General features: G+C 36.4%; 58 protein-coding genes, 3 pseudogenes and 3 other annotated features (2 of these 64 running past the window's edge). Of the genes and pseudogenes, 43 read left to right on the forward strand and 18 right to left on the reverse strand.

From position 1 onward, the window contains the following. Both ACZDYH_RS00615 and ACZDYH_RS00620 read left to right on the forward strand, forming a co-directional pair. Positions 1 to 137, forward strand: the 3' portion of a protein-coding gene (locus tag ACZDYH_RS00615; RefSeq protein ID WP_001071419.1) for an HlyD family secretion protein. Its footprint begins 517 nt before the window's first position; 137 of the gene's 654 nt are visible here — the last part of the coding sequence; the start codon falls outside the window, past its left edge; its stop codon occupies positions 135 to 137. Between the two features lie 12 nt (positions 138 to 149). After that, the gene (locus ACZDYH_RS00620; protein ID WP_166694773.1) at positions 150 to 1,949 is read left to right on the forward strand and encodes a DHA2 family efflux MFS transporter permease subunit; all 1,800 of its coding nucleotides are present in this window, start codon (positions 150 to 152) and stop codon (positions 1,947 to 1,949) included. 37 nt (positions 1,950 to 1,986) lie between these two features. Here ACZDYH_RS00620 and ACZDYH_RS00625 read toward each other — a convergent pair. The 4 genes and pseudogenes from ACZDYH_RS00625 to sspI form a co-directional block, all read right to left on the reverse strand. Further along, positions 1,987 to 2,142 (reverse strand): annotated as a pseudogene (locus tag ACZDYH_RS00625) (DNA-binding protein); the annotation flags it as partial. A gap of 58 nt (positions 2,143 to 2,200) precedes the next feature. Beyond that, a pseudogene (locus ACZDYH_RS00630) lies at positions 2,201 to 2,281 on the reverse strand (CPBP family intramembrane glutamic endopeptidase); the annotation flags it as partial. Positions 2,282 to 2,355: 74 nt separating this feature from the next. Further along, positions 2,356 to 2,913 (reverse strand): HD domain-containing protein, encoded by a 558-nt coding sequence (locus tag ACZDYH_RS00635; RefSeq protein WP_000554786.1) that lies wholly within the window; start codon positions 2,911 to 2,913, stop codon positions 2,356 to 2,358. 176 nt (positions 2,914 to 3,089) lie between these two features. Beyond that, entirely contained in the window at positions 3,090 to 3,299 is a 210-nt protein-coding gene (sspI, locus tag ACZDYH_RS00640; RefSeq protein ID WP_000009509.1) for a small acid-soluble spore protein SspI, read from the reverse strand. An 82-nt stretch (positions 3,300 to 3,381) separates the two neighbouring features. Here sspI and ACZDYH_RS00645 point away from each other — a divergent pair, with 82 nt between their 5' ends. The 5 genes from ACZDYH_RS00645 (at position 3,382) to ACZDYH_RS00665 (ending at position 10,051) form a co-directional block, all read left to right on the forward strand. Next, positions 3,382 to 4,179 carry a TrmH family RNA methyltransferase gene (locus tag ACZDYH_RS00645; protein ID WP_025690714.1) on the forward strand — a complete coding sequence of 266 codons (798 nt, stop codon included), beginning with the start codon at positions 3,382 to 3,384 and terminating at the stop codon, positions 4,177 to 4,179. Between the two features lie 48 nt (positions 4,180 to 4,227). Then, positions 4,228 to 4,456, forward strand: a binding site (T-box leader). Positions 4,457 to 4,500: 44 nt separating this feature from the next. Next, positions 4,501 to 5,535, forward strand: a complete 1,035-nt coding sequence (pheS, locus tag ACZDYH_RS00650; RefSeq protein WP_000388222.1) for a phenylalanine--tRNA ligase subunit alpha — start codon at positions 4,501 to 4,503, stop codon at positions 5,533 to 5,535. A gap of 18 nt (positions 5,536 to 5,553) precedes the next feature. Continuing rightward, a complete protein-coding gene (gene pheT / locus ACZDYH_RS00655; RefSeq protein ID WP_000498186.1) occupies positions 5,554 to 7,974 on the forward strand; it encodes a phenylalanine--tRNA ligase subunit beta in 2,421 nt (806 codons plus the stop codon). Between the two features lie 154 nt (positions 7,975 to 8,128). Next, positions 8,129 to 8,380 (forward strand) — a binding site (T-box leader). A gap of 52 nt (positions 8,381 to 8,432) precedes the next feature. After that, positions 8,433 to 9,824, forward strand: a complete 1,392-nt coding sequence (asnS, locus tag ACZDYH_RS00660; protein WP_102956007.1) for an asparagine--tRNA ligase — start codon at positions 8,433 to 8,435, stop codon at positions 9,822 to 9,824. Between the two features lie 92 nt (positions 9,825 to 9,916). Continuing rightward, positions 9,917 to 10,051, forward strand: coding sequence for a YuzL family protein (locus ACZDYH_RS00665; RefSeq protein WP_000039589.1), 135 nt, complete (start codon positions 9,917 to 9,919; stop codon positions 10,049 to 10,051). 271 nt (positions 10,052 to 10,322) lie between these two features. On the opposite strand, the gene ACZDYH_RS00670 is transcribed toward ACZDYH_RS00665, so the two are convergent. The 5 genes and pseudogenes from ACZDYH_RS00670 to rnhC all read right to left on the reverse strand — a co-directional run bounded on the left by ACZDYH_RS00670 (position 10,323) and on the right by rnhC (position 13,448). Further along, the gene (locus tag ACZDYH_RS00670; RefSeq protein ID WP_000084138.1) at positions 10,323 to 11,402 is read right to left on the reverse strand and encodes an RNA-guided endonuclease InsQ/TnpB family protein; all 1,080 of its coding nucleotides are present in this window, start codon (positions 11,400 to 11,402) and stop codon (positions 10,323 to 10,325) included. A 5-nt stretch (positions 11,403 to 11,407) separates the two neighbouring features. After that, positions 11,408 to 11,809, reverse strand: coding sequence for an IS200/IS605 family transposase (gene tnpA / locus ACZDYH_RS00675; RefSeq protein ID WP_000606465.1), 402 nt, complete (start codon positions 11,807 to 11,809; stop codon positions 11,408 to 11,410). Positions 11,810 to 11,897: 88 nt separating this feature from the next. Further along, positions 11,898 to 12,131, reverse strand: a complete 234-nt coding sequence (locus ACZDYH_RS00680; RefSeq protein WP_102956008.1) for a hypothetical protein — start codon at positions 12,129 to 12,131, stop codon at positions 11,898 to 11,900. Further along, positions 12,128 to 12,397 (reverse strand): annotated as a pseudogene (locus tag ACZDYH_RS00685) (hypothetical protein). Before ACZDYH_RS00685 ends, ACZDYH_RS00680 begins: the two are co-directional and overlap by 4 nt. A 115-nt stretch (positions 12,398 to 12,512) precedes the next feature. Continuing rightward, entirely contained in the window at positions 12,513 to 13,448 is a 936-nt protein-coding gene (gene rnhC / locus ACZDYH_RS00690) for a ribonuclease HIII (protein ID WP_434712861.1), read from the reverse strand. A gap of 124 nt (positions 13,449 to 13,572) precedes the next feature. On the opposite strand from rnhC, the gene zapA reads away from it, so the two are divergent. The 13 genes from zapA (at position 13,573) to srtB (ending at position 29,268) form a co-directional block, all read left to right on the forward strand. Then, complete coding sequence (gene zapA / locus ACZDYH_RS00695) at positions 13,573 to 13,842, forward strand: cell division protein ZapA (protein WP_000082701.1); 270 nt, start codon at positions 13,573 to 13,575, stop codon at positions 13,840 to 13,842. 1 nt (position 13,843) lies between these two features. Next, the gene (locus ACZDYH_RS00700) at positions 13,844 to 14,383 is read left to right on the forward strand and encodes a CvpA family protein (protein WP_000565408.1); all 540 of its coding nucleotides are present in this window, start codon (positions 13,844 to 13,846) and stop codon (positions 14,381 to 14,383) included. A gap of 55 nt (positions 14,384 to 14,438) precedes the next feature. Further along, positions 14,439 to 16,157, forward strand: a complete 1,719-nt coding sequence (gene polX, locus ACZDYH_RS00705; protein WP_000867532.1) for a DNA polymerase/3'-5' exonuclease PolX — start codon at positions 14,439 to 14,441, stop codon at positions 16,155 to 16,157. 19 nt (positions 16,158 to 16,176) lie between these two features. Beyond that, complete coding sequence (locus ACZDYH_RS00710) at positions 16,177 to 18,537, forward strand: endonuclease MutS2 (RefSeq protein ID WP_000893713.1); 2,361 nt, start codon at positions 16,177 to 16,179, stop codon at positions 18,535 to 18,537. A gap of 195 nt (positions 18,538 to 18,732) precedes the next feature. After that, a complete protein-coding gene (locus ACZDYH_RS00715; RefSeq protein ID WP_102956010.1) occupies positions 18,733 to 19,422 on the forward strand; it encodes a 23S rRNA pseudouridine(2604) synthase RluF in 690 nt (229 codons plus the stop codon). A 107-nt stretch (positions 19,423 to 19,529) separates the two neighbouring features. Next, positions 19,530 to 19,785 (forward strand) — a binding site (T-box leader). A 115-nt stretch (positions 19,786 to 19,900) separates the two neighbouring features. Beyond that, complete coding sequence (gene brnQ6, locus ACZDYH_RS00720) at positions 19,901 to 21,226, forward strand: branched-chain amino acid transport system II carrier protein BrnQ6 (RefSeq protein WP_434712858.1); 1,326 nt, start codon at positions 19,901 to 19,903, stop codon at positions 21,224 to 21,226. Positions 21,227 to 21,622: 396 nt separating this feature from the next. Continuing rightward, the gene (isdC, locus tag ACZDYH_RS00725) at positions 21,623 to 22,336 is read left to right on the forward strand and encodes a heme uptake protein IsdC (protein ID WP_000757953.1); all 714 of its coding nucleotides are present in this window, start codon (positions 21,623 to 21,625) and stop codon (positions 22,334 to 22,336) included. Between the two features lie 23 nt (positions 22,337 to 22,359). Beyond that, positions 22,360 to 22,818: an NEAT domain-containing protein gene (locus tag ACZDYH_RS00730; protein WP_000476164.1), complete on the forward strand. Its 459-nt coding sequence runs from the start codon at positions 22,360 to 22,362 to the stop codon at positions 22,816 to 22,818. A gap of 24 nt (positions 22,819 to 22,842) precedes the next feature. Further along, the gene (locus ACZDYH_RS00735; protein WP_434712855.1) at positions 22,843 to 25,749 is read left to right on the forward strand and encodes an NEAT domain-containing protein; all 2,907 of its coding nucleotides are present in this window, start codon (positions 22,843 to 22,845) and stop codon (positions 25,747 to 25,749) included. 69 nt (positions 25,750 to 25,818) lie between these two features. Then, positions 25,819 to 26,700: a heme ABC transporter substrate-binding protein IsdE gene (gene isdE / locus ACZDYH_RS00740; protein ID WP_002098036.1), complete on the forward strand. Its 882-nt coding sequence runs from the start codon at positions 25,819 to 25,821 to the stop codon at positions 26,698 to 26,700. Positions 26,701 to 26,727: 27 nt separating this feature from the next. After that, the gene (locus ACZDYH_RS00745) at positions 26,728 to 27,711 is read left to right on the forward strand and encodes a FecCD family ABC transporter permease (protein WP_001036848.1); all 984 of its coding nucleotides are present in this window, start codon (positions 26,728 to 26,730) and stop codon (positions 27,709 to 27,711) included. Next, a complete protein-coding gene (locus tag ACZDYH_RS00750; protein WP_000403758.1) occupies positions 27,701 to 28,471 on the forward strand; it encodes an ABC transporter ATP-binding protein in 771 nt (256 codons plus the stop codon). The genes ACZDYH_RS00745 and ACZDYH_RS00750 overlap by 11 nt, the downstream gene beginning before the upstream one ends. Positions 28,472 to 28,503: 32 nt before the next feature. Next, entirely contained in the window at positions 28,504 to 29,268 is a 765-nt protein-coding gene (srtB, locus tag ACZDYH_RS00755; RefSeq protein WP_001086120.1) for a class B sortase, read from the forward strand. Between the two features lie 72 nt (positions 29,269 to 29,340). On the opposite strand, the gene isdG is transcribed toward srtB, so the two are convergent. Next, positions 29,341 to 29,664, reverse strand: a complete 324-nt coding sequence (isdG, locus tag ACZDYH_RS00760; RefSeq protein ID WP_000587818.1) for a heme oxygenase — start codon at positions 29,662 to 29,664, stop codon at positions 29,341 to 29,343. Positions 29,665 to 29,959: 295 nt separating this feature from the next. Between isdG and ACZDYH_RS00765 the strand changes: the two genes are divergently transcribed. Beyond that, the gene (locus tag ACZDYH_RS00765; RefSeq protein WP_025690701.1) at positions 29,960 to 31,159 is read left to right on the forward strand and encodes a class I SAM-dependent rRNA methyltransferase; all 1,200 of its coding nucleotides are present in this window, start codon (positions 29,960 to 29,962) and stop codon (positions 31,157 to 31,159) included. Positions 31,160 to 31,197: 38 nt separating this feature from the next. On the opposite strand, the gene ACZDYH_RS00770 is transcribed toward ACZDYH_RS00765, so the two are convergent. Both ACZDYH_RS00770 and ACZDYH_RS00775 read right to left on the reverse strand, forming a co-directional pair. Further along, positions 31,198 to 31,392 (reverse strand): YwbE family protein, encoded by a 195-nt coding sequence (locus ACZDYH_RS00770; RefSeq protein ID WP_001014310.1) that lies wholly within the window; start codon positions 31,390 to 31,392, stop codon positions 31,198 to 31,200. Continuing rightward, a complete protein-coding gene (locus ACZDYH_RS00775) occupies positions 31,393 to 31,566 on the reverse strand; it encodes a hypothetical protein (RefSeq protein WP_001293578.1) in 174 nt (57 codons plus the stop codon). A 168-nt stretch (positions 31,567 to 31,734) separates the two neighbouring features. Here ACZDYH_RS00775 and ACZDYH_RS00780 point away from each other — a divergent pair, with 168 nt between their 5' ends. The 7 genes from ACZDYH_RS00780 (at position 31,735) to ACZDYH_RS00810 (ending at position 36,936) form a co-directional block, all read left to right on the forward strand. Further along, positions 31,735 to 32,427 (forward strand): response regulator transcription factor, encoded by a 693-nt coding sequence (locus ACZDYH_RS00780; protein WP_000018056.1) that lies wholly within the window; start codon positions 31,735 to 31,737, stop codon positions 32,425 to 32,427. A gap of 1 nt (position 32,428) precedes the next feature. Then, positions 32,429 to 33,364, forward strand: a complete 936-nt coding sequence (locus ACZDYH_RS00785; protein WP_166694770.1) for a HAMP domain-containing histidine kinase — start codon at positions 32,429 to 32,431, stop codon at positions 33,362 to 33,364. 126 nt (positions 33,365 to 33,490) lie between these two features. Beyond that, positions 33,491 to 34,414, forward strand: a complete 924-nt coding sequence (locus ACZDYH_RS00790) for an ABC transporter ATP-binding protein (protein WP_000221071.1) — start codon at positions 33,491 to 33,493, stop codon at positions 34,412 to 34,414. Continuing rightward, positions 34,407 to 34,568, forward strand: a complete 162-nt coding sequence (locus tag ACZDYH_RS00795; RefSeq protein WP_000931813.1) for a hypothetical protein — start codon at positions 34,407 to 34,409, stop codon at positions 34,566 to 34,568. The genes ACZDYH_RS00790 and ACZDYH_RS00795 overlap by 8 nt, the downstream gene beginning before the upstream one ends. A gap of 34 nt (positions 34,569 to 34,602) precedes the next feature. Beyond that, a complete protein-coding gene (locus ACZDYH_RS00800) occupies positions 34,603 to 35,307 on the forward strand; it encodes an ABC transporter permease (protein WP_000475549.1) in 705 nt (234 codons plus the stop codon). 37 nt (positions 35,308 to 35,344) lie between these two features. Continuing rightward, positions 35,345 to 36,214, forward strand: a complete 870-nt coding sequence (locus ACZDYH_RS00805) for a DUF4097 family beta strand repeat-containing protein (RefSeq protein ID WP_088362148.1) — start codon at positions 35,345 to 35,347, stop codon at positions 36,212 to 36,214. A gap of 26 nt (positions 36,215 to 36,240) precedes the next feature. After that, positions 36,241 to 36,936 carry an ABC transporter permease gene (locus ACZDYH_RS00810; RefSeq protein WP_016125945.1) on the forward strand — a complete coding sequence of 232 codons (696 nt, stop codon included), beginning with the start codon at positions 36,241 to 36,243 and terminating at the stop codon, positions 36,934 to 36,936. Between the two features lie 63 nt (positions 36,937 to 36,999). Here ACZDYH_RS00810 and ACZDYH_RS00815 read toward each other — a convergent pair whose 3' ends face one another. Both ACZDYH_RS00815 and ACZDYH_RS00820 read right to left on the reverse strand, forming a co-directional pair. Next, entirely contained in the window at positions 37,000 to 37,332 is a 333-nt protein-coding gene (locus tag ACZDYH_RS00815) for a YfjL-like protein (RefSeq protein WP_001093303.1), read from the reverse strand. Between the two features lie 136 nt (positions 37,333 to 37,468). Next, positions 37,469 to 37,972, reverse strand: coding sequence for a DinB family protein (locus ACZDYH_RS00820; protein ID WP_088362147.1), 504 nt, complete (start codon positions 37,970 to 37,972; stop codon positions 37,469 to 37,471). A 184-nt stretch (positions 37,973 to 38,156) separates the two neighbouring features. Between ACZDYH_RS00820 and ACZDYH_RS00825 the strand changes: the two genes are divergently transcribed. Then, a complete protein-coding gene (locus ACZDYH_RS00825; protein ID WP_166694769.1) occupies positions 38,157 to 38,651 on the forward strand; it encodes a hypothetical protein in 495 nt (164 codons plus the stop codon). 36 nt (positions 38,652 to 38,687) lie between these two features. Here ACZDYH_RS00825 and fhuB read toward each other — a convergent pair whose 3' ends face one another. Together fhuB and ACZDYH_RS00835 are read right to left on the reverse strand one after the other, a co-directional pair. Continuing rightward, complete coding sequence (gene fhuB, locus ACZDYH_RS00830; RefSeq protein ID WP_166694768.1) at positions 38,688 to 40,715, reverse strand: Fe(3+)-hydroxamate ABC transporter permease FhuB; 2,028 nt, start codon at positions 40,713 to 40,715, stop codon at positions 38,688 to 38,690. A gap of 7 nt (positions 40,716 to 40,722) precedes the next feature. After that, entirely contained in the window at positions 40,723 to 41,697 is a 975-nt protein-coding gene (locus ACZDYH_RS00835) for an ABC transporter substrate-binding protein (protein ID WP_000722821.1), read from the reverse strand. Positions 41,698 to 42,148: 451 nt separating this feature from the next. On the opposite strand from ACZDYH_RS00835, the gene ACZDYH_RS00840 reads away from it, so the two are divergent. The 8 genes from ACZDYH_RS00840 to uvrC all read left to right on the forward strand — a co-directional run bounded on the left by ACZDYH_RS00840 (position 42,149) and on the right by uvrC (position 50,914). Next, positions 42,149 to 43,231 carry a BclA C-terminal domain-containing protein gene (locus tag ACZDYH_RS00840; protein WP_474885497.1) on the forward strand — a complete coding sequence of 361 codons (1,083 nt, stop codon included), beginning with the start codon at positions 42,149 to 42,151 and terminating at the stop codon, positions 43,229 to 43,231. Between the two features lie 189 nt (positions 43,232 to 43,420). Beyond that, positions 43,421 to 45,106, forward strand: coding sequence for a long-chain-fatty-acid--CoA ligase (locus ACZDYH_RS00845; protein ID WP_000414743.1), 1,686 nt, complete (start codon positions 43,421 to 43,423; stop codon positions 45,104 to 45,106). A 106-nt stretch (positions 45,107 to 45,212) separates the two neighbouring features. Beyond that, positions 45,213 to 45,800, forward strand: coding sequence for a TetR/AcrR family transcriptional regulator (locus ACZDYH_RS00850; RefSeq protein WP_000742223.1), 588 nt, complete (start codon positions 45,213 to 45,215; stop codon positions 45,798 to 45,800). 11 nt (positions 45,801 to 45,811) lie between these two features. Continuing rightward, on the forward strand, positions 45,812 to 46,588 hold the full coding sequence (locus ACZDYH_RS00855) for an enoyl-CoA hydratase (protein ID WP_000911292.1): 777 nt from the start codon (positions 45,812 to 45,814) through the stop codon (positions 46,586 to 46,588). Between the two features lie 78 nt (positions 46,589 to 46,666). Continuing rightward, positions 46,667 to 47,440: an electron transfer flavoprotein subunit beta gene (gene etfB, locus ACZDYH_RS00860; protein ID WP_001029028.1), complete on the forward strand. Its 774-nt coding sequence runs from the start codon at positions 46,667 to 46,669 to the stop codon at positions 47,438 to 47,440. 36 nt (positions 47,441 to 47,476) lie between these two features. Next, positions 47,477 to 48,454 (forward strand): electron transfer flavoprotein subunit alpha, encoded by a 978-nt coding sequence (gene etfA / locus ACZDYH_RS00865; RefSeq protein ID WP_000101945.1) that lies wholly within the window; start codon positions 47,477 to 47,479, stop codon positions 48,452 to 48,454. Positions 48,455 to 48,665: 211 nt separating this feature from the next. After that, positions 48,666 to 48,980, forward strand: a complete 315-nt coding sequence (trxA, locus tag ACZDYH_RS00870; protein WP_001018943.1) for a thioredoxin — start codon at positions 48,666 to 48,668, stop codon at positions 48,978 to 48,980. A 149-nt stretch (positions 48,981 to 49,129) separates the two neighbouring features. Next, the gene (gene uvrC, locus ACZDYH_RS00875) at positions 49,130 to 50,914 is read left to right on the forward strand and encodes an excinuclease ABC subunit C (RefSeq protein WP_025690695.1); all 1,785 of its coding nucleotides are present in this window, start codon (positions 49,130 to 49,132) and stop codon (positions 50,912 to 50,914) included. Between the two features lie 115 nt (positions 50,915 to 51,029). Here uvrC and ACZDYH_RS00880 read toward each other — a convergent pair whose 3' ends face one another. Continuing rightward, entirely contained in the window at positions 51,030 to 51,479 is a 450-nt protein-coding gene (locus ACZDYH_RS00880; RefSeq protein ID WP_000042226.1) for a YslB family protein, read from the reverse strand. Between the two features lie 300 nt (positions 51,480 to 51,779). Here ACZDYH_RS00880 and sdhC point away from each other — a divergent pair, with 300 nt between their 5' ends. The 4 genes from sdhC (at position 51,780) to ACZDYH_RS00900 (ending at position 55,506) form a co-directional block, all read left to right on the forward strand. Continuing rightward, positions 51,780 to 52,406: a succinate dehydrogenase cytochrome B558 gene (sdhC, locus tag ACZDYH_RS00885; protein ID WP_000678354.1), complete on the forward strand. Its 627-nt coding sequence runs from the start codon at positions 51,780 to 51,782 to the stop codon at positions 52,404 to 52,406. A 13-nt stretch (positions 52,407 to 52,419) separates the two neighbouring features. Then, the gene (sdhA, locus tag ACZDYH_RS00890) at positions 52,420 to 54,213 is read left to right on the forward strand and encodes a succinate dehydrogenase flavoprotein subunit (protein ID WP_000676750.1); all 1,794 of its coding nucleotides are present in this window, start codon (positions 52,420 to 52,422) and stop codon (positions 54,211 to 54,213) included. Then, positions 54,206 to 54,967 (forward strand): succinate dehydrogenase iron-sulfur subunit, encoded by a 762-nt coding sequence (gene sdhB, locus ACZDYH_RS00895; RefSeq protein ID WP_001291827.1) that lies wholly within the window; start codon positions 54,206 to 54,208, stop codon positions 54,965 to 54,967. Before sdhA ends, sdhB begins: the two co-directional genes overlap by 8 nt. Positions 54,968 to 55,059: 92 nt before the next feature. Beyond that, complete coding sequence (locus ACZDYH_RS00900) at positions 55,060 to 55,506, forward strand: acyl-CoA thioesterase (RefSeq protein ID WP_000822734.1); 447 nt, start codon at positions 55,060 to 55,062, stop codon at positions 55,504 to 55,506. A 36-nt stretch (positions 55,507 to 55,542) separates the two neighbouring features. Here ACZDYH_RS00900 and ACZDYH_RS00905 read toward each other — a convergent pair whose 3' ends face one another. Then, on the reverse strand, positions 55,543 to 56,322 hold the full coding sequence (locus ACZDYH_RS00905) for a M15 family metallopeptidase (protein WP_088362145.1): 780 nt from the start codon (positions 56,320 to 56,322) through the stop codon (positions 55,543 to 55,545). A gap of 266 nt (positions 56,323 to 56,588) precedes the next feature. Here ACZDYH_RS00905 and motA point away from each other — a divergent pair, with 266 nt between their 5' ends. Both motA and motB read left to right on the forward strand, forming a co-directional pair. Next, positions 56,589 to 57,383, forward strand: a complete 795-nt coding sequence (motA, locus tag ACZDYH_RS00910) for a flagellar motor stator protein MotA (RefSeq protein WP_000344853.1) — start codon at positions 56,589 to 56,591, stop codon at positions 57,381 to 57,383. Then, positions 57,373 to 57,671, forward strand: partial view of a flagellar motor protein MotB gene (motB, locus tag ACZDYH_RS00915; RefSeq protein WP_001256734.1) — the 5' portion only. It continues 490 nt past the right edge of the window; the window shows 299 of its 789 coding nt (coding positions 1–299); its start codon is at positions 57,373 to 57,375; its stop codon lies off the right edge, out of view. Before motA ends, motB begins: the two co-directional genes overlap by 11 nt.

Below are 57,671 nucleotides of genomic sequence, written 5' to 3' on the forward strand. Positions count from 1 at the left end.
CTATGTTGCCATCAAGCAACGCAACAGCGAACTATACGAAAGTAACACAAGTAGTACCAGTTAAAATTTCTTTAGATCATAGCAAATCAGTAAATATTGTTCCTGGCATGAATGTGACAGTTCGTATTCATAAGTAAGGGGGAGATGAGATGTCCTCAATTGTAATTGCAGGATATGCACTATTTTGTATAATCGTCTTCTTCCTTGTAAATCGTCTTTTACGAAAGAAAAAAACGAAAATGGGAGAAGAACAAGTCCCAGCCGTAAGTAAAATAGAAGTAAGTAAAGTTGAAACAGAAGAGAAAGAAATTGAACGAAAGCAAGAATCGGAAATTTCTAATGTAGTTGAGTTAGAAACAGGAAAGCAAGAAGAAGTAAAACAAGAAAAAGAAGTGCCGAAAAAACAAATGTCTATGCCTGTAGAGAATGTGAACGTAAAAGCAGTTGTAGCTGTATTAATTCTAGGCATGTTCGTTTCTATTTTAAACCAAACAATCATTAATGTTGCATTACCTCCGTTAATGAATGAATTTAATGTATCAACTTCAACAGCACAATGGTTAATTACAGGCTTCATGCTTGTAAATGGTATTTTAGTACCGATTAGTGCCTTTTTAGTTTCACGATTTACGTATCGTAAATTATTCGTAGCAGCAATGTTATTCTTCACGGTAGGATCTATCATTTGTGCTACTTCAGGAAACTTTACAATGATGATGACAGGTCGCGTAATTCAAGCTGTTGGTGCGGGTATTTTAATGCCGGTTGGTATGAATATCTTCATGACGTTATTCCCGCCTCATAAACGCGGAGCGGCGATGGGATTACTAGGTGTAGCAATGATTTTAGCACCAGCTATCGGACCAACTGTAACAGGTTGGGTGATTGAAAACTATAGCTGGAACTTAATGTTCTATGCGATGTTTATTATCGGTTTAATTATTACGTTCCTATCTTTAAAATTCTTTACACTAGCTCAGCCAGTGTCTAAAACGAAATTAGATATATTCGGTGTGGTTAGTTCAAGTATTGGACTAGGAAGCTTATTGTACGGATTTAGTGAAGCTGGAAATAATAGTTGGACTAGTGCAGAAGTTGTTATTTCACTTATTATCGGTGTAATTGGTTTAGCGTTATTTATTTGGAGAGAGTTAACAACGGACAATAAAATGCTTGATTTACAAGTATTTAAATATCCAGTATTTACTTTTACTTTAGTAATTAACGCAATCGTTACGATGGCATTATTCGGAGGTATGTTATTGCTTCCAGTATATCTGCAAAACATTCGTGGCTTTACGCCAATTGAATCTGGTTTACTACTTCTTCCAGGATCATTAATTATGGGGATCATGGGACCAGTAGCGGGTAAATTATTCGATAAATATGGCATTCGTCCATTAGCGATAATTGGATTGGCAATTACGACTTATGCGACATATGAATTTACAAAATTATCGATGGATACGCCGTATAGCGTTATTATGACGGATTATATTATACGTTCAATTGGTATGTCATTCATTATGATGCCAATTATGACAGCTGGTATGAACGCGCTGCCGATGAAATTAATTTCTCACGGTACAGCAACGCAAAATACCTCAAGACAAGTAGCGGGTTCAATCGGAACAGCTATTTTAATTACACTTATGACGCAACAAACGACTGCTCACGTAGCAGATTACGGCAACATGTTAACAACATCAAACCCAATTTTAGTTGATAAAATACACGGCATGGGGCAAAGTTTAGCGGCCTTAGCTGGATCAGCTCAAGCAGGAGACGCGATGAGCACACAACTATTATATGGACAAATTTCAAAGCTATCTGCAATTAACGGTATTAACGATGCCTTCTTAATCGCAACGATACTAGCAGGTATCGCTTGGGTGTTATCGTTCTTCTTACCATCAGGCAATAAACCAAATAGAAAAGCAGGGAATTAATTTCCCTGCTTTTTTGTTTTCTTATACAAGGATTCAATTAGATATAGAATGAATCACCTGCAGACATGAGAACCCAGAAAATAACCCCCAGTAGTCCGGCAGTAAAAATAATAAATCCTATGTTGTGTATACTTTTACATTGTGCTTGTAATCCATTTATCCTCGCTAATAAGACAATTAAAGAAATTAAAATTAGTATAAAGAAGTTGTTATAAAAAGAGTAAAGAGAGGTATCATCATGATACCTCTCTTTATCCTAAGAATGCTAACATATTATTCATAATATGAAATAACATAGCTGGAATAATGGATTTTGTTTTCAGGCGTAATATTTAAATATTACATATAAAGGTGTATTTTTCATAAAATAATAAAAGAGGTATCACCCTGTAGTGATGCCTCTTTCTCATTGATAACTATGTTCTGTCTTGTTATTCAATTTTGCTTGCTCTATTTGCAATTCACGCTCTACCAATCGATCTAATTGCTGAATTGCTTTAAGTGCTTTTTCATAAGAAATTGTTCGATAATGATGCGCTCCGCCCGGTTCTTCATCTGCTTCGTCTGCCCATTTAATAATATTTTGAAGAGATGTTCTTTCAATTTCTTGTTCCACTAAGAAAGAATCTGTATGAAGAAGAATTGCAATAGAAATTTCTTTTGCTAGTTTTGGATGTTCTCCTAATCTAATAAGTAATTTATGTGCTCTTTCAGCGCCTTTAATTGCATGGATATCATTCTTTTTATATAAGTCATAATCCCATTCGCCGCCTGTGTACCACGTATGATGCCCGATATCATGAAGGAAGCCAGCTTTTGTGGCAGCATCGACTGAGGCGTGATGCTTTTTGGCTAGGTGAAACGCATGGTAAGCGACAGCAATCGCGTGGACCATTCCAGAACGGTTTACGTATTTTTGTGTAATGTGGTGTTTAAAAATTTGTTCAAGCGTAATACGGTGCATAAAACATTCACTCCTTTTATCTTATGGTGTATATGAAGAAAAATCGATCGGTTTAAATGTATTTTGAACATTGTACTCCATCATAGTTCGTTAGTAAAGTAGAAATGTTTAGGAGAAGAAAAAAATTTTCTGCAAAAAAATCACCTTAGCTTATGCAAAGGTGATTTTCAAATTGCTTATTTTTTTAATCCTTGCTCTAGTGTTTCTAACATTTCGTGCTTTTCATTTTCATCAGCGTTTTTCCAAATGACTTCAAATAAAACGCCAAGACCTGGAAGCATTTTTTCTTCACCGCTTTGAATTGCATCGACGATTGTTTCTTGTAATTGATCTTGTGAATTTCCAGATACATTCGCTAATACGGCACCGCGTAAATTAAAACTCATTGCTTTCACCTCTTCTTCAGAATTGAAACTGACGTTAGTTTTTGTTCTTTTTTATGTAAATATGTATGAAAAATAGGCTATAATGATAAGACAAGAAGAGAGGGAAATACATATTATGAAAAACATTGATTCAGTACAAAATCCGCGTGTAAAGCAGTGGAAAAAGCTGCAAACGAAAAAAGAACGCGATAAAAAAGGTTTATTTTTTGTAGAAGGATTCCACTTAGTCGAGGAAGCTTTGAAGACAGGGATTGTAACAGAACTTATCGTTTCAGATCAGACAGACCTTCCGAAAGATTGGACAGTTAATGATGTGGAAATGTACATCGTACCTGAGGCGATTGTAAAAATACTTCGTGAAACAGAAACGACGCAAGGTGTATTTGCTGTTTGTGAGAAGCGTGAGAAAGAAGTAGCTCTTACTGATGGGAAATTCCTTTTATTAGATGGCCTGCAAGACCCAGGTAATTTAGGAACAATTATTCGTACAGCTGATGCAGCTGGTATTCACGCCGTTGTGCTTGGAGAAGGTTGTGTTGATGTTTACAATAGTAAAGTACTCCGCTCTACACAAGGCTCTATTTTCCACTTGCCAATTGTAAAAGGGAACTTAGAAGAATGGGTAGACAAGTTAAAAGAAAATAACGTTCCTGTATATGGAACAGCTCTTGAAAATGGAGTTCCGTATGGTGAAGTAACGCCGGCTGGCAGTTTTGCATTAATTGTAGGAAATGAAGGAAATGGCGTACGCCAAGAAATTCTTGCAAAAACGGATCAAAACTTGTATATTCCGATTTACGGCGGGGCAGAATCATTAAATGTTGCGGTTGCAGCAGGGATTTTAACGTATTATTTGCAAAGCCCGGTTGCGAACAAATAAAAAACTTCTTATAATAAGTTGAAGTACATTATATTAAAAGTTAAATAACGAAAAACGTTGATAGAGAAGAGTAACTTACAAAATCGCCATATAGGGAGAGAGTGCCGTAGACTGAAAGCATTCTTATGGTAGACGGAAGTGAATTCACCTCTGGAGTTGACGCCAGGACCATGTATATGTAAAGGCGTTCCGGTCAGAATTGATCGTTATAACTAATGAGTGGGCAGACTTGTTCTGTCAATTTAGGGTGGTACCGCGAATTTACCTCGTCCCTTTTTGGGAGCGAGGTTTTTTTATTTTTAAAATTAGGAGGGTTCCAAAATGGAAGCACGTTTAAAAGAGCTAAAGCAAAAAGCGTTAGAGCTTATTGAAGAAGCGAAAGAGCTAAAGGGCTTAAACGACGTACGCGTAGCGTATTTAGGAAAAAAAGGCCCAATTACAGAAGTATTACGCGGCATGGGAAAATTATCAGCAGAAGAGCGTCCACGTATGGGAGCATTAGTAAATGAAGTACGTGAAGCGATTCAAACGCGTCTAGAAGACAAAATTAGTAACTTAGAAAAAGCAGTAATCGAAGCGAAACTAGCTACTGAAACAATTGATGTTACATTGCCAGGTCGTCCTGTTGAAACAGGTTGCCACCATCCATTAACAGCTGTTGTTGAACAAATTGAAGATGTATTCATCGGTATGGGTTATGAAGTAGCTGAAGGAACAGAAGTAGAAAAAGACTACTACAACTTCGAAGCACTAAACTTACCGAAAGATCACCCAGCGCGTGATATGCAAGATACATTCTACATTACAGAAGAAACGTTACTACGTACACATACATCTTCTGTGCAAGCACGTACGATGGAAAATAATAAAGAAAAAGGCCCAATCAAAATTATTTGTCCTGGTAAAGTGTATCGCCGTGATGACGACGATGCGACGCACTCACATCAGTTCATGCAAATTGAAGGTCTTGTAATTGATAAAAACATTCGTATGAGTGACTTAAAAGGTACACTGCAAGTATTCGTGAAAAAGATGTTCGGTGAAGATCGTGAAATCCGTCTTCGTCCAAGTTTCTTCCCATTCACAGAGCCATCTGTAGAGATGGATATTTCTTGTATGATGTGTCATGGCAAAGGTTGCGGCACTTGTAAAGGAACTGGCTGGATTGAAATTCTAGGCGCAGGTATGGTTCACCCGAACGTACTTGAAATGGCTGGTTATGATTCAAAAGAATATCAAGGTTTCGCATTCGGTATGGGCGCAGAGCGTATCGCAATGTTGAAATACGGAGTAGATGACATTCGTCATTTCTATACAAATGATGTACGTTTCTTACAACAATTCAAACGAGCGTAAGGGAAGGAGAGGATAAGTATGTTCGTATCATATCGTTGGTTACAAGAGTATGTAGATATTAAAGATGTAACAGCACAAGAACTAGCAGACAAAATCACGAAAAGTGGTATTGAAGTAGAAGGCGTTGAAGTATTAAATAAAGGTGTAAAAGGTGTTGTAGTTGGTCACGTATTAGAATGTGAAAAACACCCAGAAGCTGATAAATTAAGCAAATGCTTAATCGATATCGGTGAAGAAGAGCCAGTTCAAATTATTTGTGGAGCTGCTAACATTGCAAAAGGTTTAAAAGTACCAGTTGCAAAAGTTGGAGCTGTACTTCCTGGTAACTTCAAAATCAAAAAAGCAAAACTACGCGGTGAAGCTTCTCACGGTATGGTTTGTGCTCTTCAAGAGCTTGGTATTGATGGAAAGTTAGTTTCAAAAGAATACGCAGATGGTATCTTTATCTTCCCAAGTGACGCTGAAGTTGGTGCAGATGCACTTGAAATTTTAAACTTACACGATGAAGTACTTGAGCTTGGGTTAACACCAAACCGTGCAGATTGCTTAAACATGTTAGGTGTTGCATATGAAGTAGCTGCTATTTATGGCCGCGAAGTAAAACTTCCAGCTATCGACTTACAAGAAACAGCAGAAAAAACTTCTGATTATATTTCTGTAAGTGTAGAAGCGAAAGAAGAAAACCCATTATACATTGCAAAAATGGTTAAAAACGTAAAGATTGGTCCATCACCAATGTGGATGCAAACTCGTCTTATGGCAGCTGGCATTCGTCCAATTAGCAACGTAGTTGATATTACAAACTACATTTTAATGGAATACGGTCAACCGTTACATGCATTCGATTACGATAAATTAGGTTCAAAAGAAATCGTTGTTCGTCTTGCAAAAGAAGGCGAAAAAATTGAAACGTTAGATGATCAAGAGCGTACATTACAAAGCCACCACCTTGTAATTACAAACGGCACGAAAGCTTTAGCTGTTGCTGGTGTAATGGGCGGGGCGGATTCTGAAGTTACAAATGAGACAGTAAACGTTCTAATTGAGTCTGCATACTTTGCAGGTCAAACAGTACGTCGTACATCAAAAGACTTAGGTCTTCGTAGTGAATCAAGTGCACGTTTCGAAAAAGGAATCGACCCAACACGTACATTTGAAGCAATTCAACACGCAGCTGCTTTAATGGCGAAATATGCTGGCGGTGAAGCACTTGAAGGTGTAGTAGAAGCTGACAACTTACAAGTACAAGAGCGTACAGTATCTGTTACTGCTGAAAAAGTAAACCGTGTATTAGGTACAAATATTTCTGCGAGTGAAATGGGTACAATGTTCACAAACTTGAAATTCCCATTCACAGAAGTAGAAGGAACATTCCATGTAAATGTACCAGCACGTCGTCCTGATATTACAATTTCAGAAGACTTAGTAGAAGAAGTGGGCCGTCTATACGGTTATGACCACATTCCAGTTACATTACCTTCTGGAACGATGACTCGTGGTAAATTAACATCAGCACAAACGAAACGTCGTAAAGTACGCCGCTTCTTAGAGGGTGCTGGTTTATATGAAGCAATCACGTATTCATTAACAAGCGCTGACAAAGCGAAACAATATATGGTTGAGCCAAACGAAAAGGCGCCTGTAGGTCTTGCACTTCCAATGAGTGAAGAACGTAGCCAACTTCGTTTAAGCTTAGTACCGCAATTACTAGAAGCAGTTTCATACAATGTCGCTCGTAAAAACGACAGCGTTGCTTTATACGAAGTAGGTTCTATCTTCTTACCGACAGAAGAAGGAGAACTTCCGAAAGAAGAACAACATCTTGCAGGTGTTATGACAGGTCTTGCTCTTCACCATGCATGGCAAGGTGAGAAGAAAGTAGTAGATTTCTTCGTTGTGAAAGGTGTACTAGAAGGACTATTCGACGTACTTGGCGTTGCAAACCAAATCACATATGCACCAGCAAAACGTGAAGGTATGCACCCAGGACGTACAGCTGACATCGTATTAGATGGCGAAGTAATTGGTTTCATCGGTCAATTGCACCCAGAAGCAGAAAAACAATTAGATGTGAAAAATACATTCGTATTTGAATTATCTCTTGTAAAAGTATTCGGTGCAGACGCTGAAGAAACTTACTACGCAGCAATTCCACGTTTCCCATCTATGACACGTGACATGGCTGTTGTAGTAACAAAAGAAACAAAAGCTGGTGAAATGAAGCAAGTCATTGCTGAAGCTGGCGGAGAACTTCTGAAAGATGTAACATTATTTGACTTATACGAAGGTGAAAAAATGGAAGAAGGCAAGAAATCACTTGCATTCTCTATGACTTACTTCGATGCAGAACGTACATTAACAGACGAAGAAGTAACAGAAGCACATAACCGTGTACTAACAACGGTAGAAGAGAAATTCGGTGCGGAGTTACGTAAGTAATTAGAAAATTGCCGGATATATTCCGGCAATTTTTTTATTGGATTGGTTGTCGGACACTGTCGGTAAGTCGATATATCACAAAAATCGCTCATATATTTTCCGACACCTTGCATCTTTCTCTCGAATGTAGTACATTAATTTTAGTTTAACAAAATGAAAGACGATGATAAGGAAAAGTAGTATATACTATAATCCAAAGCGAGTCAGGGACGGTGAGAGCCTGATGAGGCGGTATATGTGAAGAACACCTTGGAGTTGCTAACCGAAATTGAATCTTGTATTCAAGAGTAGACTTAGACGGGAATCCGGCCTGTTACAAACCGGGAAGTATGTATTACATACGAGTTAAAGTTGGTCTTTATGACAAATTGGGTGGTACCGCGAAGTTTAACCTTTCGTCCCTTTATGGATGAAAGGTTTTTTTGTATTTAAATATATCAGCAAAGGAGAATTTCACTATGGAAAACACATTAGTAAAAAGTCTGTATAGAGATACAGATAAATACGCAGGTCAAACAGTACAAGTATCAGGGTGGATTCGTAACTTACGTGATTCAAAAGCATTTGGTTTCATCGAATTAAACGACGGTAGCTTCTTCAAAAGCGTTCAAATCGTTTTCGATACAGAATTAGATAACTTCAAAGAAATTGCAAAACTTCCACTTAGCTCTTCAGTTAAAGTAGAAGGTAAAGTAATTGCAACGCCTGGAGCGAAGCAACCATTTGAAATTAAAGCAGAAAAAATTGATATCGAGGGCTTATCAGATTCTGATTACCCACTTCAAAAGAAGCGTCATACGTTTGAATACTTACGTACAATCGCTCACTTACGTCCAAGAACAAATGCATTCTCTGCAACGTTCCGCGTACGTTCTATCGCAGCATTTGCGATTCACCAATTCTTCCAAGAGCGTGGATTCGTACATGTTCACACGCCAATCATCACTGGTAGTGATACAGAAGGTGCAGGCGAAATGTTCCGCGTAACAACGCAAGATTTAAACAACGTACCAAAAGGCGAAGACGGACAAGTTGATGAAACAAAAGACTTCTTCGGCAAAGAAACAAACTTAACAGTAAGTGGACAGCTGAACGCTGAAGCTTATGCATTAGCATTCCGTGATGTATACACATTCGGACCTACATTCCGTGCAGAAAACTCAAACACAACTCGCCACGCTGCCGAGTTCTGGATGGTTGAGCCTGAGATTGCATTCGCTGAACTAGGTGACGTAATGAACCTTACAGAAGATATGCTGAAATATGCAATGAAATACGTATTAGAGCATGCACCAGAAGAAATGGAATTCTTCAACAGCTTCGTTGATAAAACAGTTCTAGAGCGTATGAACAACGTAATCAACTCTGACTTCGGTCGCATCACTTATACAGAAGCAATTAAAGTACTTCAAGAATCAGGTGCTGACTTCAAATACCCAGTAGAATGGGGAATTGACTTACAAACAGAGCACGAAAGATACTTATCAGAAGAAATCTTCAAACGCCCTGTATTCGTAACTGACTATCCGAAAGACATTAAAGCATTCTACATGCGTTTGAATGAAGACGGTAAAACAGTAGCTGCTACTGACCTTCTAGTTCCTGGCATCGGCGAATTAATCGGCGGAAGTCAACGTGAAGAAAGAATGGACGTTTTAGTAGACAGAATTAAAGAATTAGGTATGAACGAAGAGGACTACTGGTGGTACTTAGAACTTAGAAAATACGGCGGTACAAAACACGCTGGATTCGGTCTAGGTTTCGAGCGCTTCCTAATGTACATCACTGGCATGGCTAACATCCGTGACGTAATTCCATTCCCAAGAACTCCAGGTTCTTCTGAGTTCTAAAATATGAAAAAAGCGAGAGGATTTCCTCTCGCTTTTTATTTTGTATAGTTTATTCTCCTGTAGCAAAAAGTAACGCGAAGGGGTGAATATAAATGAGTAAAAAAGTGAAAAAAGATCATTCGAGATCGGGCCTAGGTTCTCCAGAAGTAGAAGGACAAGGAACGACAACACATGAAACAGGTTCTCATAAAGTATCTTCATCTAATAAGAAGCAGAAACAAAGCTAACATAAAAAGGAGAGTCTTGGCGACTCTCCTTTTTATGTGTTACATCTTTTTATCATGAATCTCTTTTGTAATGTTATCTACATCCTTGTCTAATCGATCGAAATAGAAAAACCACATTGAGACTCCCACGACTAAAGTCGCAAGCCCTAATCCTTACGGATTGACGGGTGGGATTCTTGAATGACTAAACGTTCGCAGTCCATTTCTGTTTTGAACAGACTTCAAGATGAGGGCATCTCATTGCCCCTCCTAAGACAGTGCGTATAGCATCTTAGGCTGATTGACTGTTACCATCAATCACAGTTGCGTAGCGAATATTCATCGCCCCAACAATATCACGATGTTTCTCAAATCCACATCGGCACTTGTATTTTCTGTCTGGTGCTTTGTTCTTTTCAGAACATTTCGGACATGTTTGACTTGTATAAGCAGGGTTCACATATTCTACCTTAATACCAACTAAATTCGCTTTGTATTCAATGAATTGTGCTAAACGATAGAATGACCAAGTGTGTAGATTTTTCTCGTTTTTACGGCTTGTTCTTGCCGTCTGTCTAATATTCGTTAGTTGTTCTAAACGAATAACAGAAATGTTATTATCGGTTGCAAAGTCAATGATTTCACGACTTACTTTGTGGTCTTGGTCTTGCATCCATCTTTGTTCTTTATCATCAAGTTGTCGAATGGCATTTAATTTCTTATTTTCACCTAACTTCTTACGAACACTACGAAACTTACGTTTCATATATTTGTTTTGTCTACCATTGCCGAAGAAACGAACTTTCTCATCGTCTGTGATGGCTACCGCAGGGACTTTAAGACCTAAATCTACCCCTAAAATCTTTGTTCCTGTTTTTTCATTTGTAGGAATTGTGACAGATATTTGAGCAATCCACTTATTAGATTTCTTCGTGATACGAAGTGTACCTAACTTGTGTGTTAACAAATTAAAATTGCGATTATATTTATCAGTTAATAAAGCACGAACCTTTAAGCGAGTTGATTTTCCATTTACCATGAGTGGAACTGAAATGTGCGTGAAGTCAAACGAATAGTTTTGATTGTTCCATACACAAACAGGTCTCTTTAGAATCGGAATAACTTTGTATTTACTTTTTTTCACCTTTGTAGAAAACACACTTTTAGCGTCTTTAATTGCTTGGTTCTTCACTGCGCTTGGAAGATTCGCTTCAACATCTTTTGTACTTTTCTTAGTGCCCTTCTTCGCTTCAGCCATTTCAGATACAAGTGTATTAATGACTTTGATATACTCATAGCTACTTTGTTCCAATAACTGAATTTGTTCTTTTGTTGGAAGCAATTTAACTTTGACTGTGATTGTTTGTGACACAATTTTCACCCCCTCGTCTTTTGATTTTCAACATACTGTTTAATTGTCTCAGTCGATACATTTCCAGCAGTAGAAACAAAATAGGAACGTGTCCATAGACTTGGCAAGTGTTGAAGATGAGGAAACTCTCCTCTCAAACGCTTCGATGTCACTCCTTTAATTTTCGCCATTGTGTCAGCAGGACTAAGTGTTGGTAGTGTATTTAAGAACAAGTGAACGTGGTCTTTGTCGCATTCCATTGCGACAATAGCAACATCCATTTCTCCGCATATTTCTTGAACCAACTCTTTGAAACGTTCTTCTACTTTTGTGTTAAGAAAAATCTTTCTTCTGTATCGCGGGCAAAACACAAAATGGTAGTTAATTAATGACACAGTTGTTTTGGTTCTTCTATAATCATTTATCATATTCACATTGTATCAGTTTTACTTTTAAACTACACCACAAAAGATACCAATATTTTGAATACTTAAAGTACCACAAACTTAGCGATTTTTAGTGGTACTCCGTATCCAACCTCACTTTCATCCCATGCCTAAAGGCGATGGGCTTTCCCGTTCGGAAAGGGCTGTAATAGATGGCCATCACGCCAAGATTATCAGATATATTTTCAAATGTAGATTTAGTAGTGAAAAAAGCTCCCCAAATGGTAGAAATAGTGAAGTAAGAAAGTGGGCCTACGATGTGTACGAAAACATATAATATCTTTTTAACTTTTACAGCGTTCATATGAAATACCTTCTTTTTCTAATCATACATTCAAGTTCCTCACAGAAGTGTTGTAGTTTTGCTGGATTATGTATTAACAAGCGGGCATCGTGTTTCCCGATAAATCTTCGAATTCGAAAGTTTAATAAGAAAGATCAACCATAACGCTCTATTAAATCGTTGAACGCTCGTTGTTCACTTAGTAGCTGAATGTTTTCTCTAATTTCGAACTGTCTTTCATGTGGATCACCTAGTAAAATATTTAGAATCATTTGTAGAAGTAGCAATGTAGATCTCCTCCTATGTTAGAATAATCTGTATATTATAATTATAACAAAACTATAAGGACAATAGTAGGATGAAACAAAAACAGGAGTTTGTAGGCTCCTGTTTTTGTCGATACTATTTTAATAAGCGAAATGCCTTCTCTGTATTAGCGAAATGCAGTTTCACAAACTCAGGTAATCGTTCTTTACCAAGCTTTTGAATTAATTTAGCAGCGGCGATATCAACTTGTTTACCGGCACCTTTTGGCAGCGGCATACCAGCTTTTTTACTTAGTTCGTTAAATTGTTTTACGAATGAGTAACGAGCTAAAATGGAGGCGGCGGCTACTGCTAAATGGACGCTTTCGCCTTTCGTTGCGAAGTAAACATTTTCACGTTGTACCTGTTTTTGTTTTGCTAAATATTTGTAGTATGTATCAGGCTGTGTGAATTGGTCGATTAAGACGCCTTCAGGTTTTGTAGGTGCCATTTTAGCTAATAAGTTTGTAATAGCTTTATTATGTAGCAAAGCTTTTAGTTTACCTTGGTTGTTTCCTTTATCAAATAGCTCGTTATATTTTTCGTTATGAAGAACGAGAGAGCTGTAAGGAACAACGTGAAGAAGTTGTTTCGCAATGGCAGTAATTTGTTCGTCATTTAAGTTTTTAGAGTCTTTTACACCAAGTTCTTTTAGTAGTGGAATTTGCTTCGCATCCACATATACAGCAACGACTGTCATCGGCCCGAAGAAATCACCAGTACCCACTTCATCTGACCCTACGATAGACATTGTACCGATGGAAGCAGGCGGTGCATAACGGTGTGAATCGACAGATTTTTTTACAGCTGTTTTTGGAGTTTGGAAGACAGTTTGCCAACGGGCAGCTTCTGCTTCAGCGCGGCCTCCTTGGAACATTACTTTTCCAGATTTATACGCTGTAATCGTGCAAGATGGTACCTTTGCCATGAAGATTCCGCCTTGCGGAGTTTTTGAGCTAAGCGAATGTTTATATTGTTGTTTCATGTCTTCAATTACTGTAGAATTTGTTTGAATTACGATAGAATTTGACATAATGGTCGCCCCTTTTTTTATATTGTTATTTTTATCATATCGGATTGTTCTTTCTGTTTCCATATTATGAAGGTTCATGGTATGATAAACTTTAGGATTCTGTACGTGATTGGAGGCCGGTGAGTTGTCACAACAAAAGGGAAAGAAAAGTCGAATTAATGTAGAAATCTATGGTCAGCAATATTCAGTTGTTGGCGATGAAAGTACAAGTCATATCCGCATGGTAGCAGCGATTGTGGATGATAAAATGCGCGAACTCAATGCCAAGAATCCTTCGCTTGACACGAGTAGACTAGCGGTATTGACGGCGGTAAACGTCATACACGATTACATAAAATTAAAAGAAGAACATGAGAAATTGAAAGAAAGTATGACAAAAAAAGGAATGGAATAACATGATTGATATTATTATCATTTTACTGCTTGTTATGGGATTTTTCCTCGGCTTACGCAGAGGGTTTATTCTGCAACTTGTAAAGTTAACAAGCTTTATTATCGCATACCTTGTTGCATACTGGTACTGTAAAGATTTAGCGCCAGCACTTGCGAAATTTATTCCGTATCCATTTGATAAAAACGTATCTGTTCCAGAATGGATTGATGCAAATAATATTGAGACAGTATTTTATCAAGCGCTTGCGTTTATCATATTGTTTATTATCACTAAAATTGCACTTTCATTACTTGGTAATTTGTTAAATATGTTTGCAGAAATACCGGTTTTAAAGCAAGTAAATGCGTTTGCGGGGGCAATCCTCGGATTTTTAGAAGTATATATTATTTTGTTTGTCTTAATTATCATTGGGAACATTCTTCCGATTGAACAATTACAAACACCATTACAACAATCATCAATTAGCAAAATAATTGTAGACGATACACCGATTCTCTCTGAAAAGGTGAAGGAACTATGGCAGACAGGTAGCAGAGTATAACTTCTCTTTTTTCGGAAAGAGAAGTTTTTTTCTATGAAAGAAAGGCGGGACAATGATGAAAGTAAATAAAAAACAAGTGATCAAATTATTAGAGACAATCGGGCTTTTTATGGAATTAAAGGGCGCGAATCCATTTAAAATATCTGCATTTCGTAAAGCGGCAGCAGCGTTAGAAAGTGATGATCGTAGTCTTTCTGAAATTGAAGATTTCACAAAGATTCCAGGCATCGGAAAAGGAACAGCAGCCGTTATTCAAGAATATATAGAATCGGGAACATCTGAAGTATTACAAGAACTTGAAAAAGAAGTACCAAGTAGCTTATTGCCGTTATTAAAACTACCAGGACTTGGTGGTAAGAAGGTAGCTAAGTTATATAAAGAACTTGGTGTTGTTGATATGGAATCGCTAAAAGCTGTTTGTGAGGAAAATAAAGTACAAGCTTTAGCAGGTTTCGGTAAGAAGACAGAAGAGAAAATATTAGAAGCAATCGATCAAGTAGGCTCTCGTCCAGAGCGTTTACCAATTGCGATGGTATTGCCTATTGCCGGGGAAATAGAGGAGAAATTGTCGAATATTGCTGAAGTAATTCGTTTCTCTCGCGCTGGTAGTTTGCGCCGTGTTCGTGAAACAGTGAAAGATTTAGATTTTATCATTGCAACGACAGAACCAGCAGCGGTACGTGAGCATTTACTACAATTTGATAATATGATTGAAGTAATAGCAAGTGGAGATACGAAAGTTTCTGTCCGTCTTCAATATGAATATGATATTTCAATTGATTTCCGTTTAGTAAAACCAGAAGAGTTTATTACAACTCTTCACCATTTCACAGGATCAAAAGACCATAATGTAAAAATGCGTCAAATCGCAAAAGATAAAGGCGAGAAAATTAGTGAGTACGGTGTAGAGAACTTGGAAACAGGTGAAGTGAAAACATTTGAGACGGAAGAAGACTTCTTTGCTCATTTCGGTTTGCCATTTATTCCGCCAGAAGTGCGTGAAGATGGAAAAGAAATTGAATTAATTAAAGAGTATCCGAACTTAATTCAGTTTTCCGATATACAAGGTGATTTACATATGCATACAACTTGGAGTGACGGTGCTTTTTCTATTGAAGAAATGGTACAAGCGTGCCGTGCTCGTGGATATAAGTTTATGGCGATTACTGATCACTCGCAATATTTGAAAGTGGCGAACGGTTTAACGAAAGAGCGTCTTCGTGAGCAAGCGAAAGAAATTGAACGTATGAATGAAAAGTATCCAGACATTACAATTTTACGCGGAATTGAAATGGACATTTTACCAGATGCCTCGCTTGATTTTGATGATGAAGTATTAGCAGAATTAGATTATGTCATTGGAGCGATTCACTCTAGCTTCTCACAAGACCGTGAAACGATTATGAAGCGTCTACGTACTGCACTTGAGAATAAACATGTCACAATGATTGCCCATCCTACAGGACGTCTTCTCGGGCGTCGTGAGGGTTATGATGTAGATACAGATTTATTAATTGAACTAGCAAAAGAGACAAATACAGTTTTAGAATTAAATGCGAATCCGAACCGTCTAGATTTAAGCGCGAAATTATTAAAACAAGCACAAGATGCTGGTGTGAAAGTAGCGATTAATACGGATGCTCATACGCTTGAAATGTTAGAAGATATGGAAACAGGTGTAGCAGCAGCACGTAAAGGTTGGATTCAAAAAGATAACGTGATTAACACGTGGGATATTGAACGTTTATTAGACTATATTAAACGTAATAAGTAATACAAGGGGGACCTGCAACATGTTAGAAAGAACGTTGCGTGTATTAGAATACAATAAAGTAAAAGAACAATTACTTGAACATACAGCATCTTCACTTGGTCGTGACAAAGTGAAGCATTTAGTGCCGAGCACTGATTTTGAAGAAATTGTAGAAATGCAAGATACAACGGATGAAGCAGCGAAAGTTATTCGTTTAAAAGGTAGTGCACCATTAGGTGGTATTACGGATATTCGCTCAAATGTGAAGCGTGCAAAAATTGGGAGTATGTTAAGTCCAAATGAATTACTTGATATTGCAAATACGATGTATGGTAGTCGTAATATGAAACGCTTCATTGAAGATATGGCCGATAACGGTGTCGAGCTTCCGATTTTAGAAACTCACGTCGCTCAAATTGTATCTTTATACGATTTAGAAAAGAAAATTACAAATTGCATCGGTGACGGCGGTGAAGTAGTCGATAGCGCAAGTGATAAACTGCGTGGTATTCGTACTCAAATTCGTACTGCGGAAAGCCGTATTCGTGAAAAGCTAGAAAATATGACACGTTCTTCAAACGCGCAAAAGATGCTGTCTGACTCGATTGTAACGATTCGTAACGAACGTTACGTAATCCCAGTAAAACAAGAATACCGCGGCGTATATGGCGGTATTGTTCACGATCAATCTGCTTCTGGACAAACGTTATTTATTGAACCACAAGTAATTGTAGAATTAAATAATGCACTACAAGAAGCACGAGTGAAAGAAAAACAAGAAATTGAACGCATCTTATTAATGTTAACAGAAGAAGTAGCAGTAGAAGCCGATATCGTTTTATCAAACGTAGAAGTAGTTGCAAATCTTGATTTTATCTTTGCGAAAGCTTTTTATGCGAAACGAATTAAAGCAACGAAACCAATCGTAAATAACGAGCGTTATATGGATTTAAGACAAGCTCGACATCCGCTAATCGATCCAGAAATAATCGTGCCAAATAACATTATGTTAGGGAAAGATTTCACGACAATTGTTATTACAGGACCGAATACAGGTGGTAAAACAGTTACGCTGAAAACAGTTGGTATTTGTGTGTTAATGGCGCAATCTGGCCTTCACATTCCAGTAATGGATGAGTCAGAGATTTGTGTATTCAAAAATATCTTTGCTGATATCGGTGATGAGCAATCGATTGAACAGAGTTTAAGTACGTTCTCCTCACATATGGTGAACATCGTTGATATTTTAGAAAAAGCTGATTTTGAAAGCTTAGTTTTATTCGATGAATTAGGTGCTGGAACAGACCCACAAGAAGGGGCTGCACTTGCCATTTCAATTTTAGATGAAGTATGTAATCGCGGTGCTCGCGTTGTTGCAACGACGCATTATCCAGAATTAAAAGCATACGGATATAACCGTGAACAAGTTATTAATGCGAGTGTTGAGTTTGATGTGAACACGTTAAGCCCAACGTATAAATTATTAATCGGTGTACCAGGACGTAGTAATGCCTTTGAAATTTCGAAACGTCTTGGATTATCTGATCGCGTCATTGACCAAGCACGTAACCACATTAGTACAGATACGAATAAAATTGAAAATATGATTGCGAAGTTAGAAGAAAGCCAGAAGAACGCAGAGCGTGACTGGAACGAAGCAGAAGCGCTTCGCAAACAATCTGAGAAACTTCATCGTGAGTTGCAACGTCAAATTATTGAATTTAACGAAGATCGCGACGAACGATTATTAAAAGCGCAAAAAGAAGGGGAAGAAAAAGTCGAAGCTGCAAAGAAAGAAGCAGAAGGCATTATTCAAGAACTTCGTCAATTGCGTAAAGCACAGCTTGCAAATGTGAAAGACCACGAGCTAATTGAAGCGAAGAGTCGTCTAGAAGGCGCAGCGCCAGAGCTTGTTAAGAAACAAAAAGTAAATGTGAAAAATACTGCACCGAAACAACAGTTACGTGCAGGTGATGAAGTGAAAGTATTAACGTTCGGTCAAAAAGGTCAACTACTTGAAAAAGTAAGCGATACAGAGTGGAGCGTACAAATCGGTATTCTGAAGATGAAAGTGAAAGAATCTAATATGGAATACATTAACACACCGAAGCAAACAGAGAAAAAAGCAGTTGCAACGGTAAAAGGTAGAGACTATCATGTTTCATTAGAACTTGACCTTCGTGGTGAACGATTTGAAAATGCAATGGCGCGCGTTGAGAAATACTTAGACGATGCCCAGCTTGCAAGCTATCCTCGCGTATCAATCATTCACGGTAAAGGGACAGGAGCACTTCGCCAAGGTGTACAAGATTACTTGAAGAAGCATCGCGGTGTAAAAACCTTCCGTTACGGTGACATGGGCGAGGGAGGCCTAGGCGTAACAGTTGTCGAATTAAAATAGAAAACAACGAAACAAAGGGGAAACCATTATATGTTTATGGACAAACTTGCAAAAGTATTGTTAGCTTGTTGTGGAATATTTTTGGTGATTGGGGTTATTTATTTAGTTGTTTTTGCGAAGTGAAAAAGCGTCAATCGTGGCAGAATGATATTGCCATAGATTGACGCTTTTAATATATGTGAAAAGGAATAGAACATGAAAATCAACCAATACATAAGCGAAGCAAAATCATGCTCAAGACGTGAAACAGACCGCCTTATTAAAGCTGGACGCGTGGCTATTAATGGCGAAATATGTACGCACGGTGCACTTGTGAGCGATGGTGATGTTGTAACGATTGATGGACAGGTTATTGCGAAAGAAGAGAAAGAAAAGGTGTATATCGCATTCCATAAACCAGTCGGAATTACTTGTACAGCAGCCGATCATATTGAAGATAATATTATTGATTATATCAATTACCCAGAGCGAATCTTTCCAGTTGGGCGATTAGATAAAGCATCGGAAGGACTTATCTTATTAACGAATGACGGCGGCATTGCGAATCAAATTTTACACGGTGATCATGAGCACGAGAAAGAATATGTTGTCACAGTCGATAAACCTTTTACGGACTGGTTTATTAATGAGATGTCCAGCGGTGTAAAGATTAAAGATGGAATGACGAAGCCGTGCAAAGTGACAAGAGTCGATCAATCAACATTTCGTATCGTTTTAACGCAAGGAATGAACAGGCAAATTCGTAGAATGAGTCGTGCTTTCGGATTTACTGTAATAAAGCTAAAGCGAGTACGCATTATGAATATAGAGCTAAATGAGCTTGAAGTTGGAAAGTGGCGGAGCGTTACAGCTGAAGAGTTAGAAATTTTAATAGGGCAGTTATAGGGAGGAAAAATTTTCTCCCTATATTTTTTGTCAGAAAAAATAAAACTATTGATTTTTTAAAAAATAGCCCATATAATAAAAAACAACAAGTTTCGACAAGATATTTTATAAAAGTAATGATGAGGACATGAGTTGTATTTTACGATTCTCAGAGAGGGAAGCCTTAGGCTGTGAGCTTCCTAATACGAAAAGACAAGCTTACCACCTCTAAACTTCAAGAGTGAACTGCATACATGATGCATTGTAATTCTTGGCGGATAAAACCGTTATCAATTTACACGAGCTATAAAATGAGCTTATTTCGTTATGAATTCATTTTATTAGAATAAGGGTGGAACCACGATTTCAACACTCGTCCCTTTGTTAGGGACGGGTGTTTTTTGCGTTCTTTTACGGGGAAGTATGCTTGAAAGAGGATATGTGACGGATTTTAATTCAGAATATTTTGTTAATTTATTATTTTAGGAGGTTAGTAGAAATGAAATCATCTTTAAAGTTTTCGGAGATGTTTGCAATAAGTTTAATGTTATTTGCACTGTTTTTTGGTGCAGGTAATATGATTTTTCCACCAGCGTTAGGGCAAGGTGCTGGAACGGACGTATGGATCGCGCTGTTTGGTTTTATCGTAACAGGCGTTGGACTACCTTTATTAGGAGTAATTGTTATAGCTTTAAAGGGAGATATTAATGAGCTAGCAGGACGTGTACATCCTATATTCGCACTTGTTTTTATCACTGCAATTTATTTATGTTTAGGCGTATTCGTAAGTGTACCGCGTACAGGAACAGTAGCTTATGAGATGAGTGTTGCACCGTTTTTACCAAGTGAGATAGCTGGTCAGTCATATCCACTTGTTATCTTTACACTTATTTTCTTTGCAGTCACTTTCTATTTAGCTTTAAATCCTTCGAAATTAGTGGGTCGTATTGGTAAGGTGCTAACTCCAATATTATTAGCTGTTATTGCAATTATCGTAGGTAAAGCACTTATTACACCAATTGGAGAATTTGGTGCACCGACAGAAGCGTATAGTGCTCCTCTCTTTAAAGGATTTATTGATGGATATTTAACTTTAGATGGACTTGCAGCACTGGTATTCGGAAATGTTGTAATTCATGCGTTAAAAGAAAAAGGAATTACAAATAAAAACAGTATTGCAAAAGTAACAATCTTTGCAGGATTTATTGCAGCGCTTGGTCTACTACTTGTGTATTTAGCACTTGCTTATCTTGGAGCTTCTAGTGTGTCACTTGGAATGGGCGCAAACGGAGGAATTATTTTAACAAATGTCGTGAATCATTTATTTGGTAGCTACGGAACTTTATTACTAGGGATCGCAATTACAGCAGCATGTTTAACAACTTCTGTAGGTATTGTTGCAGCTTGTGGTGATTACTTCTCTTCCTTATTACCAAAGCTTTCTTATCAAAAAGTCGTTTTCATTTTCTGTGTATTAGCATTTATGGTAGCAAACCTTGGGTTAACTCAGTTAAATGCATTAGCATTACCAATCTTAATCGCAATTTATCCAATTGGAATCGTACTTATCGTATTATCACTTGTTGAAAACTACGTTCGTCTTCCATTAGCGATGTATATGGGCGGGATTGTAGGAGCATTTGCAATAAGTTTCTTTGATGGATTACACAATGCAAACCTTCAAATTGCAGCGCTAGCACCTATTTTAGATAAGATTCCATTATATAGTGTAGGAATTGGTTGGTTAGTTCCAGGCATAATCGGTATAGGATTTGGTTATATAGTTTCTAAGTTTCAAAAGCAGGAAATTGCTGTAGAAAAATAGAGAAAAGAGGCTTTCTATAATAGAAAGTCTCTTTTTTTGTAAAAAAAGCCGCATATAGAGAAATTTAGATATTAAAAATTTTATACGTAATATAGTTGACAAAAAATTTATGAGTAGGCTAAGATTGACTTAGTTGTGGAAATATTGGAAGGGAAGTGAGGGAAACGGGGTTTCTATAACTATAGTGTTGTTATGGGAAGAGGTGAAAGAAGAGGAGAAGAGAAAGTTTATTTTTTTTGACTTACATTGAGAATGATAATCAATAACGCTTATGTTACATAAAAGAATGCTAATTAAATAATAGGTAGAAGAGATTATTTTTTTCTTATGAATTGAGAATAATTATCATTTTCAGAAAAAGTGAAATGAAAGATAACCAAGGAGGAAACAAGAAAAATGAAAAAGGTTTCTGTATTACCCGCTTTTATTATAACGTTCGTATGTATGCTAGCTTTTCTTGTAATGCCATACGGGAATGCTTCAGCAAAACTAGCTGATGGTACTTACGATATTAATTACGTAATTCAAAAAGCGGAAAATGATTCAGCTTCAATGGCAAATGACTATTTTGAAAAGCCGGCAAAATTAATAGTGAAAAACGGTGAGATGAGAGTACAAGTTCCGATGAATCATAGTGCTTGGATTACAGAATTTAAAGCACCAGAGAACGGGAATTTTGTTGATGCGAAAGTTGTTAGTAAAGATGAATCGGCAGATAAAAGAACAGTAGAGTTTAAAGTAGATGATTTATCCAAACCGGCAGCTGTAAAAATTCATGTTGTTGTACCAAGTGCAAACTATGACCACCACTACACAATTCGTTTTGCTTTTGATGCAAATGTAAAAGCTGTAGGTGGCGATAATGGCGTAGCTGCTACAACAAAAAATAATGATCAAGCGAAAACAGATACACAAGTAAAAGAAGAGAAAACAAAAGTAGAGAGTAAGGAAACAGCTAAAGAAGTGAATAAAGAAACAAAAAATGAAAATGGAAAAGCTGAAAAAACAGATAACCCAAAAACAGGCGATGAAGCACGTATTGGATTGTTTGCAGCGTTAATTCTTATTTCAGGTGCTTTCTTAATTCGTAAAGTGAAATTGAGTAAATAAATCTTTTGAAGGGTGATGAATATATGTTTAAACAATTTAAAATGATTATTGCCGTATTTGCTGTTTTATTTACATTTATCGCAACACTAGGTTTACAAGATGCAAAGGCTGCTACAAAACTAGCTGATGGAAAATATAATATTGCTTTTACTGTATGGAAAGGCGATAAAGATGAATCGTCTAGAATGAATAGTTATTTTGAAAGCCCAGCAACATTAACAGTTAAAAATGGAAAACAATATGTTTCATTTAAAGTGAAAGATAGTGCTTCTATTAAAAGTTTCCAAGTAGAAAAAGATGGTCAATTTGTAGAAACAACCGTGTTAAGTGAAAACAAAAAAGATAATACTAGAGTTGTAGAATTTGAAGTTGCTGACTTGTCAAAAAAACTAAATGGCAAGGTGAAAATTAATATTCCAATTATTAATTATAATGCTTCGTATGATATTCGCTTTGTATTTGATGGGAACAGTATTAAATAATTTTCAAAAGGGAGAGTCGTTCCATTGAACAGGTATACAAAAATTATTGTTGCTATGTTTTTAATGATATTTACATTCGTATCAACATTACAACCACTTGCAGTTCAAGCAGCTACCAAGTTGGCTGACGGTGAATATTCAATTGGCTTCAAAGTTTTAAAAGATACATCAGATGAAGAATCGATGATGAATCAATATTCAGTAAGTCCGGGAACTTTAAAAGTGAAGGATGGGAAAAAGAAAGTATCCTTTACATTAACAAATAGTTCATGGATTACGAAATTTGAAACAGAAAAAGCAGGTAAGCTAGTTGCGACAAATGTAATTAGTGAAGATAAAGACAAAGATACAAGAGTAGTAGAATTTGATGTAGAAGATGTAGAGAAGGTATTAAATGCAAAAGTAAAAGTAGATATTGATTTTTTAAATTATCATCATGAGTACGACGTTCGTATTGCATTTGATCAAAATAGCATTACACCAATTCATGTAGAAAAACCAAATGAAAAAGAGGACCCAGCTAATAAGCCAGATCCAAATGAAACTACCGATCCAGGTCAGAAGCCCGACCAAAAGCCTGACCCAGATCAACAACCAAATTCTAACACAATTACAGATGGTGCGTACAGCATTCCATTTAAAGTGTTAAAAGATCAAACAGATGAAGAATCTAAGATGAATAGTTACATGGTAAATCCAGGAGTATTAAAAGTAGAAAACGGTAAGAAAAAAGCAATTGTAACACTAAAAAGTAGCTCATTAATTAAAAATTTCCAAACGGAAAAAGATGGCGCATTTGTTGATGCAAAAGTAGTGAGTGAGGATAAGGAAAAAGATACAAGAGTAGTAGAGTTTGAAGTAAACGATTTATCTAAAAAACTAAATACAAAAGTATTTATCGAAATGGCATCAAGAAATTATAAGCAAATGCATGATGTACAACTTTTATTTGAACAAGATAAACTTGAACAAATTAAAAATGAAGAGAAACAACCAGAAGTAGAAAAACCGGAAGCAGAAAAACCGGAAGCAGAAAAACCAGAAGTAGAAAAACCAGAAGTAGAAAAACCAGATGCTGAAACAATTAAAGATGGTGAATACAGCATCAATTTTAAGGCATTAAAAGATCAAACAGACGAAATTTCAATGATGAACACATATACAAAAAGTCCAGGTGTGCTAAAAGTAAAAGATGGTAAGAAGTATGTATCATTTACGTTAACGAACAGTTCTTGGATTACAAAATTTGAATTTGAGAAAAATAGTTCGTTTGTTGATGCAAATGTAATAAGTGAAGATAAAAAAACTGATACACGCGTAGTGGAAGTAGAAGTACCAGATTTATCGAAAAAGTTAAATGCAAAAGTAAAAGTAGATATCGATTCAATGAATTATCACCATTTTTACGATATTCAATTTGCATTTGATAAAGGTAGCATTAAGCCGTTAGATAACCAAGGTGAAAACACCAACCAAGGTGGAAACACCAACCAAGGTGGAAACACCAACCAAGGTGGAAACACCAACCAAGGTGAAAACACCAACCAAGGTGGAAACACCAACCAAGGTGAAAACACCAACCAAGGTGGAAACACCAACCAAGGTGGAAACACCAACCAAGGTGAAAACACCAACCAAGGTGGAAACACCAACCAAGGTGAAAACACCAACCAAGGTGAAAACACCAACCAAGGTGAAAACAACAACCAAGATAATAACACAACAATTGATCCAAAAGCTCTTAAAGATGGTGAATACAGCATTGGCTTTAAAGTGTTAAAAGATCAAACAGATGAAATCTCAATGATGAACACATACACAAAAAGCCCAGGTGTATTAAAAGTAAAAGATGGTAAGAAATACGTATCGTTTACATTAACAAATAGTACATGGATTACGAAATTTGAATTTGAGAAAAATGGTTCTTTCGTTAATGCAAAAGTGTTAAGTGAAAATAAAGAACAAAATACAAGAGTAGTAGAAGTAGAAGTAAACGATTTGTCTAAAAAATTAAATGCAAAAGTAAAAGTAGATATTGATTCAATGAATTATCACCATGTCTATGATGTTCAATTTGTATTTGATCAAGACAGTATTAAAGCTTTAGGGACCCAAGGCGGAAACAACAACCAAGGCGGAAACAACAACCAAGGCGGAAACAACAACCAAGACGGAAACGACAACCAAGGCGGAAACAACAACCAAGGCGGAAACGACAACCAAGGCGGAAACAACAACCAAGGTGGAAACGACAACCAAGGTGGAAACAATAACCAAGGTGAAAATAATAAACCGAGAGTAATAGTTGATCCGAAAAATTTAGTAGATGGCCAATATGATATTACATTTAAAGTATTAAAAGATAAAACAGATGAGATTTCAAAGATGCATGACTATGTTGTAAATCCAGCGAAATTAATCGTAAAAGATGGTAAAAAATATATTGAGATGGTGCTGAAAAATAGTGCGTGGATTACGAAATTCCAAACGGAAAACAAGGAACTATTCGCTGATGCGAAAGTAGTAAGCGAAGATAAAAATGCAAATACGCGAGTAGTACAGTTTGAAGTAGAAGATCTATTTAAAAAATTAAACGCAAAAGTAAAGGTAGACATCGATGAGATGAACTACCATCATTTCTACGATGTACAAATTCAATTTGATACAAATAATATCGGCGCGTTAGGAACTCTTAAAGAGGAACCGAAAAATCCAGTGACTACACCGAAAGTAGATAATGTAAAAACAGTAGGTACTCCTGATTTTAACCGAAATGCAGATGGTCAGAAGAAAAAAGAAGATACAAAAAATGATTCAAAAAAAGAGAAAAATTCAAAAACTGCAGATACAGCACAACTTGGTTTATACATGGTGTTACTGCTAGGTTCACTTGCTTTACTAGTTCGTAAATATAGAGCAGGTAGATTGTAATTTTTGGAGTCTTGATGCATATTCGCGTGTATCAAGACTTGTTTCATATTGTATGGAAAGGAGTGGTGATTGAGAGTGAAGAAAATTGCAAGTGTACTAATGGCTATCATTTTGTTAATGAGTATAGCCGGGTGCTCATCACCAAAAAAAGAATCAGCAAAGCAGGTAAAGAGTGAAAGTAAAGAGCGCGTTGTTGCAACAACAGTGGCTGTTACTGAAATTATGGATGCGTTAGAAGTAGATTTAGTTGGCGTTCCAACAAGCTCTAAAACTTTACCGAAGCGATATAAAGGTTTACCTGAAGTTGGGAATCCAATGAGTCCAGATATGGAAAAGGTAAAGTCATTAAAGCCTTCAGAAGTGTTATCTGTGACAACACTTGAATATGAATTAAAGCCGGTTTTTGATGGTGTGGGTATGAAAGCAAACTTTTTAGATTTAACGAGTTTGAAAAATATGCAAAGTTCTATTAGCGATTTAGGTAAGAAATATGGGCGTGAAAAACAGGCCGAAGCAGTAGTAACTAAATTAGATAAAAAGGTTGCTAGCATTCAAAAAGAAGTAAAAGGAAAGAAAGAACCGACAGTGCTTATTTTATTAGGTGTGCCGGGAAGTTATTTAGTAGCAACAGAGCATTCTTATATTGGAGATTTAGTGAAACAACTAGGTGGTAAAAATATTGTGCAAGGTGAACAAGTAGAATATTTAGCTTCTAATACAGAGTATTTAAAGAAAGCTGATCCAGATATTATTTTACGAGCAGCTCATGGTATGCCTGATGAAGTTGTAAAAATGTTTGATAAAGAATTTAAAACAAATGATATTTGGAAACACTTTGCTGCGGTTAAAAATAACCGTGTTTACGATTTAGAAGAGCGTTTATTTGGAACGACAGGCAATTTAGCAGCAATTGAAGCGTTAGATGAATTGAAAAAAATGATGTATCCGTGATGCATTTTAATATAAAGGAAGAGTAGAATGAATAAAAAAACTTGGAGTTTCCTCATTGTTACTGCATTGCTTATTGTTATGACATCATTGTCAGCGATGAAAGGTAGTTTAGAAGTAGGTATTGTTGAACTTGTACAAGGGATATTTACAGGTGGAAATGAAGATGTTGAAGTCATTAAAGATTTACGTTTTCCGCGTATTATTATTGCGTTGTTCACTGGAGCGGCTCTCGCTGTTTCAGGTGTGCTTTTTCAAGCTGTTATGAAAAATCCACTCGCTGATGCTGGGGTAATCGGTATATCTTCAGGAGCAAGTTTTATGACACTCGTTATTATTACGTTGTTCCCGCAATTCTTTTTCTGGACACCTGTATTCGCCTTTTTAGGTGGTGCGCTTGCATGTTATCTCGTTTATTCGTTTTCATGGAAATCAGGATTAAGCCCGCTTCGCATTATTTTAATTGGTATTGCCATTAATGCAATGTTTACTGGATTAAATGAATCATTCGTTACGATTTGTGGATATTTTATTAAGAGTATTAAGCAAACGACGACTTCTAACATAACAATGAAGACGTGGGGCGATGTAGAAATAATGGTGACTTATGGAACGATTGGTCTTATTCTTGCTCTGTTCGTAGGAGCTTGGTGTAACTTATTATCGCTACAAGATAAGACTGCGAAAAACTTAGGCTTGCACGTGACGAGAGTTCGTCTTATTATTTCTGCCATTGCAGTACTCTTAGCGGCAGTATCAACAGCGATTGCAGGTGTTATTGCTTTTGTAGGATTACTAGTTCCGCATATTTCAAGACAATTAGTCGGTTCAGACCATAAAGTATTAATTCCATTTTCTGCTCTTGCAGGGGCGTTATTAATTTTGACGGCAGATACGATTGGAAGGTTAATTGTGCCACCTAACGAAATTCCAGCAGCAACAATTATGGCGGTTATTGGTGGTCCATTCTTAATATTTTTGCTTAGAAAGAGTGATAAAGTTCATGGAAATTAAAAATGTAACCTTTTCATACGATAACGTAACAAATCGTTTAAAGTCTGTTAGTAGTGAAATAGAAATTGGGAAAATTACAACAATCATTGGACCGAATGGATGTGGGAAATCAACATTACTTAGTGTCATGTCTAGAAACCACGCTCCTAGCAGTGGAGAAGTAATACTTGATGGGAAAGCGATTGGTGAATATAAACCGAAAGAGTTTGCTAGAAAGCTAGCGGTTGTCCATCAACAAAATGAGGCTCCAGCAGATATTACAGTGGAAAAGCTAATAAGCTTCGGGCGTATGCCATATAAAAATATATTCTCTCCGCAAACAGATGAAGATAGAGAAGCGATTGAGCGTGCACTAGTATGTACGAATTTACAAAGTAAGCGTGATAAGCCAATTTATGCTTTATCTGGTGGAGAGAGGCAGCGAGTTTGGATCGCGATGACATTAGCTCAAAATACACCAATGCTCTTCTTAGATGAACCGACCACATATTTAGATATTTACTATCAGTTAGAAATATTAGAGTTAGTGAAAGAGTTAAATGAAGTGCATGGACTAACGATTGTAATGGTATTACATGATATTAATCAAGCCATTCGTTATAGCGACCATATTATCGTTATGAAAGATGGAGAAATCATTACGAAAGGTATTCCTAATGATGTAATAACAGAAGAAATGGTTAAAGCAATATATGGTGTAGATGTCATTGTAAAGCAGGATGAAGATACCGGATTGTACATGGTACCTATGGGAATCTAAAGGCTGAGCATAATCCGTTTTGAGGTGATAATTTGAATAGTAAGAAAGGACGGAAAAAGAATTCTTTTTTTCAACGCATACTTACAATTGTGTTTTTAGGAATCTTTTTCTATTCAATTTATGAGTTGGGCGGGATTTTCATGGATTATTATGAAAATCGTAAAGTAATGGCTGAGGCACAACATATTTATAAAAGAAGTCCAATGGAAGAAAAATCAGAAGATGGAGAGGTACGTAAACAGTTTCAGGATCTCCAGAAAATTAATCCAGAGATAGTCGGATGGATTACGATGGATGATACACAAATTAATTATCCAATCGTTCAAGCAAAAGATAATGATTACTATTTATTTCGTAATTATAAAGGTGAAGATATGAGAGCGGGAAGCATTTTTATGGACCATCGTAATGATGTGAAATCTCAAAATCGAAATACGATTTTATATGGCCATCGTATGAAAGACGGTTCTATGTTTGGTAGTTTAAAAAAGATGTTGGATGAAGACTTTTTTATGTCTCATCGTAAATTATATTACGATACATTATTTGAAGGATACGACGTTGAAGTTTTTTCAGTATACACGACAACAACGGACTTTTATTACATTGAAACGGATTTTGAAAATGATGCAGCATATACATCGTTCTTAAAGGAAATTCAAGAAAAATCACTGTACAAAACGGATACGGAATTGACGGCTAATGATGAAATCGTAACACTTTCTACTTGTGATTATGCGCTTGATCCAGAGGCTGGAAGGCTAGTTGTACACGCAAAATTAGTAAAAAGAAATTAAAGAAAAAAGTATAGAATATGAGAAGTGATAGATAACGCTTCTCATATTCTATACTTTAAAAAAGGACTGTTTTTACTGTGCTGCAGCCATTGGCATACGTACAACTTTTACATCATAGTAAGCAATTTTATTATCAAGAATATATTCTGGCATTCCGCCTTGATGTGAGTGAGCATCTTTAAATGCAGCGCTCTTTGTCCAACCTTGGAAATCTTCTTTTGCATTCCAGCGAGTGCTAATTGTTACTTCATCATAATCAACTGTATTTTGCGTTAAAAGAACTTCTAGACCTAAAAAGCCTGGCATCGTTTCAACTTTACCTACTTTATTAAAACGCTCAATTAATTTATGTCCATTTCCCTTTGTAATTTTAGCTGTATTTGTAACAATAATCATGTTTATTCCTCCTATAAATGTAGCTATATTTTCAAGAACTCATATACATTAAATGATAATGAAAATCATTATCATTGTCAATGATAAATGTGAAATATATAAGTTTTTTTCTATTATTTTGGACAGTGAGATTTTCATTTCAAAACGTAGTAAATATGTGGCGATTAAGTGCGAGAATGAGCTAGTTGTACTAGCAAAGCAATAATATGGTATAGTGAAACGAGGCTGTTTTTTCAGTCTCGTTTTTTAAATGCTTCCTGTAGAGAAAGCATGCAAATGGAAAGGAAGTTATTATATGCGATCAGAAGTAACAGTAAAAATAAAACCGAAATTTATAAAAGAAATTAAAAGTGGATATCCGCTTATTTTAAAAGATGCGATTCAAAATTTAAATGATGTTCAGGAAGAAGGAACAATCATCAAAGTAGTAGATGAGAAGAACCAATTTATCGGAAAAGGCTATTATGGAAAACAAAATAAAGGATATGGCTGGATTTTAACGAGAAAAGAGAGTGAACAAATTAATCAATCTTTCTTTGAAAGTAAAATCAAATCTGCCTTACATAAACGAAAGCAATTTTACAAATCAAGTGATACGACAGCATTCCGTGTGGTGAATGGTGAAGGTGATGGTCTTGGAGGACTAATTATCGATTATTATGATGGCTACTACGTAGTAAGTTGGTATAGTGAAGGGATTTACACTTTCAGAGATGAGATTATAGCCGCTCTTCAAAAAGTAGCAAACTTTAAAGGTATTTATGAGAAAAAGCGTTTTGATACGAAAGGGAAATACATTGAAGGCGATGATTTCGTAGCAGGAGAGCGCGGTGAGTTCCCGATTATCGTAAAAGAGAACGGTGTAAACTTTGCGGTTTATTTAAATGATGGGGCAATGGTTGGTGTATTTTTAGATCAACGTAACGTTCGAAAACAAATTCGTGATAAATATGCAAAGGGAAGAACAGTGTTAAATATGTTCTCTTATACAGGTGCTTTCTCTGTATTTGCAGCGCTTGGCGGAGCGAGTAAAACGACGAGTGTTGACCTTGCAAATCGTAGTTTAAGTAAAACGATTGAGCAGTTTAGTGTAAATGAAGTTGATTATGAAGCACAAGATATTATTGTAGAAGATGTATTTCTTTACTTCAAATATGCAGCTAAGAAAAAGATGAAATTTGATATGGTCGTACTTGATCCTCCAAGCTTCGCCCGATCAAAAAAATATACATTTAGTGCAGCGAAAGATTATAAAAACTTATTAAAAGAAACAATTGCCATTACAGAAAATAACGGAATTATCGTTGCTTCTACAAATTGTAGCGCATTCGATATGAAAAAGTTTAAAGGCTTTATCGATACAGCCTTTAAAGAAATGAATGGCAAATATAAAATATTAGAAGAACATTCTTTACCAGAAGATTTCCGTACCATTGATCAATTTAAAGAAGGAGACTATTTAAAAGTAGTTTTCATCGAGAAAATTAAAGGTTAATAAAGAAAAGGAGCTCGAGTTTACTTGAGCTCCTTTTCTTATTGAACGATATTTTGTACTCTACCGACTTGTCCGTCCTGCAATCGCACTTTAATGCCATGCGGATGGGAAGGGGAGTTTGTTAAAATATCTTTTACAATGCCACGTGTTAATTTACCTGTTCGTTGATCTTGTTTTAATACAATATCAACTTCAAGACCGGGTGCGATATTAGAACGTTTTTGTCCGTTCATTTACACACCTGTACGTCTACGTTGGTTGTTTGTCTTTTTCGTTTGTTGATTTTGTAGTTTTTTTGTTTCTTGGCTTTGATTTTTTGCATTTTGACCATTTCCATTTCCTTGCTTTTTCTTAGCAAGTTGTTCACGCATTAAATCAGCTAAGCTTACTTTTTTGTTTTCTGACATGATAAGTCTCCTTTATATAAAGTTAATTATGAACAATCATAGTGAATTTCATCATATCATTGTTAAGGAAGGAAGGGAAGTTGGTTTGAAAATTCATATATTTGTTTCCAGTCTGTAGTAGTTACGATACAATTGAGTTGTTAACGTTTGTAAAAAGGGGATAGACATATGTCACATCATATTTTATTAGTTGAAGATGATCTCTCAATTCAAGAGATGGTGGAAAAGTATTTGATAAAAGAGGGCTTTCAAGTAACAATTGCGTCTGATGGAGAAGAAGGCGTGAACACATATTTAAAAGGTTCATTTGATTTGATTATCCTCGACATTATGATGCCGAAGCTAGATGGCTTAGAGGTTGTACGAATCATTCGAGAAAAAAGTGCTGTTCCGATTTTAATGATGTCGGCAAAAGATACAGATGTTGATAAAGCTGTTGGATTAGGACTTGGAGCAGATGATTACATTTGTAAGCCATTTTCTATGATTGAATTAGCTGCACGTGTAAAGGCAGGTATTCGAAGATCTACGAAATATTCGGCTACAGAAACAACAGAAAAGATGATTCAAATTGGTGATTTAACGATTGATCCAATTAATTTTACTGTAGAAAAAAACGGGAAGCCTCTCAAACTTACTTTAAAAGAATTTGAGATTCTAAAATTGTTTGTAAAGAATCAAAATCGTGTATTTACAAAAGCACAAATATATACACTAATTTGGAACGAAGAGTATTACGGTGACGATAACGTTATTAATGTTCATATGAGAAGATTGCGTGAGAAAATCGAAAGTGATCCATCTAATCCAGAATATATTAAAACGTTATGGGGTATCGGCTATAAGTTGGAAGTGATGTAATATGGTCAATTTGTTAATAAGTATTATTTTTATATTGTTATGTGTCATTTACATACAATATAAAATGAGAAAAAATAGTAGTAAAAATTTACGATACACATATGAAAAGTTAGAAAATATTGTAAATGTACAAACGGGCGAGAAGTTACTCGTTATGACAGATGATCTAGAATTGCAAAAATTATTAGTGGCAATTAATCAATTATTAGATGCAAAACAGAAAACGAATGCAGATCATGCAAAAGTAGAAATTTCGATGAGAAAAATGCTTTCAAATATTTCACATGATTTAAAGACGCCACTAACAGTTATTCTTGGATATATAGAAATGTTAAATAAGGACAAAACGATGAATAAAGAAGAACAGCAAATATTACTTGAAAAGGTGCATGTGAAAACACTAGAAGTAATGGAACTGATTCATAAGTTTTTTGATTTAGCAAAACTAGAATCTGGTGACAAGGCAATCGAGATGACAAAAGTAAATATGAATGAGGTTTGTCGTGAGAAGATTTTATCTTTTTATGATTTAGTAACATCGAAAGGTTTTCATGTTCATATTGATATACCGGAAAGAAATATATATGCACTTGGAAATGTAGAAGTATTAGGCAGGGTATTGAACAATTTAATATCAAATGCGATTACATATGGAGACGATGGAAAGACACTTGGTATGACGTTAAGAGATGATGAAACGAATGTGTATATAGACGTATGGGATACAGGAAAAGGAATTGATGAATCGCATATTGATAAAGTGTTCGAGCGTATGTACACACTTGAAGATTCAAGAAATAGATTGTACCAAGGGAGCGGTTTAGGGTTAACGATTACGAAAAGGCTTGTGGAAGCGATGGATGGAAAAATTCATCTTTCTAGTAAGCCGTATGAAAAAACAATTTTTACAGTTGCATTAAAAAAGATGCAGTTTTAGCTTGTAGAGAAGTAGATTCTACAAGCTTTTTTTTCAGCGTAAGGAATTTGTAAGAAACGGGTAAGAAAAAAGAGATTTCCGTTGTCTATTATAGAAATATAGAGTATTGCGAAAGGGGAAAGTAACATGACATATATATTAAAAACAAATCAGTTAACGAAAGTGTTTAAAGGGAAAGAAGTTATTTCCGGTGTTAACATGCATGTGAAAAAAGGAGAAATTTACGGTTTCTTAGGACCAAACGGTGCTGGTAAAACAACGATTATGAAAATGATTACAAATTTAATAAAACCGACGAGCGGTGAGATTGAAATTTTCGGTGAGAAGTTAACAGATACATCTTATGAAGTATTAAAGAGAATGGGGACGATTATTGAATATCCAATCTTTTATGATAAATTAACGGCGAAAGAAAACTTAGAATTACATTGTGAATATATGGGCTATTACGATAGAAATGAAATTGACCATGCTTTACATTTAGTGAAGCTGCAAGGTATAGATAATAAAAAAGTAAAAGATTTTTCATTAGGAATGAAACAACGACTCGGTATTGCAAGGGCAATCGTAACAAAGCCAGAATTACTCATTTTAGATGAACCCATTAACGGTTTAGATCCAATTGGTATTAAAGAATTAAGAGACTTATTTAAAATGCTCTGCAAAGAATATGGCATTACATTATTAGTTTCTAGCCATATTTTAGGTGAGATGGAATTAATGGCGGATACAATTGGTGTCATTCAAAATGGAAAACTAATAAAAGAAGTTTCAATGAAGAGTATTAACGGAAAACAAACAGAGTACATTGAAATTACTGTTCCTGATGTGAAGCGTGCAGCTTATATTTTAGAAGATAAACTTGGTATAAAAAACTACAAAATAATGAGTGGAAACATGATTCGGGTTTATGAAGTGGCGGTGACACAGCAAGCCATTTCAAAAGCACTTATTATGAACGATGTGGAAATTGAAAGTATTAATAAGAAACATAGTTCTTTAGAGGAATATTTCTTAAATGTAATGGATGGAGAAGGTATTCATGCTTAATGGACTGTGGCTGAACCTGGTAAGTGGATTTATCGTAATGCTAATAAGTGGAATTTTATATTATAGAAAACCAGAGCGGAAATGGTTGTTCATTGTACTAGTGATAGGAATGTTAAGCTTCGTTACTGCTGGAATTAGAATGTTAGCAGCGTAGAGACAGGTATATAAAGAATGGAGGCGTGGTTTATATGTTTAAATTAATGAAGCTCGAATGGAAGAAACATCAATTATCTAGTTACTTTAAAAGTGTAGCAATTTGTATTATAGCAATTTTCGCTGCAGTAAGCCTTATGGCATGGGGAATGAAAGCCGAGGGAGACGTGCTCTTCTTTGACTTCACACAGAACATGGCTTTAGTAAATATTTTTATTAGGATAACATTCATTATTTTTAGTTCAGTCATTTTATCACGTTTAGTAATTGATGAGTATAAGAACAAAACGATACAACTATCATTTATGTATCCGCTACAAAGGAAAATGCTAATGAGTGCGAAATTAACAATTGTTTTCTGTTTTTGTTTTGTGAGCACGATTATCGCGACTTTCATTATTAGCTTGCTCGTATATTTTGTGAGTCCAATGATGGGACTGATTGAAACACCTGCTACGATAGGTGAAATAATAGCTATCGTTCCAGGTACTATTATAAGTGCATTTATGATATCTGGTATAAGTTTAATTCCTTTATTTTTTGGAATGAGAAAGAAATCGACACCGACAACGATTACTTCAGCAGTAATAATTGGCTTGCTGATTAGTGGTAACTATGGTCCTGGAAACGGTCAAGTAAGTATGTTTGATTTTATAGCTATCCCAATCGTGCTCTGTTTATTAGGAATTTTCATTAGTTATCTATCGTTTCGTAAAATCGACAAGATCGATGTGGCGTGAAGCAAGCCTAAAACAACAACGAACTGGGGTATGACTGGTGAAAAAAATAATAGTAATTGCAATATTATTCATTACAATTGCTAGTGTAGTTTTTGGTATTAAGGTGTTTCAGGGGAAAGATTTTAAGAAAGAAAAGTCTTTTGAGATAAATAATATAAAAGAAATACAAGTAGACAATGAAAACTGGAATCTTGAATTTAAAAGTACAGACGCTAATAAAATAGTAATTTCCGCTCAAGGTGAACAAGCAGATAAAGAGATAGATCCCGTCAAAATAGAAAATGATGAAAATAAAATTATGGTTAAGCAAAAACAAGAGGCGAACAAATTTTTTAATGGTTTTACGTTTAGGAAGAAGAATAGTATATGTATAGCTATTCCGAAGAAAGAGATAGATAAAATTATAGTAAATAATAAATCGGGTGATGTGAAAATAAGGGATCTAGTAGTAAAAAGTATCATGACGAAAGGCAAATCTGGGGATGGAATGATTGTAGGACTATCAGCCGAGAAAGGTGAATTCATATCGCAAAGTGGAGAGTTAGTTGTAAAAGATAGTTCAGTACAAGAATTAAATATAAAGTCTACGACTGGTGATAACTATATAACAAATGTAAGTAACTCAAATATGAACATCACTTCAACATCTGGGGAAGTATTGCTGAAAGATATGACAGAAGGAAAATCATTATTTATAGAAACAAAATCAGGGGATATTGGCGTACGATATAAAGGGGTTCCGACTTCTTTACAACTTACGGCTAAAAGTAATTTGACTGACGTAATAGTGGATTTAAAAGGACTTAAGAAAGATAAAAATACAGAAAAAATAAAAGTAGGAACGATTGGTGATGCAAAAAATGAAGCGAAGATTTTAAGTGAAACAGGAGTCATTTATATTGATTAAATCTTAGGAGGAAGGAGGACACTATCATGCTACATTTAATGAAGCTAGAATTGAAAAAGTTTAAGCTTGGTTGGTACGTGAAGAGAGCAATTATTGCAAATATTGTTATACTGGCATTAATGATCTTTGTGAGCATCATCGCTCAAGTAGAAGGTGATGCAGAAATAAGGAATCCAGAGACGATATTGTTAATGGCTAGCGCAATAGTAAGAGCAACGTTTATTATTTTTGGTAGTGTATTAATCGCAAGGCTAATAATTGGTGAATATAAAAATAAAACAATACTACTTATGTTTTCTTATCCTATTAACCGAAAGAAAATGATGGCTAGTAAGTTGGCTATTACAGCGATAGTAACATTTATAACAGTTATTGTATCTAACATTTTAGTAGTAGGAATTTTCTTTGGGATAGATAGTTATTTTTCAATTCTTCCTAATTCATTCACAGTAGATCAATTGATGCAAGAAGGAATAAAACTAGTTCCTTTAGCCATTGCAACTGCGGGAATGAGTTTAATCCCATTATATTTCGGAATGCGTAAACGTTCCGTGCCAACTACAATTGTTTCATCTCTTATCGTTGTCTCAATTGCAATGAATAGCAACCCATCGTTTTCTACAGCAACTTTTCTTCCTCTTCAACTAGCATTGGCAGCAATTGGAGTTGTGATTGCGTATTACGGCATTAAAAATATAGAGAAGGAAGATATAGCAGTATGATAAGAATACGTAAAAGGAGTTGGTGTTATACTAACTCCTTTTTTGTATATATATGCTTCGTTACTACTCTGTAAATTTAGAGTGTTTACTTAAATAATCTTGTACTCCTGGAGAAATGTTAAAGTTATTTGGACTTTTATATTCGATAGTAAACTCTCCGTCAGTACTTGTTTTAAAGGAGATCGCATAGCTATTCATTTTAGCATCGTAAGAAGTATTTTTGACTACCGCATCTAAATCGAAGTATTTTGTAATATATTCTTTTGATTCCGTAATTGCTACTTGTTTTCCCCAAGGGGTACCATAATAGGTGAAATAAAGAGATACACTAATAACTCCAATAAGAGAAGTTAGTAAAATAGTTCCCATAGCTATTTTTTTATTTTTTGTATTCAATTTGGTTACTCCTCTTCGTAATATGTATTCATTTTAACCTATCTTTTCCATAAAACAACCATTAAGAAAAAATAGTTTCACATGAAACAAGTTACAGAAAAAGACAAGATATGTAAACATCTTGTCTTTTTTGTCGTTACATTTTAGGAGCTTCCATTCCAGCAGCAGCCCATTCTTCTTTTGCGGGGCCATATACGCCAGGAACTGTTAAGCCAGCTTGTCGCATTAAAACCGTCATTTGCCCGCGATGATGATTTTGATGATTAATAAGTGTCATTAAAAATATAGAATTCGGCATAGGGCGACCAAAGAAGTCATTAATAGTTGCTAAATCTTTATTAGTCCATTCGCTTTGAAGTGCTTCAACAAAAGCCGCATTCACTTTACGGTACTCATCTGCAATTGTTTTTGCAGAAGTTTGAACAGGATAATCTTTCGTTTCTCCTTCAAACTTTAGCCCTGTGCCAGATAGTATAACAGGAATTGCCGTCACGATATGCCAAGCGACTCTTCCTAACGTCCAATGTCCAGGTGCAATTTCTTGTGATAAAGATGCATCGGTTAATGAATCAAGCATTTTCTGAGTAGACTCTGCTTCGTATGTCCATGATTGCAAGAAGCCGTCAATGGTTTGGTACATAGTTATCCCTCCTATTTTTGTTCATAGATTAAATTCGTGAGAGATAATATAATCCCTGTTCCACAAGAAATAATTAATTAAGCATTGCTACAATATGAAAACAATTAGAAAATATTTGTAAAAGTGTCAGGAAACGAATGTGCTCATTCGTATATATAATGAATAAAGAATGGGATAAAGAGTGGTGATAAGGGTGAAGGATATAGAAATAGTAGAAGGTCTTCGAAAACAAGATATGTTAGCATTACATACAGCAATTGATCGATATGGAGATTTAATTTATAAGGTAGTTCATAGTATTTTAGATACGGCACAGAGTAAGGTGTTAACGGTTGTATGTGTTTTTATGGATCGTTATTATAATGAAGTTGATTTAAAAGTATGTGTATGGAATGAAGTAGCTTATATGAAAACAATATTAGACCGTAAAGGTGGAAGTGAGTTTCTGCATATAAAGTATAAAAATGATAAGGAATACGTATTATTGGGAAATGCTGATGATTACAGAGAGTTATTTCAAATAGTAGGTAGGTTGAAAATAGCGAATGGAATAGAATTGAGATTACAAGATAAGAAATTAAAGAGAAAGTTAACTTTAAAACGAAGTGTGCTCAATATAATCATGTATTCACTTGTTATATATATTATGTACAAAGCCTATATTAATTTTATGCCATAATAGGAAAAGACGGCTTCACATATATGAAGCCGTCTTTTAATTAACTTTCTTCCCACTCTTCCTCATCAACCATAAGAAATAAGGTGCTCCAAGTACAGCAACGACAAGACCAGAAGGAATTTCTTTCGGATATGCGATTGTACGTCCAAGTAAGTCAGCAACAGAAAGAAGGATTGCTCCAAATAGTGCTGAACAAACGAATAGTCTTTGATGATTCATACCAACAACAATTCTTGCTAAGTGAGGTGCGACAAGGCCTAAAAAGGCAATTGTACCGACAGCAGCGATATTTACTGATGCAAGTAGTGTCGCTAGCACAATCAGAGCAAGACGTGTCTTATTTACTGGTTGCCCAAGTCCAGTTGCTAAATCGTCTCCAAGTACGAGAACGTCAAGTTGTTTTATTAAGAAAAAGATAATGAATACAAGAATTAGAGATGGATATAGAATGATATTTTCTAAGTGATTCCATCCTCTTGCATACGTACTGCCAGATAACCATGTTAAAGCAGCGGCAACATTCAAATTGGCTCTAACGATAAAGATTTGAATAATTGCTGAGCCAAGCGCAGAAATACCAATCCCTATTAAAGCGAGAGCTGTTGGACTAAATCCTGATTTCCATGAAAAGAAGAGGACAATTCCTACTGCAAGTAGTCCTCCGATAAATGCACCAATTGGTAGAAAGAAACCAGGAAGTGCAGGAAAGACATACATAATAGTTAAAGCACCAACACCAGCTCCCGATGAAATACCAATAATAGAAGGATCGGCAAGTGGATTTCGTAATATACCTTGGAAAACAAGCCCACTTATTGCAAGGCATGCGCCAGCAATAGCAGCAACGAGCATTCTTGGTAAACGAAGATTCATCATCATATTTTTATCAAATTGTGTTAATTGACCTGATATAACATTTATAATGCTTTCGATATAAGCGTTACTACCGATTGTAACACCAAGAGCAATCGTCACAATACAAAGTGTGATAGATATAATGATTACCTTTTTATAAGAGTAATAGCGGGAACTAGCTCCAGCTGCATTCGCACCGTTATCATTCATATATTGTTTCGACTTCATCATTCGATACACTAAGTAAATAAGCCAAGGAGATCCAATCATTGCTGTGACTGCCCCAACAGGAAGTTCTGCACCGGTTGGATCTATTAATCTACCGACAACATCTGCTCCAAGCAATAATACTGCCCCCCATAAGAAAGAAGAGAGAAGAAGAGTAAAGTGTTGACGGTATCCGATAAGGCGCATTAAATGAGGTGCAACTAAGCCGACAAAGCCAATTGGTCCAACAACAGTAACAATTACTGCTGTTAAAAAGATTGCAGCAATGAAGGCGATAAGACGTGTTACTGCTGTTTTTTCACCAAGAGAAATAGCAACATCATCACCAAGTAAGAGAATGTTGAGTTTACGAGACATAAATAGTAAAACTAGGAAAGAAATAATGATAAATGGAAAAGCAAATTGAACGCCATCCCAGTTATTTTGAATAAGAGAGCCAGCTCCCCATAAAAATAAACCAGCTGTTTCATTTTCATAGAAAAGCTGCATCGTTCCGGTAAAGGCAGAGAGCATTAATGTAACGACCATACCAGCTAATGCCATTCTAAGTGGGGTTCCCTTTTTTCCACCAGAAATACGGTATACAAATAAAGCAGTAATAGCACCGCCGATAAATGTGAACAGAAGAGAATTAATTTGTAAACCTTTCGGTAAGAAAATTGTAGCCGCTACTAGAAAGAAATATGCGCCAGAGTGAATACCCATTGTACTGGATTCAGCAAGTGGATTTTTCGTTAACGTTTGTAAAATAACCCCTGATGCAGCAAGAGCGCCTCCAGCTAAAATGGCAATTACAGCTCTAGGTAATCGAAGCATGATTAAAGTTTGATGTTCTAGCGATTGGTTCGGTGAGATAAGAGCATCAATAATCATACTATAGGAAATGTTTGCTTGACCTTGTCCGATATGAATAAAGAAAAGGAGGAGCAAGAGAGCTGCTCCTCCTCCGAATACAAGACTTGCTCGAAGTAGGCTATTCATCGTGTAATCACTTCTTCGCTGTCATTACATCTGCTACTTGTGTTGCTAAAGATGTTGCAGACTCAGGACCACCGAAAATCCAAGTGTCGCCTTTTAATTTATACATTTTGTTTTCTTTTTTGAACTTTAATTCTTCCCAAGCAGGGTTGCCTTTTAGTTGCGTGTCAAAAATGTTATCTTCATCCGCTACAATGTAAATGAAGTTTGAATCTTGTACACTTTGTAATGATTCTACAGTTGTTTGTTTGAAACCATCTGGCTCAGATTTTCCTGCTTCAAAAGTATTTGTTAAACCTAATTTTTTTGTAACTTGTAAAGCTAAAGAATTGTCAGTTAAGATACGGAATGTTGGTACGTTTTTAGCAGTAAATGCTTGTGCCATTGCGATGTTTTTATCTTTTAAGTCTGCTTTCTCAATTTTTGCTTTTGCATCAGCGAATGCTTTATCCATATCAGCTAATACTTTTTTACCTTCTTCTTCTTTTCCAACTGCTTTTGCAATTTGTTTAAATGTTTCTGTCATTTCAGCAAAGTGATCGTTATTACTTGTTGATGGATCAAACATAACTGTTGGTGCAATTTGCTCTAATTCATTTTTAATTGCTTTACCACGGAATGAAGCTGTGATAATTAAGTCTGGCTTTAAACGGCTAATTTCTTCTAAGTTTGGTTGTTGACGTGTCCCTACATCTACAACATCTTTACTCGGTTTTGTTTTTGTATTTACCCATTTATTATAATTCTTAATGTCTGCCATCCCTACTGGCTGAACACCAAGTGCTAATAAGTCTTCAGAATATACCCACTCAAGTACAACTACTTTTTTTGCTGGTTTATCTAACTTCGTTTCCCCTTCAGCGTGTTTAATTGTTATAGCTTGATTTTTATTGTCCGCTTTTGTTTCTTTTTTCTCCTCTTTTTGCTGTCCGCATCCAACAGCGAATAGAAGAACTACTATGAAAATACTGAGAATTTTCTTCATCTTCTGCCCCCAAATTAAGTGTTTTTTGTAACTAGTACCATAAGTGAAAATGGTTATCAATTACAACACCCAAATCATACTATGAGGGTATTTTAAGTGTCAATATATTTTTAAAATTTTGACGAAAAATAACGAATTATACGGATTTTTATATATTATAGTCGCTATTTATGAAGAATAAGCCTCTTTACTAAAAATATTGGCGAATGTGGAAAGTTTAAATGGGAAAGTGGCTGTGTACGATAGTGTAATGTGTATTGTTAATAGTCTGTGGAGATAAGGCGAAAGTACAAGCAAAAGGAGAGTGAATCGCATGTAATAATTACTAGAATGTATGGAGGAAATCTGTGTTTTATCCCCGACTAGGCAAAGTATTTCTTTGTTATTTAGATAGGTGTTTTTTAAGTCGGTGATTGCGCTAAAAAGATCGAATGTAAAGGAAGTGATCAACATGTCTTCATGGAGCAATAACGTAAATGGATATTGTGGGTGTAATAATCAAAATGGTGTACATGTTGATTCATGCTGTTTTAGTTGCGATGGGACAGTTCCTAAGGTTGGTCCAACCGGTCCGACGGGGGCAACAGGAGCAACAGGCCCAACGGGGGCGACAGGAGTAACAGGCGACACAGGTCCAACGGGAGCGACAGGAATAACAGGGGCAACGGGTCCAACAGGAGCGACAGGAATAACAGGAGCAACAGGCCCAACGGGAGCGACAGGAATAACAGGGGCAACGGGACCAACAGGAGCGACAGGAATAACAGGAGCAACAGGAGCAACAGGAGCAACAGGAGCAACAGGCCCAACAGGAGCAACAGGCCCAACAGGAGCAACGGGTTCAACGGGGGCGACAGGGGTAACAGGCGACACAGGCCCAACAGGAGCAACAGGCCCAACAGGAATAACAGGGGCAACGGGTCCAACGGGGGCGACAGGAGTAACGGGAGCAACAGGTCCAACGGGAGCGACAGGAATAACAGGAGCAACGGGTTCAACAGGTCCAACGGGAGCGACAGGAATAACAGGAGCAACAGGTCCAACGGGAGCGACAGGAATAACAGGAGCAACAGGCTCAACAGGTCCAACAGGAGCAACAGGCTCAACCGGGGCTACAGGTACAAGTATCACGGCGACATATGCATTTGCAAATAATACGTCGGGAACAGCGATATCGGTAGTTCTTGGTGGAACGAATGTCCCGCTTCCGAATAATCAAAATATTGGTCCAGGTATTACGGTTTCCGGGGGAAATACAGTATTTACGGTTGCAAATGCTGGAAATTACTATATTTCATATTCGATTAATATAACGGCTTCATTATTGGTCAGTTCACGAATTACAATTAATGGAGCACCACTTGCTGGGACGATAAATTCTCCTGCTGTCGCAACCACATCATTTAGCGCAACAATCATTACAACTCTTGCAGCAGGAGATGCTATTAGCTTACAATTATTTGGTTTGTTAGCTGTCGCAACATTATCAACAACTACTCCAGGAGCAGTGTTAACGATAATAAGATTAAGTTAAACTATAACTCTCGTACTCTTTTAAGATTAAGAGAGTTTCTACATATAGTAAGAAGTTAATGAAGTAAAGCATAGTTATATAAAAGTCAGAATATTATGATTGTAACGTTATGGTGACTATAATATAATGAAAATAACCATCATGAATGAACATTCATTTATTTTTTATGTATTTGAAGGGGGAATGAAGGTGGAAAAACCATGGTTGAAAAGTTATCCAGAGGAAATTCCTAGTACGATTTCTTATGATATTCAGCCGCTTCATAGATATGTAGAACAGATGGCATCTCGCTACCCAGAAAAGAAAGCGCTTCACTTTTTAGGGAAGGATATTACGTTTTCGGACTTCCATGATAAGGTGAAGAGGTTTGCAAATTATCTTCAAAAGCTCGGTGTGGAAAAGGGTGATCGAGTTGCTATTATGTTGCCGAATTGTCCGCAAGCTGTAATTGGTTATTACGGCACATTACTTGCGGGAGGTATCGTAGTACAAACAAACCCACTGTATACAGAAAGAGAATTAGAATATCAGCTTCATGACTCGGGAGCGAAAGTAATTCTTTGTCTCGATTTAGTGTTTCCAAGAGTAACGAATGTTCAATCTGCTACAAAAATTGAGCATATTATCGTAACTCGTATTGCGGACTTTTTACCATTCCCTAAAAATCTATTGTATCCATTTGTGCAGAAAAAACAGTCAAATTTAGTTGTGAAAGTATCAGAGAGTGAAACGATTCATCTTTGGAATTCAGTAGAAAAAGAAGTGAATACGGATGTTGAGGTGCCTTGTGATCCTGAAAATGATCTAGCTCTTTTACAGTACACAGGAGGAACAACCGGATTTCCGAAAGGCGTTATGTTAACGCATAAAAACCTCGTCTCTAACACGTTAATGGGAGTTCAATGGTTATATAATTGCAAAGAAGGAGAAGAAGTCATTCTTGGGGTTCTTCCATTTTTCCACGTGTACGGCATGACGGCTGTTATGAATTTGAGTGTTATGCAAGGATACAAAATGGTCCTTATTCCAAAGTTTGATATGAAAATGGTTTTTGAAGCGATTAAGAAGCATAAAGTGACACTATTTCCAGGGGCACCAACTATTTATATCGCTCTTTTAAATAGCCCACTTTTAAAAGAATACGATATTTCTTCTATTCGTGCTTGTATTAGTGGGTCAGCACCACTACCAGTAGAAGTACAGGAAAAGTTCGAAACAGTTACAGGTGGTAAACTAGTAGAGGGATATGGTTTAACAGAATCCTCTCCGGTTACACATAGTAATTTTTTATGGGAAAAGCGGGTGCCAGGTAGCATTGGAGTTCCGTGGCCAGATACAGAAGCAATCATTATGTCACTTGAAACTGGTGAGGCATTACCGCCAGGAGAAATAGGGGAAATTGTAGTGAAAGGTCCTCAAATTATGAAAGGATACTGGAATAAGCCAGAGGAAACAGCGGCTGTATTGCAAGATGGCTGGCTCCATACAGGGGATGTTGGCTACATGGATGAAGATGGATTCTTCTATGTAAAAGATCGCAAGAAAGATATGATTGTCGCGAGTGGATTTAATGTGTATCCTCGTGAAGTTGAAGAAGTATTATATGAGCATGAAAAAGTGCAAGAAGTAGTGACAATTGGAGTTCCAGATCCGTACCGAGGAGAGACAGTTAAAGCATTTGTTGTGTTAAAAGAAGGTACGGAGTGCTCTGAGGAAGAATTAAATCAGTTTGCACGTAAATATTTAGCGGCTTATAAAGTGCCGAAAGTATATGAGTTTAGAGATGAATTGCCAAAAACGACAGTAGGGAAAATTTTACGCCGTGTTCTAATAGATGAAGAGAAGAGAAAGAATGAGGATGAGCAAACGGGCTAAGGCCCTTTCTTTTTGAAAAAATAGGATTGACACTTTTCTAAATAGTCAGTATTATAAGAATATGAATGACTATTCATTCAGTCATCTTCTTGAAGGGGACAGTAAAGTGAAGAAAAATAGACCGAAATACAATCAAATTATTGATGCGGCAGTCATTGTGATTGCGGAGAATGGGTACCACCAAGCGCAAGTTTCTAAAATCGCAAAGCAAGCTGGGGTAGCTGATGGCACGATTTATTTATATTTTAAAAATAAAGAAGATATATTAATATCCTTATTCCAAGAGAAGATGGGAGAATTTGTCGAAACAATTCGTCAAAAAACAGCAGGAATTGAAAGCGCTGTATCGAAGTTATTCATGTTGGTAGAAACGCACTTCTTGCTGTTGTCGCAAAATGATCCTCTTGCTATCGTTACGCAATTAGAGCTGAGGCAGTCCAATCAAGACTTGCGCCTTAAAATAAATGAAGTATTAAAAGGCTACTTACAAGTTATGGATGAGATTTTAGAGACTGGTATAAAACAAGGTGAATTTCAAGCAGATTTAAATGTTCGCGTGGCAAGACAAATGATCTTTGGAACAGTAGATGAAGTTGTGACCAATTGGGTAATGAGCGATCATAAGTATGATCTGGTCGCACTTTCAAAAACGGTACACGGGCTACTTATTGCAGCTTGTGGTTATCGTCAATAATGGGAGGGATCATGTTGAAATTCCTATCTGTAAGAGTTGAAGATCATATCGCGGTGGCGACATTAAATCACGCACCAGCGAATGCGATGTCTTCACAAGTTATGCATGACGTTACTGAATTAATTGATCAAGTGGAAAAGGATGATAACATTCGTGTTGTTGTTATTCACGGTGAAGGACGTTTCTTCTCAGCGGGAGCAGATATTAAAGAATTTACATCTGTTACTGAAGCGAAGCAAGCAACAGAATTAGCACAGCTTGGACAAGTTACGTTTGAGCGTGTTGAAAAATGTTCAAAACCAGTTATTGCGGCAATTCATGGAGCGGCACTGGGCGGCGGCCTTGAGTTTGCTATGTCTTGCCACATGCGCTTTGCAACTGAAAGTGCAAAACTTGGTTTACCTGAATTAACACTTGGATTAATTCCTGGCTTTGCAGGTACACAGCGCTTACCGCGTTATGTTGGGAAAGCGAAAGCTTGTGAAATGATGTTAACAAGTACACCAATTACTGGTGCAGAAGCATTAAAGTGGGGACTTGTTAACGGATTGTTCTCTGAAGAATCTCTTTTAGATGATACGCTTAAAGTTGCAAAACAAATTGCTGGAAAAAGTCCAGCAACAACTCGTGCTGTACTAGAGTTATTGCAAACGACAAAATCGTCTCATTACTATGAAGGTGTACAACGTGAATCACAGATTTTTGGTGAAGTATTTACGAGTGAAGATGGAAGAGAAGGTGTAGCTGCATTTTTAGAAAAGCGAAAACCTTCATTTAGTGGCAGGTAGTTCAATTATTTTTTTAATATAAATTAACAGAAAATTAAAATTGATAGAATCTTTCTGAAAAACAAGGGGGTAAATGGAATGAACATCTACGTACTCATGAAACGAACATTTGATACAGAAGAAAAAATCGTAATTAAAAACGGTGCAATTTACGATGGCGAAGCGGAATTCATCATCAACCCTTACGATGAATATGCAATTGAAGAAGCAATTCAAGTAAGAGACGCACAAGGTGGAGAAGTTACAGTTGTAACAGTTGGTGGCGAAGATAGTGAGAAAGAACTTCGTACTGCATTAGCAATGGGCTGTGATAAAGCTGTATTAATTAATATTGAAGATGATGTAGAAAATGGTGACCAGTTCACGACAGCAAAAGTGCTTGCTGAATATTTAAAAGATAAAGATGCAGATTTAATTTTAGGCGGAAACGTTGCAATTGATGGTGCATCTGGACAAGTAGGACCACGCGTAGCTGAAGCGTTAAATATTCCGTATGTAACGACAATTACAAAACTTGAAATTGACGGTACAAATGTGAAGATTGAGCGTGATGTTGAAGGTGATACAGAAGTGATTGCAACTTCATTACCAGTTTTAGTAACAGCACAGCAAGGTTTAAATGAACCGCGTTATCCATCGCTTCCAGGTATTATGAAAGCGAAGAAAAAGCCGCTAGAAGAATTAGAATTAGATGATTTAGATTTAGAAGAAGATGATGTGGAAGCAAAGACAAAAACAATTGAAATCTATTTGCCTCCTAAGAAAGATGCAGGAAAAGTGTTACAAGGCGAGCTGCAAGATCAAGTAAAAGAACTTGTATCGTTGCTCCATACAGAAGCGAAAGTAATCTAATAAAATACGAAATTATATATGCAGGAGGGAAAATCTATGGCTCGTAAAGTATTAGTAATGGGTGAAGTTCGTGATGGATCGCTACGTAACGTTTCTTTTGAAGCGGTAGCAGCAGCAAAAACAATTGCAGAAGGCGGTGAAGTAGTAGGTCTTCTAATTGGAGACAGCGTTGCCTCTTTTGCAAATGAATTGATTCATTACGGTGCAGATCGCGTTGTGACAGTTGAAAATGATAAATTAAAATCATATACATCTGATGGTTATGCACAAGCGTTTTTAGCTGTACATGCTGAAGAAAATCCAGAAGGTATCGTTTTTGGACATACAGCACTTGGTAAAGATTTATCACCAAAATTAGCAGCGAAGCTTGAAGCTGGTTTAGTTTCTGACGTAACTGCTTTAGAGGTTGAAGGTGGAAATGTTATCTTCACTCGTCCAATTTACTCTGGTAAAGCATTCGAGAAGAAGATTGTAACAGACGGCATCTTATTTGCGACAGTGCGTCCAAATAACATTGCAACTCTGGAAAAAGATGAGTCTCGCAGCGGTGACGTATCTTCTATTACAGTTGATGTGAAAGATTTACGTACAATCATTCAAGATGTTGTCCGTAAAACAGCAGAAGGTGTGGATCTTTCTGAAGCAAAAGTTATTATCGCTGGCGGACGTGGTGTGAAGAGTGAAGAAGGCTTTAAGCCATTAAAAGAGTTAGCAGACGTACTAGGCGGCGCTGTTGGGGCATCTCGTGGTGCTTGTGACGCTGAATACTGTGATTACTCATTACAAATTGGTCAAACTGGTAAAGTTGTTACGCCAGACTTATACATTGCATGTGGTATTTCTGGTGCGATTCAGCATTTAGCAGGTATGTCTAACTCAAAAATAATCGTTGCGATTAATAAAGATCCAGAAGCAAGTATCTTTAAAGTAGCTGACTATGGTATTGTCGGTGACTTATTCGAAGTTGTACCTCTTTTAACAGAAGAGTTTAAAAAGTTAAAAGTACATTCATGATTTAAGTACCCTTGAGTTCCAAGTGAAGTACCCCTATATATAGAAAAAGGTGAGAGATCCCCTGTCTCTCATCTTTTTAGTATTTAATCCGTATTTTTATATAGTATAAAGGAACATTTTTTTGTTACAATACATAACGATACATATTATTCGCCACGTATATAAGTTAATGATATACTCTTGGTAGAATATACTTGAAGGAGGAAATAAAATGGCAATTGTAAACGCAAATGACCAAAGCTTCGCAGCAGAAACTAGCGAAGGTGTTGTATTATTAGATTTCTGGGCACCTTGGTGTGGACCTTGTAAAATGATCGCTCCTGTATTAGAGGAAATTGATGCAGAACTAGGCGAAAAAGTAAAAGTAGTAAAAGTAGACGTTGATGAAAACCAAGAAACTGCTCGTCAATTCGAAGTAATGAGCATTCCAGCTCTTTTCGTATTAAAAGATGGTAAAGTAGTTGATCAAGCGTTAGGTTACAAACCGAAAGAAGCGTTAGTAGAATTAGTTTCTAAACACTTCTAAAATAAAAAAAGCTACCATTTGGTAGCTTTTTTTATTTTCTTTTTTACAGTCTTTCCGTTACAATAAAAGAACGTATGTTGGGTGTTTGGGCATAGTATGTTTTCAAGGGAAAATAAAAATGCTAAGTATGTAGAAATGGAGGGAGACGAGTGCACGAACATTTGAAAGAGAAGTTGGCTATTTTACCAGATCAACCTGGTTGTTATTTGATGAAAGATAAGCAAGGAACGGTTATATATGTCGGAAAGGCAAAAGTGCTTAAAAATCGTGTGCGCTCGTACTTTACTGGTTCACATGATGGGAAAACACTGCGGCTTGTAGGAGAAATTGTTGATTTTGAATATATTGTAACCTCTTCGAATTTAGAAGCACTTATTTTAGAGTTAAATCTAATTAAAAAATATGATCCGAAATATAATATTCAATTAAAAGATGATAAAACATATCCTTTTATTAAAATTACGGCGGAGAAGCAACCGCGCTTACTCATTACTCGAAACGTAAAAAAGGATAAAGGGAAATATTTTGGTCCTTATCCAAATGCACAATCTGCTCATGAAACGAAAAAATTGCTAGATCGTATGTATCCACTTCGGAAATGCACGAATATGCCAGATAAAGTGTGTTTGTATTATCATATGGGTCAATGTTTAGCGCCTTGTGTGAAAGAAGTGACGGAAGAACAAAATAAAGAAATTGTAGATGAAATTATTAAGTTTTTAAATGGTGGACATAAAGAAGTTCGTTCAGAACTAGAAATAAAAATGTATGAGGCCTCAGAGAAACTAGAGTTTGAACGTGCAAAAGAGTTGCGTGATCAAATTGCTCATATTGATGCGATTATGGAAAAACAAAAGATGATTATGAGTGACTTAGTGGATCGTGATGTGTTTGGATATGCAGTGGATAAAGGATGGATGTGTGTTCAAGTTTTCTTCGTTCGAAAAGGAAAGCTAATTGAACGTGATGTTTCTATGTTTCCAATTTACGATGAACCAGAAGAGGGTTTTTTAACGTTTATCGGCCAATTTTATGAAAACAGTAGTCATTTTAAGCCGAAGGAAATTGTCGTTCCAGGAAGTATAGACTCGGAATTAGTAGAGCGCTTTTTAGAAGTGGAAGCGACGCAGCCGAAACGTGGTAAGAAAAAAGACCTTGTAGAATTGGCAAGTAAAAATGCGAAGATTGCTCTTGAAGAGAAGTTTTACTTAATTGAACGTGATGAAGAACGAACGATTAAAGCGGTAGATCATTTAGGGAAGCAGCTTGGGATTGAAACGCCGTATCGTATTGAAGCGTTTGATAACTCAAATATTCAAGGAACAAATCCCGTTTCTGCAATGATTGCTTTTATTGATGGGAAACCGGCGAAGAAAGAGTATCGAAAATATAAAATTAAAACGGTTCAAGGGCCAGATGATTATGAGTCTATGAGAGAAGTTGTGAGGCGCCGTTATACAAGGGCACTTAAAGAAAATTCACCTTTACCTGATTTGATTATTATTGATGGAGGAAAAGGCCATCTAGCGGCTGCAAGTGATATTTTAGAGAATGAGCTCGGATTATATATTCCGATGGCAGGTCTTGTAAAAGATGATAAACATAAAACCTCTCATTTAATTATTGGGGATCCACCAGAACCTGTGATGCTTGAGAGAAATAGCCAAGAATTTTATTTATTGCAGCGTATTCAAGATGAGGTGCATCGATTTGCGATTACATTCCATCGTCAATTACATGGGAAATCTGTCATTCAATCAGCATTGGATGATATTCCAGGAATCGGTGATAAACGGAAAAAGGTATTGTTAAAACATTTTGGTTCATTAAAGAAGATGAAAGAAGCTTCTATAGAGGAATTTGTCGAAGCGGGTATGCCGAAAAATGTCGCGGAGACGATTTATACGTATTTAACAGATAAGAAGACGTTGTAGTTTACAACGTCTTCTGTTTTTTGGTATAATTTCTGAAGATTTAAAATAAACTCATCTGAATGAAAATACAAAAAAGTCAACTAAACTGATATGTCTAGTTGACTGTAGGTAATGCTTACACTTCAATGAGATCTTTTATATCCCATTTTACAAGAAATGTAATAGAGTCAGAACGTTTTTTCTTTTCTTCGTATGACTCTGCAACGACGTTCCGTTGCTTTTGAATTTGTTCAGCGATGAATCCGGCTTCTAGTTGATAAGAAGAATGTCGTTTTTGTTTTTGACGTTCTGCGATGAGTGTGCCTTTAAGTTGGAACTGCATTTCACGACGCTTATGTTCAACAATGCTTAAAGTGCCCCAGCCAGCCTTTTCAAAGAATTGAATGACTTCTTCAATTGTTTCTAGCGGATATTTTCTTGCAAGGTTTCTACCAGACCAGTATAAAATACCATCTAAATCGTTGCCGATTAAATCAGGTAGTAATTCTTCACGTAGCAATTCATAAGCGAAGGCGTTCAATGAAACATCTTCTAAAGATGTTGTATCGATTGTATTTTTACTCACAATATTCCCCTCTTTCTATAGGGATTATTATATAACATTTCACATTTATAAAAACAGATTTTTCTTTAGGAAAATCTGAATATATAAGAAGAAAAAAAGAATTGGCAAATTATATGCAAATTATGTATACGTTTTCTTGACGCTTCGACAAAAATAGGAGTAAAATGAACTTGGTATCAAATTATGCTGAAATATTTCGAATAATTTTTTCAGTTTTTCTTATGCCAATAGTGAAAAAACATTATTGTCATAAACTAATCTGAAAACAGCAGTCAAACATTCAAGGGGGGTAATGGGGACATGAAAGGCCGCGAGTATACGTTTCGTAAGTGGCACTCATTAATGGGGGTCATCCCGGTTGGTGTCTTTTTGACGCAACATTTAATTGTAAACAACTTTGCAACACGAGGAGCAGAGGCTTTTAACAAAGCTGCAGGCTTTATGGAGCTCCTTCCATTCCGGTATGCGCTAGAAATTTTCATCATCTTTTTACCGATACTGTACCATGCTATATATGGCTTATATATTGCATTTACAGCTAAGAACAATGCGGTTTCTTACGGTTATTTCCGTAACTGGATGTTCGTCTTCCAAAGAATTTCAGGTATCGTTACGCTGATCTTCATTTCTTGGCACGTCTGGGAAACTCGTATTCAAGCAATGTTAGGTAAAGAGGTAAACTATGATATGATGGCAGATATTTTAAACAATCCAGCTATGTTTGCATTCTACTTAGTTGGTGTTGTTTCAACAATTTTCCACTTTGCAAATGGACTATGGACATTCTGCATCAGCTGGGGAATTACAGTATCTCCACGTTCACAAAGAATCTCTACTTATGTAACATTAGCTATTTTCTTAGGTTTATCTTATGTAGGTGTGAGTGCATTATTAGCGTTCATCGATCCACAGCTAGCAAACCAGTAAGGAGTGGGAGAGCATGAAAGGGAAACTTATAGTAGTCGGCGGTGGCTTGGCTGGCTTAATGGCAACGATTAAAGCGGCAGAAGCAGGAGTAAATGTTGAACTGTTTTCTTTAGTACCAGTAAAACGTTCACATTCTGTATGTGCTCAGGGCGGAATTAACGGTGCCGTAAATACGAAAGGTGAAGGGGATTCTCCATGGATCCACTTTGACGATACAATTTATGGTGGGGACTTCTTAGCGAACCAACCACCAGTTAAAGCAATGTGTGAAGCAGCACCTGGTATCATTCATTTAATGGACCGTATGGGTGTTATGTTCAACCGTACGGAAGAAGGACTTCTTGATTTCCGTCGATTTGGTGGAACGCAACATCACCGTACAGCATTTGCTGGTGCAACAACTGGACAGCAATTACTTTACGCATTAGATGAGCAAGTACGTCGTCACGAAGTAGCAGGACTTGTAACGAAATATGAAGGTTGGGATTTCTTACGAGCTGTTGTTGATGATGAAGGTGTGTGCCGAGGAATCGTTGCACAAGACTTACAAACTATGGAGATTAGAAGTTTCGGAGCAGATGCCGTGATTATGGCAACAGGGGGCCCTGGTATCATTTTCGGAAAATCAACAAACTCCATTATCAATACAGGTACAGCAGCTTCTGCTGTATATCAACAAGGCGCATATTATGCAAACGGTGAGTTCATTCAAATTCACCCAACGGCAATTCCTGGAGACGATAAATTACGTCTTATGAGTGAATCTGCACGTGGTGAAGGTGGACGTGTTTGGACATATAAAGATGGTAAACCATGGTACTTCTTAGAAGAAAAATATCCGGCTTACGGAAACCTTGTACCTCGTGACATCGCAACGCGTGAAATCTTTGATGTTTGCGTAGAGCAAAAACTAGGTATTAACGGTGAAAACATGGTGTACTTAGATCTTTCTCATAAAGATCCAAAAGAACTAGATATTAAACTAGGTGGAATTATTGAAATCTATGAGAAATTTACAGGGGATGATCCTCGTAAACTACCGATGAAAATCTTCCCAGCTGTTCACTATTCAATGGGCGGACTATGGGTTGATTATAAACAGATGACAAATATTCCAGGTTTATTTGCAGCAGGTGAGTGTGATTATTCTATGCACGGTGGTAACCGTCTTGGTGCGAACTCACTATTATCAGCAATTTATGGTGGTATGGTAGCAGGACCAAACGCAATTGAGTATATGAAAGGTCTTTCTAAATCATCTGATGCTGTTTCATCTACTGTATATGAGCAAAATGAATTAATCGAAACAGAGAAATTTAACAATATTTTAACGATGGATGGTAACGAAAATGCGTATGTTCTTCATAAAGAGCTTGGAGAATGGATGACAGATAACGTTACAGTAGTTCGTGAAAATAAAAAATTATTAGAAACAGATGCGAAAATTGAAGAATTAATGGCTCGTTACAAACGTATTAACATTAACGATACAGCAAGATGGAGTAACCAAGGTGCTTCATTTACACGCCAACTTGCAAATATGTTTGAGTTAGCACGTGTTATTACAATTGGCGCATATAACCGTAATGAGAGCCGTGGGGCGCATTACAAACCTGAATTCCCAAATCGTGATGATGCAAACTTCTTAAAAACTACGATGGCAAAATTTGAGGGAGAAGGAAATGCACCAGCATTCCATTACGAGGACGTTGATATTTCGTTAATTAAACCGCGTAAACGTGATTATTCTTCAAAACACGATGTAGCTGCTAAGGGTGAAGAGAAGGGGGATAAACAACATGTCTGAGAAAACAATCCGCCTCATCATTACGAGACAAGACGGGCCAGATGCGCAAGCGTTTGACCAAGAGTTTGAAATTCCATATCGTCCGAATATGAATATTATCTCAGCACTTATGGAAATCCGTCGTAATCCTGTTGATTCAAAAGGGAACCAAACAACTCCGATTGCATGGGATATGAACTGCTTAGAGGAAGTATGTGGTGCATGTTCGATGGTGATTAACGGAAAACCACGTCAATCATGTACGGCACTTATTGATCAATTAGAGCAACCAATTCGCTTAAAACCGATGAAGACATTCCCGGTTGTACGTGACTTACAAGTTGATCGTAGTCGCATGTTTAATGCTCTAAAACGCGTTAAAGCGTGGATTCCAATTGATGGTACGTATGACCTAGGTCCAGGACCAAGAATGCCTGAGAAAAAGCGTCAATGGGCTTATGAGCTTTCAAAATGTATGACATGTGGTGTTTGCTTAGAATCATGTCCAAACGTAAACAGTAAGTCTGACTTTATTGGACCAGCACCGTTATCACAAGCTCGCTTATTCAACTCACATCCAACGGGTGAAATGCATAAAGCAGATCGCTTACGTGCAATTATGGGAGATGGAGGACTAGCAAACTGTGGTAACTCTCAAAACTGTGTGCAATCATGTCCGAAGGGTATTCCTTTAACAACTTCAATTGCGGCATTAAACCGTGATACAACAATTCAATCGTTCAAAGATTTCTTTGGTAGCGATAATAACTATTAATAAATATTGCCTCTTCATATCGAAGAGGCAATATTTATAACTGCATTTTTCTGTTTATTCTGTTTATTTCAAGGTGAAAAGGAGAGATAACAATGAAGAGGATTTCTTATATTGAAGACTTTGAGCAATGGGAAAGTGGTTTTTCGTTTTACAACCCTGTAAAGGTTCGTTTTGGTGAAGTAGATATGTTTGGACATGTAAATAATGTCGTTGCTTTTACTTATTTTGAAGAAGCTCGTATTGCGTTGTTTAAAGAACTTGGATTTATGCAAGAGTGGACACATGCATCATCAGAAACGATGATCGTTGTTGCGGATTTACAATGTAATTTTATTAAGCAAATATATTTTGATGAACAGCTGAAGGTGTATGTAAAGGCAGGATCGGTCGGGAATTCTTCTTTAGATTTACATTATATGGTGAAGAATGCAGCAGGAGAGGTTTGTTTAGTAGGTCGTGGAATGATGGTTCAAGCTTCGAAAAAAACAGGAAGAGGCGAACCATGGCCTGAAGAATGGAAGAAGAAATTACTACAATAATAGAGTGAAAGAAAAATAAGAGAGCAATTTGCTCTCTTATTTTTTGTCTTCCATCGCTTCTTCTAATGTTAAGTGATGTTTATATAGGTATGTAGCGTATGGATTACCAACGTAGCGTAAGTGCCATGGTTCATAGGCATATTCTGTTGTATCTGTTTTATCTTCTAAGTAACGAATGACAAGACCGAATTCATGAGCATGTTCCGCGACCCATTTTCCTTCTGCTGTCTCTCCGAAGATAGGCTCTAATTGAAATTTAGCTGATTTTGAACTAATATCCATTGCTAAACCCGTTTGGTGTTCACTTGTACCAGGAATTGCGCTTACCGAATTAGCTTCGGCTTTTCCTTGACGTCTAACGTATGTATCATGCAACGATTTTTGGCGTTTGTATGAACGATAACCAGATACAGCTGTAAGATCAAGCCCTTCTTTTTTCGCAGCTTTGAACATGTTTTCAAGTGCCTCGGCAGCATCTTTGCGCAGCAATGTTTTTTCTTTATCTTTTGGACTAATAAATGGTACATTTGGTCTCGTTAAGTCTTCAGGAATGTATCCATCTGGTAGTTTTCGATGTTTATTAATTAAGACAAGATTAGATTTTGGATTTGTTACAACTGAAAAGTCATTGTCTATTTTCTTTGCATTATGATCAGCTTTTGGAAAAGCAGGAATCTCTTCTTTTTTATGGTTATTATGCTTTTGACTTTCGACAGCTTTTGCTTCATTATGTAGTGGTGTTTTAGAACCAAAGTAAGCGAAAGATGTGATCCCGATTACAATAGTAGTGGCAGAAATAATTATTATCTTTTTCATGATGCCTTGTAATCACAGTCCCTTCTTCATAAAATGTGTATTGTTTTTTTATTATAAATCTAGTTTGTTGGAAAAGGAATATAAGAGTCATAACGTAATAGAAATGCAAAGAAAATGTCAGAAAATGTGTGAATTTGTAGTATTTTTTTATATAATTCATTTCTTATCTTTCATGATTTGCATTTTTTATGTAATATATATACATAAGAAGATGTAGCGATTATCGAGAATAAAGAACTTCTTGTATAGACTAGGAGTGAATGGGAATGGATTTTGCAACAATTATTGGACTTATTTTAGGATTTGTAGCAGTGGTAGTAGGGATGGTCGTCAAGGGCGCTGACATAACAGCCTTATTAAATCCTGCCGCAGCATTAATTATTTTTATCGGTACATTTGCTGCAGTATGTATTGCATTTCCGATGAATCAACTAAAAAGGGTTCCAAAACTATTTAAAGTTCTTTTTGGTTCAAATAAAAAGGATTTAAGTTATGAACAGTTGCTAGAATTATTTGTTCATTGGACATCTGAAAGTAGAAAATACGGTATTTTGTCTTTAGAGCAACAATTAGACAAAATTCAAGATGAATTTCTTTTGCGCGGTATGAAATTTGTGATTGATGGCGTATCCGCAGAAGATTTAGAGCAGATTTTGGAATCTGAATTAGAGGCAATTGAAGAAAGACATGCAAAGGGAGCTGCTATTTTTTCACAAGCTGGTACGTATGCACCGACATTAGGAGTTTTAGGTGCTGTTATCGGTCTTGTAGCTGCGCTTGGTAACTTAACTGATATTGAAAAGTTAGGTCATGCTATTTCTGGTGCGTTTATTGCAACGATTTTTGGTATTTTTTCAGGTTACGTATTATGGCATCCATTTGCAAATAAGTTAAAGCAAAAATCTTCAGCTGAAATTGAGAAAAAACGTTTAATCATTGATTGTTTATTAATGTTACAAGAAGGTACATATCCGTTTATTATGAAGAACCGCATTTTAGGTGCACTTTCTGCAACTGAGCGTAAAAAGCTAGAAAAAGGAGCAGAAAAAAATGCGGAGTAAGAAAAATAGAAGAGGCAAAAAGAAAAAACATGATGAGCATATCGATGAAACGTGGTTAATCCCATATTCTGATATGTTAACGTTGTTATTTGCATTGTTTATCGTTTTATTCGCAATGAGTAGTATAGATGCTGCGAAGTTTAAACAGATGGCAGTTGCTTTTCGAAGTGAATTAGCTGGGGGAACAGGTAACAAAGAATTTTTAAGTGATCAAAAGCCAAATGATGAAAAAGAATTATCAGCAAGTAGCCTTGAGGCAGAACAAGCAAAAAAACAAGAAGAAGCTAG

It is taken from the genome of Bacillus sp. EB V-12, assembly GCF_056158125.1.

Bases quoted from the DNA above. Each gene is read 5' to 3' on its own strand.
- motA (WP_000344853.1), top strand. From the start codon at position 56,589: ATGGATTTTGCAACAATTATTGGACTTATTTTAGGATTTGTAGCAGTG.
- sdhA (WP_000676750.1), top strand. From the start codon at position 52,420: ATGAAAGGGAAACTTATAGTAGTCGGCGGTGGCTTGGCTGGCTTAATG.
- ACZDYH_RS00715 (WP_102956010.1), top strand. From the start codon at position 18,733: ATGAAAATCAACCAATACATAAGCGAAGCAAAATCATGCTCAAGACGT.
- isdG (WP_000587818.1), bottom strand. From the start codon at position 29,664: ATGATTATTGTTACAAATACAGCTAAAATTACAAAGGGAAATGGACAT.
- ACZDYH_RS00750 (WP_000403758.1), top strand. From the start codon at position 27,701: ATGGAAATTAAAAATGTAACCTTTTCATACGATAACGTAACAAATCGT.
- ACZDYH_RS00665 (WP_000039589.1), top strand. From the start codon at position 9,917: ATGAGTAAAAAAGTGAAAAAAGATCATTCGAGATCGGGCCTAGGTTCT.
- ACZDYH_RS00785 (WP_166694770.1), top strand. From the start codon at position 32,429: ATGGTCAATTTGTTAATAAGTATTATTTTTATATTGTTATGTGTCATT.
- ACZDYH_RS00780 (WP_000018056.1), top strand. From the start codon at position 31,735: ATGTCACATCATATTTTATTAGTTGAAGATGATCTCTCAATTCAAGAG.
- ACZDYH_RS00765 (WP_025690701.1), top strand. From the start codon at position 29,960: ATGCGATCAGAAGTAACAGTAAAAATAAAACCGAAATTTATAAAAGAA.
- sdhC (WP_000678354.1), top strand. From the start codon at position 51,780: ATGAAAGGCCGCGAGTATACGTTTCGTAAGTGGCACTCATTAATGGGG.
- ACZDYH_RS00775 (WP_001293578.1), bottom strand. From the start codon at position 31,566: ATGTCAGAAAACAAAAAAGTAAGCTTAGCTGATTTAATGCGTGAACAA.
- isdC (WP_000757953.1), top strand. From the start codon at position 21,623: ATGAAAAAGGTTTCTGTATTACCCGCTTTTATTATAACGTTCGTATGT.
- ACZDYH_RS00620 (WP_166694773.1), top strand. From the start codon at position 150: ATGTCCTCAATTGTAATTGCAGGATATGCACTATTTTGTATAATCGTC.
- ACZDYH_RS00855 (WP_000911292.1), top strand. From the start codon at position 45,812: ATGTTGAAATTCCTATCTGTAAGAGTTGAAGATCATATCGCGGTGGCG.
- ACZDYH_RS00730 (WP_000476164.1), top strand. From the start codon at position 22,360: ATGTTTAAACAATTTAAAATGATTATTGCCGTATTTGCTGTTTTATTT.
- fhuB (WP_166694768.1), bottom strand. From the start codon at position 40,715: ATGAATAGCCTACTTCGAGCAAGTCTTGTATTCGGAGGAGGAGCAGCT.
- ACZDYH_RS00820 (WP_088362147.1), bottom strand. From the start codon at position 37,972: ATGTACCAAACCATTGACGGCTTCTTGCAATCATGGACATACGAAGCA.
- rnhC (WP_434712861.1), bottom strand. From the start codon at position 13,448: ATGTCAAATTCTATCGTAATTCAAACAAATTCTACAGTAATTGAAGAC.
- brnQ6 (WP_434712858.1), top strand. From the start codon at position 19,901: ATGAAATCATCTTTAAAGTTTTCGGAGATGTTTGCAATAAGTTTAATG.
- ACZDYH_RS00770 (WP_001014310.1), bottom strand. From the start codon at position 31,392: ATGAACGGACAAAAACGTTCTAATATCGCACCCGGTCTTGAAGTTGAT.
- sdhB (WP_001291827.1), top strand. From the start codon at position 54,206: ATGTCTGAGAAAACAATCCGCCTCATCATTACGAGACAAGACGGGCCA.
- ACZDYH_RS00745 (WP_001036848.1), top strand. From the start codon at position 26,728: ATGAATAAAAAAACTTGGAGTTTCCTCATTGTTACTGCATTGCTTATT.
- sspI (WP_000009509.1), bottom strand. From the start codon at position 3,299: ATGAGTTTTAATTTACGCGGTGCCGTATTAGCGAATGTATCTGGAAAT.
- pheS (WP_000388222.1), top strand. From the start codon at position 4,501: ATGGAAGCACGTTTAAAAGAGCTAAAGCAAAAAGCGTTAGAGCTTATT.
- ACZDYH_RS00700 (WP_000565408.1), top strand. From the start codon at position 13,844: ATGATTGATATTATTATCATTTTACTGCTTGTTATGGGATTTTTCCTC.
- ACZDYH_RS00635 (WP_000554786.1), bottom strand. From the start codon at position 2,913: ATGCACCGTATTACGCTTGAACAAATTTTTAAACACCACATTACACAA.
- asnS (WP_102956007.1), top strand. From the start codon at position 8,433: ATGGAAAACACATTAGTAAAAAGTCTGTATAGAGATACAGATAAATAC.
- ACZDYH_RS00800 (WP_000475549.1), top strand. From the start codon at position 34,603: ATGTTTAAATTAATGAAGCTCGAATGGAAGAAACATCAATTATCTAGT.
- pheT (WP_000498186.1), top strand. From the start codon at position 5,554: ATGTTCGTATCATATCGTTGGTTACAAGAGTATGTAGATATTAAAGAT.
- tnpA (WP_000606465.1), bottom strand. From the start codon at position 11,809: ATGATAAATGATTATAGAAGAACCAAAACAACTGTGTCATTAATTAAC.
- ACZDYH_RS00645 (WP_025690714.1), top strand. From the start codon at position 3,382: ATGATAAGACAAGAAGAGAGGGAAATACATATTATGAAAAACATTGAT.
- ACZDYH_RS00810 (WP_016125945.1), top strand. From the start codon at position 36,241: ATGCTACATTTAATGAAGCTAGAATTGAAAAAGTTTAAGCTTGGTTGG.
- ACZDYH_RS00680 (WP_102956008.1), bottom strand. From the start codon at position 12,131: ATGAACGCTGTAAAAGTTAAAAAGATATTATATGTTTTCGTACACATC.
- ACZDYH_RS00795 (WP_000931813.1), top strand. From the start codon at position 34,407: ATGCTTAATGGACTGTGGCTGAACCTGGTAAGTGGATTTATCGTAATG.
- ACZDYH_RS00905 (WP_088362145.1), bottom strand. From the start codon at position 56,322: ATGAAAAAGATAATAATTATTTCTGCCACTACTATTGTAATCGGGATC.
- ACZDYH_RS00710 (WP_000893713.1), top strand. From the start codon at position 16,177: ATGTTAGAAAGAACGTTGCGTGTATTAGAATACAATAAAGTAAAAGAA.
- ACZDYH_RS00790 (WP_000221071.1), top strand. From the start codon at position 33,491: ATGACATATATATTAAAAACAAATCAGTTAACGAAAGTGTTTAAAGGG.
- ACZDYH_RS00900 (WP_000822734.1), top strand. From the start codon at position 55,060: ATGAAGAGGATTTCTTATATTGAAGACTTTGAGCAATGGGAAAGTGGT.
- trxA (WP_001018943.1), top strand. From the start codon at position 48,666: ATGGCAATTGTAAACGCAAATGACCAAAGCTTCGCAGCAGAAACTAGC.
- etfB (WP_001029028.1), top strand. From the start codon at position 46,667: ATGAACATCTACGTACTCATGAAACGAACATTTGATACAGAAGAAAAA.
- ACZDYH_RS00835 (WP_000722821.1), bottom strand. From the start codon at position 41,697: ATGAAGAAAATTCTCAGTATTTTCATAGTAGTTCTTCTATTCGCTGTT.
- polX (WP_000867532.1), top strand. From the start codon at position 14,439: ATGAAAGTAAATAAAAAACAAGTGATCAAATTATTAGAGACAATCGGG.
- ACZDYH_RS00840 (WP_474885497.1), top strand. From the start codon at position 42,149: ATGTCTTCATGGAGCAATAACGTAAATGGATATTGTGGGTGTAATAAT.
- etfA (WP_000101945.1), top strand. From the start codon at position 47,477: ATGGCTCGTAAAGTATTAGTAATGGGTGAAGTTCGTGATGGATCGCTA.